At 68.7% G+C, this 54,238-nt stretch carries 42 protein-coding genes and 5 pseudogenes (1 of these 47 running past the window's edge); 20 read left to right on the top strand and 27 right to left on the bottom strand.

The features are described 5' to 3' along the window. Positions 1 to 482 precede the first annotated feature (482 nt). On the top strand, positions 483 to 866 hold the full coding sequence (locus ACFYXK_RS29555; RefSeq protein ID WP_389413886.1) for a phage tail protein: 384 nt from the start codon (positions 483 to 485) through the stop codon (positions 864 to 866). 278 nt (positions 867 to 1,144) lie between these two features. Here ACFYXK_RS29555 and ACFYXK_RS29550 read toward each other — a convergent pair whose 3' ends face one another. Continuing rightward, positions 1,145 to 1,444: a hypothetical protein gene (locus tag ACFYXK_RS29550; RefSeq protein WP_389413885.1), complete on the bottom strand. Its 300-nt coding sequence runs from the start codon at positions 1,442 to 1,444 to the stop codon at positions 1,145 to 1,147. Positions 1,445 to 2,147: 703 nt separating this feature from the next. Between ACFYXK_RS29550 and ACFYXK_RS29545 the strand changes: the two genes are divergently transcribed. Together ACFYXK_RS29545 and ACFYXK_RS29540 are read left to right on the top strand one after the other, a co-directional pair. Continuing rightward, positions 2,148 to 2,474, top strand: coding sequence for a hypothetical protein (locus ACFYXK_RS29545; protein WP_389413884.1), 327 nt, complete (start codon positions 2,148 to 2,150; stop codon positions 2,472 to 2,474). Positions 2,475 to 2,776: 302 nt separating this feature from the next. Next, the gene (locus ACFYXK_RS29540) at positions 2,777 to 3,442 is read left to right on the top strand and encodes a hypothetical protein (protein WP_389413883.1); all 666 of its coding nucleotides are present in this window, start codon (positions 2,777 to 2,779) and stop codon (positions 3,440 to 3,442) included. Here the strand turns inward: ACFYXK_RS29540 and ACFYXK_RS29535 are convergent. Further along, positions 3,354 to 3,749 carry a ribosomal protein L7/L12 gene (locus tag ACFYXK_RS29535; RefSeq protein WP_389413882.1) on the bottom strand — a complete coding sequence of 132 codons (396 nt, stop codon included), beginning with the start codon at positions 3,747 to 3,749 and terminating at the stop codon, positions 3,354 to 3,356. The genes ACFYXK_RS29540 and ACFYXK_RS29535 overlap by 89 nt on opposite strands. 557 nt (positions 3,750 to 4,306) lie before the next feature. Here ACFYXK_RS29535 and ACFYXK_RS29530 point away from each other — a divergent pair. Genes ACFYXK_RS29530 through ACFYXK_RS29515 form a run of 4 tightly spaced genes read left to right on the top strand, consistent with a single transcriptional unit; the run spans position 4,307 to position 14,332 of the window. Next, positions 4,307 to 7,078, top strand: a complete 2,772-nt coding sequence (locus tag ACFYXK_RS29530; protein ID WP_389413881.1) for a DUF6603 domain-containing protein — start codon at positions 4,307 to 4,309, stop codon at positions 7,076 to 7,078. An 18-nt stretch (positions 7,079 to 7,096) separates the two neighbouring features. Next, entirely contained in the window at positions 7,097 to 9,241 is a 2,145-nt protein-coding gene (locus ACFYXK_RS29525; RefSeq protein WP_389413880.1) for a hypothetical protein, read from the top strand. 34 nt (positions 9,242 to 9,275) lie between these two features. Continuing rightward, positions 9,276 to 12,701, top strand: a complete 3,426-nt coding sequence (locus ACFYXK_RS29520) for a hypothetical protein (RefSeq protein WP_389413879.1) — start codon at positions 9,276 to 9,278, stop codon at positions 12,699 to 12,701. Continuing rightward, the gene (locus ACFYXK_RS29515; RefSeq protein WP_389413878.1) at positions 12,701 to 14,332 is read left to right on the top strand and encodes a hypothetical protein; all 1,632 of its coding nucleotides are present in this window, start codon (positions 12,701 to 12,703) and stop codon (positions 14,330 to 14,332) included. Before ACFYXK_RS29520 ends, ACFYXK_RS29515 begins: the two co-directional genes overlap by 1 nt. Before the next feature lie 254 nt (positions 14,333 to 14,586). Here ACFYXK_RS29515 and ACFYXK_RS29510 read toward each other — a convergent pair whose 3' ends face one another. The 5 genes and pseudogenes from ACFYXK_RS29510 to ACFYXK_RS29490 form a co-directional block, all read right to left on the bottom strand. Continuing rightward, positions 14,587 to 15,255 (bottom strand): class I SAM-dependent methyltransferase, encoded by a 669-nt coding sequence (locus tag ACFYXK_RS29510; RefSeq protein WP_389413877.1) that lies wholly within the window; start codon positions 15,253 to 15,255, stop codon positions 14,587 to 14,589. A 73-nt stretch (positions 15,256 to 15,328) separates the two neighbouring features. Further along, positions 15,329 to 15,559 (bottom strand): annotated as a pseudogene (locus ACFYXK_RS29505) (cation transporter); the annotation flags it as partial. A 1,135-nt stretch (positions 15,560 to 16,694) separates the two neighbouring features. Then, positions 16,695 to 18,632 (bottom strand): hypothetical protein, encoded by a 1,938-nt coding sequence (locus tag ACFYXK_RS29500; RefSeq protein ID WP_389413876.1) that lies wholly within the window; start codon positions 18,630 to 18,632, stop codon positions 16,695 to 16,697. Between the two features lie 528 nt (positions 18,633 to 19,160). Further along, the gene (locus tag ACFYXK_RS29495) at positions 19,161 to 20,786 is read right to left on the bottom strand and encodes a hypothetical protein (RefSeq protein ID WP_389413875.1); all 1,626 of its coding nucleotides are present in this window, start codon (positions 20,784 to 20,786) and stop codon (positions 19,161 to 19,163) included. Between the two features lie 116 nt (positions 20,787 to 20,902). Next, positions 20,903 to 21,232: a hypothetical protein gene (locus ACFYXK_RS29490; protein ID WP_389413874.1), complete on the bottom strand. Its 330-nt coding sequence runs from the start codon at positions 21,230 to 21,232 to the stop codon at positions 20,903 to 20,905. 63 nt (positions 21,233 to 21,295) lie between these two features. Between ACFYXK_RS29490 and ACFYXK_RS29485 the strand changes: the two genes are divergently transcribed. Then, on the top strand, positions 21,296 to 21,595 hold the full coding sequence (locus tag ACFYXK_RS29485; RefSeq protein WP_389413873.1) for a hypothetical protein: 300 nt from the start codon (positions 21,296 to 21,298) through the stop codon (positions 21,593 to 21,595). Between the two features lie 88 nt (positions 21,596 to 21,683). After that, entirely contained in the window at positions 21,684 to 21,860 is a 177-nt protein-coding gene (locus tag ACFYXK_RS29480) for a hypothetical protein (protein WP_389413872.1), read from the top strand. A gap of 146 nt (positions 21,861 to 22,006) precedes the next feature. Here ACFYXK_RS29480 and ACFYXK_RS29475 read toward each other — a convergent pair. Continuing rightward, positions 22,007 to 22,140 (bottom strand): annotated as a pseudogene (locus ACFYXK_RS29475) (cold-shock protein); the annotation flags it as partial. On the opposite strand from ACFYXK_RS29475, the pseudogene ACFYXK_RS29470 reads away from it, so the two are divergent. After that, positions 22,105 to 22,860, top strand: a pseudogene (locus ACFYXK_RS29470) (IS5 family transposase); the annotation flags it as partial. The pseudogenes ACFYXK_RS29475 and ACFYXK_RS29470 sit on opposite strands and share 36 nt — an antisense overlap. A gap of 136 nt (positions 22,861 to 22,996) precedes the next feature. On the opposite strand, the gene ACFYXK_RS29465 reads toward ACFYXK_RS29470, so the two are convergent. From ACFYXK_RS29465 to ACFYXK_RS29455, 3 genes are all read right to left on the bottom strand, one after another. Continuing rightward, positions 22,997 to 23,176 (bottom strand): hypothetical protein, encoded by a 180-nt coding sequence (locus ACFYXK_RS29465; protein WP_389413871.1) that lies wholly within the window; start codon positions 23,174 to 23,176, stop codon positions 22,997 to 22,999. Between the two features lie 555 nt (positions 23,177 to 23,731). After that, positions 23,732 to 24,772, bottom strand: coding sequence for an RICIN domain-containing protein (locus ACFYXK_RS29460; protein WP_389413870.1), 1,041 nt, complete (start codon positions 24,770 to 24,772; stop codon positions 23,732 to 23,734). Positions 24,773 to 25,180: 408 nt separating this feature from the next. Continuing rightward, complete coding sequence (locus ACFYXK_RS29455) at positions 25,181 to 26,215, bottom strand: hypothetical protein (protein ID WP_389413869.1); 1,035 nt, start codon at positions 26,213 to 26,215, stop codon at positions 25,181 to 25,183. A gap of 505 nt (positions 26,216 to 26,720) precedes the next feature. Here ACFYXK_RS29455 and ACFYXK_RS29450 point away from each other — a divergent pair. The 3 genes from ACFYXK_RS29450 (at position 26,721) to ACFYXK_RS29440 (ending at position 28,763) form a co-directional block, all read left to right on the top strand. Then, a complete protein-coding gene (locus ACFYXK_RS29450) occupies positions 26,721 to 27,002 on the top strand; it encodes a carbohydrate-binding module family 14 protein (RefSeq protein ID WP_389413868.1) in 282 nt (93 codons plus the stop codon). 316 nt (positions 27,003 to 27,318) lie between these two features. Beyond that, on the top strand, positions 27,319 to 27,750 hold the full coding sequence (locus tag ACFYXK_RS29445; protein WP_389413867.1) for a DUF3052 domain-containing protein: 432 nt from the start codon (positions 27,319 to 27,321) through the stop codon (positions 27,748 to 27,750). 305 nt (positions 27,751 to 28,055) lie between these two features. Next, positions 28,056 to 28,763 (top strand): hypothetical protein, encoded by a 708-nt coding sequence (locus tag ACFYXK_RS29440; RefSeq protein ID WP_389413866.1) that lies wholly within the window; start codon positions 28,056 to 28,058, stop codon positions 28,761 to 28,763. A 99-nt stretch (positions 28,764 to 28,862) separates the two neighbouring features. Here ACFYXK_RS29440 and ACFYXK_RS29435 read toward each other — a convergent pair whose 3' ends face one another. The 4 genes and pseudogenes from ACFYXK_RS29435 to ACFYXK_RS29420 all read right to left on the bottom strand — a co-directional run bounded on the left by ACFYXK_RS29435 (position 28,863) and on the right by ACFYXK_RS29420 (position 34,450). Then, positions 28,863 to 29,027 (bottom strand): hypothetical protein, encoded by a 165-nt coding sequence (locus tag ACFYXK_RS29435; protein ID WP_389413865.1) that lies wholly within the window; start codon positions 29,025 to 29,027, stop codon positions 28,863 to 28,865. Positions 29,028 to 29,431: 404 nt separating this feature from the next. After that, positions 29,432 to 29,631, bottom strand: a pseudogene (locus ACFYXK_RS29430) (transposase); the annotation flags it as partial. Between the two features lie 86 nt (positions 29,632 to 29,717). Further along, positions 29,718 to 33,188, bottom strand: a complete 3,471-nt coding sequence (locus tag ACFYXK_RS29425) for a hypothetical protein (protein WP_389413864.1) — start codon at positions 33,186 to 33,188, stop codon at positions 29,718 to 29,720. A 527-nt stretch (positions 33,189 to 33,715) separates the two neighbouring features. Further along, complete coding sequence (locus tag ACFYXK_RS29420) at positions 33,716 to 34,450, bottom strand: HNH endonuclease family protein (RefSeq protein ID WP_389413863.1); 735 nt, start codon at positions 34,448 to 34,450, stop codon at positions 33,716 to 33,718. 687 nt (positions 34,451 to 35,137) lie between these two features. Between ACFYXK_RS29420 and ACFYXK_RS29415 the strand changes: the two genes are divergently transcribed. Further along, positions 35,138 to 35,272, top strand: a complete 135-nt coding sequence (locus ACFYXK_RS29415; protein WP_389413862.1) for a hypothetical protein — start codon at positions 35,138 to 35,140, stop codon at positions 35,270 to 35,272. Positions 35,273 to 35,697: 425 nt separating this feature from the next. After that, positions 35,698 to 38,124: a helix-turn-helix domain-containing protein gene (locus tag ACFYXK_RS29410; RefSeq protein WP_389413861.1), complete on the top strand. Its 2,427-nt coding sequence runs from the start codon at positions 35,698 to 35,700 to the stop codon at positions 38,122 to 38,124. A 416-nt stretch (positions 38,125 to 38,540) separates the two neighbouring features. Here ACFYXK_RS29410 and ACFYXK_RS29405 read toward each other — a convergent pair whose 3' ends face one another. The 4 genes from ACFYXK_RS29405 to ACFYXK_RS29390 all read right to left on the bottom strand — a co-directional run bounded on the left by ACFYXK_RS29405 (position 38,541) and on the right by ACFYXK_RS29390 (position 42,275). After that, positions 38,541 to 39,293: a hypothetical protein gene (locus tag ACFYXK_RS29405; RefSeq protein ID WP_389413860.1), complete on the bottom strand. Its 753-nt coding sequence runs from the start codon at positions 39,291 to 39,293 to the stop codon at positions 38,541 to 38,543. 227 nt (positions 39,294 to 39,520) lie between these two features. Further along, positions 39,521 to 40,120: an RNA polymerase sigma factor gene (locus ACFYXK_RS29400; RefSeq protein WP_389413859.1), complete on the bottom strand. Its 600-nt coding sequence runs from the start codon at positions 40,118 to 40,120 to the stop codon at positions 39,521 to 39,523. Between the two features lie 563 nt (positions 40,121 to 40,683). After that, on the bottom strand, positions 40,684 to 41,925 hold the full coding sequence (locus tag ACFYXK_RS29395) for a hypothetical protein (protein WP_389413858.1): 1,242 nt from the start codon (positions 41,923 to 41,925) through the stop codon (positions 40,684 to 40,686). 2 nt (positions 41,926 to 41,927) lie between these two features. Next, positions 41,928 to 42,275, bottom strand: coding sequence for a hypothetical protein (locus ACFYXK_RS29390; protein ID WP_389413857.1), 348 nt, complete (start codon positions 42,273 to 42,275; stop codon positions 41,928 to 41,930). Between the two features lie 105 nt (positions 42,276 to 42,380). On the opposite strand from ACFYXK_RS29390, the gene ACFYXK_RS29385 reads away from it, so the two are divergent. Then, complete coding sequence (locus ACFYXK_RS29385; RefSeq protein ID WP_389413892.1) at positions 42,381 to 42,644, top strand: hypothetical protein; 264 nt, start codon at positions 42,381 to 42,383, stop codon at positions 42,642 to 42,644. A 290-nt stretch (positions 42,645 to 42,934) separates the two neighbouring features. On the opposite strand, the pseudogene ACFYXK_RS29380 reads toward ACFYXK_RS29385, so the two are convergent. Then, positions 42,935 to 43,132, bottom strand: a pseudogene (locus tag ACFYXK_RS29380) (IS701 family transposase); the annotation flags it as partial. Between the two features lie 41 nt (positions 43,133 to 43,173). Here ACFYXK_RS29380 and ACFYXK_RS29375 point away from each other — a divergent pair. Beyond that, on the top strand, positions 43,174 to 43,956 hold the full coding sequence (locus ACFYXK_RS29375) for a hypothetical protein (protein WP_389413856.1): 783 nt from the start codon (positions 43,174 to 43,176) through the stop codon (positions 43,954 to 43,956). 72 nt (positions 43,957 to 44,028) lie between these two features. On the opposite strand, the gene ACFYXK_RS29370 is transcribed toward ACFYXK_RS29375, so the two are convergent. The 5 genes from ACFYXK_RS29370 to ACFYXK_RS29350 all read right to left on the bottom strand — a co-directional run bounded on the left by ACFYXK_RS29370 (position 44,029) and on the right by ACFYXK_RS29350 (position 46,588). Beyond that, positions 44,029 to 44,628: a hypothetical protein gene (locus ACFYXK_RS29370; protein ID WP_389413855.1), complete on the bottom strand. Its 600-nt coding sequence runs from the start codon at positions 44,626 to 44,628 to the stop codon at positions 44,029 to 44,031. A gap of 94 nt (positions 44,629 to 44,722) precedes the next feature. Continuing rightward, on the bottom strand, positions 44,723 to 45,103 hold the full coding sequence (locus ACFYXK_RS29365; RefSeq protein WP_389413854.1) for a toxin Doc: 381 nt from the start codon (positions 45,101 to 45,103) through the stop codon (positions 44,723 to 44,725). Positions 45,104 to 45,107: 4 nt separating this feature from the next. Next, positions 45,108 to 45,356 carry an antitoxin MazE7 gene (locus ACFYXK_RS29360; RefSeq protein ID WP_389413853.1) on the bottom strand — a complete coding sequence of 83 codons (249 nt, stop codon included), beginning with the start codon at positions 45,354 to 45,356 and terminating at the stop codon, positions 45,108 to 45,110. A 189-nt stretch (positions 45,357 to 45,545) separates the two neighbouring features. Next, a complete protein-coding gene (locus tag ACFYXK_RS29355; protein ID WP_389413852.1) occupies positions 45,546 to 46,217 on the bottom strand; it encodes a nucleotidyl transferase AbiEii/AbiGii toxin family protein in 672 nt (223 codons plus the stop codon). Further along, positions 46,214 to 46,588: a hypothetical protein gene (locus ACFYXK_RS29350; protein ID WP_389413851.1), complete on the bottom strand. Its 375-nt coding sequence runs from the start codon at positions 46,586 to 46,588 to the stop codon at positions 46,214 to 46,216. Before ACFYXK_RS29350 ends, ACFYXK_RS29355 begins: the two co-directional genes overlap by 4 nt. Before the next feature lie 231 nt (positions 46,589 to 46,819). Here ACFYXK_RS29350 and ACFYXK_RS29345 point away from each other — a divergent pair, with 231 nt between their 5' ends. From ACFYXK_RS29345 to ACFYXK_RS29335, 3 genes are all read left to right on the top strand, one after another. Then, complete coding sequence (locus tag ACFYXK_RS29345; protein WP_389413850.1) at positions 46,820 to 50,293, top strand: P-loop NTPase fold protein; 3,474 nt, start codon at positions 46,820 to 46,822, stop codon at positions 50,291 to 50,293. A gap of 347 nt (positions 50,294 to 50,640) precedes the next feature. Beyond that, the gene (locus ACFYXK_RS29340; RefSeq protein WP_389413849.1) at positions 50,641 to 51,543 is read left to right on the top strand and encodes an integrase; all 903 of its coding nucleotides are present in this window, start codon (positions 50,641 to 50,643) and stop codon (positions 51,541 to 51,543) included. 469 nt (positions 51,544 to 52,012) lie between these two features. Then, complete coding sequence (locus tag ACFYXK_RS29335; RefSeq protein ID WP_389413848.1) at positions 52,013 to 52,258, top strand: hypothetical protein; 246 nt, start codon at positions 52,013 to 52,015, stop codon at positions 52,256 to 52,258. Between the two features lie 209 nt (positions 52,259 to 52,467). Here the strand turns inward: ACFYXK_RS29335 and ACFYXK_RS29330 are convergent, their stop codons facing one another. Continuing rightward, a complete protein-coding gene (locus tag ACFYXK_RS29330; RefSeq protein ID WP_389413847.1) occupies positions 52,468 to 52,803 on the bottom strand; it encodes a hypothetical protein in 336 nt (111 codons plus the stop codon). Positions 52,804 to 52,967: 164 nt separating this feature from the next. Then, positions 52,968 to 54,238: the 3' portion of a polymorphic toxin-type HINT domain-containing protein gene (locus tag ACFYXK_RS29325; RefSeq protein ID WP_389413846.1), read on the bottom strand. 5,650 nt of this gene lie beyond the right edge of the window; 1,271 of the gene's 6,921 nt are visible here — the last part of the coding sequence; the start codon falls outside the window, past its right edge; it ends in the stop codon at positions 52,968 to 52,970.

Below are 54,238 nucleotides of genomic sequence, written 5' to 3'. Positions count from 1 at the left end.
CCCGCGGAGCGGGTACCTGAGCGCTGCGCGCTCAGGAGAGAACCGCCTCGCTGCGCTCGACGGGGCTCGGCTTCGCCGAGCCAGGGCCGGCCCTTCGGGCCGGAGTCCTGCGCTTCGCTCCGGACGAGGTTCGGGGTTCCGCTGCGCTCCACCCCGAACGGCCCGCTCTGCGGGCCCAGGTGACCCCGTTTCACGGGGTCCGGGCCTACGGCCCGTTCGGGTGGGTCCGCTCCGCTCCCCCACCCCGGGCCCTTCCGGCTCCGCCTCCAGGACCAGCCCGCTCACGCGGGCAAGCCGGCAGCGAAACGGTCTGCGGCGGGGCCCTTCGGGCCCCGCCCGGACGTACCCCCTCGTGTCGGATGGCCCCACCCAGGAGAGTCTGCTGGACATGATCACATCTCCAGTCAACGATCAGCTCAGGGATGAGCCACAGCTACGCCAAGCTGTCCGCCTACTGAACTCGAGCCGAAAGAATTGAAACCATGGGCAAAGAAAACGCACTCACGACACAGGTGACCTACGGACAGGACATCGTCGAAGTCAAACAAGTCACCCAAAACAGTGCCCTGACCATCAGTAAGCAGGCCGGCGCCAGACTGAGCGGCGAGATCACCATCAGTCGCAGCATGGACCGCAACACCGCGTTCACCGACTGGGTCAAAGAGACCGTGGCCAACCGCAACCTCGACAGTGCCCGGAAGAACGTCACCATCACGGTGATGGATTCGCAGAAGACCCCCGTCCGACGCATCATGCTCAGCAACGCATGGGCCAGCAGCTGGTCCAGCCCCTCCCTCGAAGCCGGAGGTTCCGGGCCGGCCACCGAACAAGTCACCATCACCTACGAAGACGTCACCGTCGAATAACCACACTCTCCCTTCCAGAGCAACGCCAACGTCACAGTCAACTCCAGCGAACTCTGGTCCGACCTCGGCGCTCCTCTCACGGTCAGCCTCCGCCGGTACACACCACGGCAGAGGCTGACCGTTTCCGTGTTTCACGGGGTCCGGGCTTTCGGCCCATTGGGCGGGTCCGCTCCGCTCCCCCACCCGGGGCCTTCCGGCCCTCCAGGACCAACCCGCTCCGCGGGCAGCCAGGGCGGGCCCGGGCGGCCACAACGGCTGGCAAGGCCGGGCCGACGCAGTCAGTCCTTCTTCTCCAGCAGTTGATCTTGGAGAAGACTGCCGAGCGGATGTTCATCGAGCTCGACCACATATGGCTTTGGCCTGATCGAATACTTCGTCGACGCGTTGGGCAGCCATGCCGCGTAGAGGGCGACAGCGTTGCCTGCAGCGTCTACAACGGTGATGGAGGCCGGGAGGGCGGAAGCGCCGGTTGCCTTCAACACATAGGTGCCATCCTTTTCCTCCAAGGCGAGCGTCGCGTTCTCCGCCTCGGGAACCTCGCTCGGGATGATCGGACTGCCCAGGGTCTCATCAGACATGGTTACTCCTCGTAGTGGGTGTTGATCGCTTGCACAAGTTACCCAGCCGCTGAGGACGCAACCATGTCCGCTCCGCCTGCCATGATTCCAGGGCGAATTCCTCCGCTTCGCGGCGCCTGGAGCCTGCCGCGCTTCGCGCGGGAAGCGACCCCGTTTCACGGGGTCGGCCTACGGTCCTGCCTATAGGACCCGTCCTCAGTCGCGCTCTCAAGGTCCATGCAGGAAGAAGACGTGCAGATGTACTTTGTGATCCTTGTGAAGCTTCCACCCTTGCCGAAGGTGAGGTACTGGGGGGCAGGGACCACGTGGACAGGACTCACAACGCCCAGCGCGGCACCAAGGTACTGGGGGGCAGGGTCCGCCTGGGCAGGGCTCGCAGCGGCCATCGCGGCACCCATGATCGTGATGACAGCAAGTACTTGTTTCATACCCTACTAACGATCTTGACCCACTGAGGTCACACCGGGCACACCGGCACCACCCTGACCAGGCCCCTGCCGTCAGACGCTGGACGACTCCAAACCCTTCCGGCTCCGCCTCCAGGACCAGCCCGTAGCAGAGCCGACGGCCCGCCCACATGGACCATGCAGAACCGATTCGTCTTGCTCCATCCGGAACCCGGGCGGGGTCCCGGATGGAAGACCGCCCAGGCAGGGGGCAAGCTCGCGCCGAACCATCCCCCACACGCAAGGACTCCCCGCTCATGCGTTCCCGCCACACCCTCGCCGCGGCCGCCGGCGCACTCCTCCTCACCCTGACCCTCCCCACCTCCGCCCACGCCGCCACCGGCGACTTCCTCTACAAGACCAGCACCGGCCAGAGCGCCGCCATCGCCGACCCGGAAAGCAACATCTGCATCAACCTGCCCGAAACCACCGAAGAAGCCCCCGGCAACTCCCCCGAAAACTTCACCACCTCCACCGCCACCGTCTTCCTCGAAACCGACTGCAACGGCGACACCTACACCGCCATGAACCCCGGCAAAAGGCTCGACGCAAACACCCAGATCCGCTCCGTCATCTTCTCCTGACAGAACACGGCATGGCCCCCGCGTACGAGGCAGGGGCCATGCCGTGTCCGCCCGGCCAGGGCCCCCGGCCGTTCAGGCAGGTCCACTCCCCAGCCCACCCCCGGCATCCATGCATCAAAATGTAGGCCCAGCTGAACTTTGGAACATGCACTGTGTGCCAAGCCAGCCTTCCAAGTATCTATACAGATTGAGAGACCGGCTTCTCCAGGACCGGCTCACGACCCGCCCCAACTGACCGCACGCCGCCCTGACCTGCTGAAATCCGGCCCGAACCGCCGCTGCGGCGAGCAATGATGGACGACATGGGACACACCATGGTCATCGCGGTACCACCCGCAGACCTCGACCAGCTCGACACCCTCGTCAACGCACAGAAAACCGCCGAAACCCGGTGGCAGGCCGCCACCGAGCAACAGGCCCGGCTGCTCGACCTGCGAGGCCCGGCGCTGCGCGCTGCCCGTACGCGGATCCGCGGCGAGCGCGACCGGCTGCGGGAGGCCGGCACACACCAGGTCACCCGCTGGCGGGCCCTCGCCCCCGCGCTCCGCGCCGAGCTGGAGACCCGGGGGCTGCTGCGCGAGTGGGAGCCGGTCCCCGAGGGCGCGCAGCAGGCCGGGCAGAACCTCGGCGGAACCGGCCCGTACGCGGGTGCGGGATACACCGCGCGGCTGTGCGTCACGCTGCCCGACAACTTCGCGGTGCCGCTGCTGCGCGGCGTGTACTGGACCAACCGGCCTCACCTACGCACGCCATATCGGCGCAGGCTGCCACCGACCCTAACCGCAGCCGCACGGCCCGGTGCCACTCCCCCAGAAGGGACTCTCGCGCCCGCTGATCACCACACCGGCTCTTACTCAGGCCGCCTGAACTGGCCGTTACTCAGAGCGCGGCCGGTGGGCAACTCACCCGGCAGGCCTCGGCAGGCCATGGCCCCCTGCAGGGGGCCAGATCGATGGGCCCCCGCGTGATGGTGCGGTCGCACCAGTCGCACAGCACCATCGCGGTGGCGCCCGCCTCCTCAAGGACCCTGGCCGCCTCATCTGCGACTCCGAGCCAGTTGGGTTCCGTGACCGCTACCGGCGCGCTGTCGAGCAGAAGCTTGCTGTTCCAGAGACTGAGGCCGGTGACCGTCCGGATCGCACGGACCGCCTCCACCTTCCGGTCACCTGCCTCTGTCAGCAGCACACGGAAACCCGGCTCTTCCACACGCCCTCGCCGGCCACCCAAGCTATCCCGGCAAATGAACCATTCACCGCCGCCGCAGCTGCTTGGCATGGGCGCCGCAGGAACAGGTACTCAGGGATTCCCGACCAGGATCCGCACCGGATCGTCTGTCATCCTCGCCGCGGCCTCGGTCACTTTTTGCGACATGGTCTGTGCCAGATGAACCCTCTGCACCTGGGGCGGTGTCTCCTTCTGGCCGCATCCGCCGCGCCGCGCCCGGCCGGGAGGGGTGCGTCCGGCGGATAGGCGATCACGTGCAGAGCAGGGCTCATCCCTCCACCCTGCCGCTCCCCGGCCACTCCAGCACTCCGAGGTGACATCAGGCCGGCAGTGCGACAGCCGGGTACTCCCTCGGCCAGGGCCCGGCGCGCTCCTCGGTGCTCAGCGCCTGCTCAGCCCGGACCGATCGGCCATCGCACCCAGCCACCTTGGCCGAGGCGACGGGCTCGCTACCACCGAGAACTTTCAGCCAATCAATCGCCTGATGTGCGCTTTTCCAAATTCGCCCCGTCCATTCGACTACGGTCTGTAGTGAGACAGTCACTGAATGTAAGGATGCCGCCTGTCAGGAGCTTCGGCTTGCGGGGTCGGCAGGAAAGAGGACGGCTGTGACGATCCATGTGGAGGAGTTGCGCAGGCTGCTCGCCACCGGCGAGGAGCAGGAGGTGGAGCTGCCGGGGGAGATCCTTGGCTTCGGGGACGCGTTCCGGCCCTTCTTCCCAGACGGGGTGCTCCGCCTTGCACGGAGCGACGGCGACCCCGCCGCCCTGCGCGCGGTTGGCACCGCCAGTACTTTGCTCGCGGACGGACCCGTACCTGTGCGGGTGACGTTCAGCCATGACGGTACCGCCGTCACGGGCGGCACCCTCGACGTCGAGCTGCCGTCGCCCGGCACGCGCGCGGATGAACTCGCGCGCGCCCTCGGCATGGAGGTGCCGCGGCTGCCCGGGCCTGAGGTCGACCGCATCACTTTCGTGCAGGACGGGGCGGGGGCCGCGTTCACCGCTACGGGCCCGCGAGGGCGAGCGGCCCTCTCCCGCGACGCCGGCGTGTTCGCCGCCGAGGCCGACGGCTGGCGGGTGGTCTGCTGTGACCAGGATCTGGCAGCGGATCAGCTTGCCGACCTCGGTATCCCTGCGGTCGGCGGGCTCGCGGCCGGGGCGTGGCTGGTACTGCCCGGCGGCTGCGTCGTCGCGGTGAAGAACGTGCCCGCAGAGCCCCGCCTCGATTCCTCCCGCATTGACGGCTTGGGACGTGTCATGCCCGCGCGCACGACGGCGGCCCGGCGGCGCGGAATGTCCCGGCGCGTCCGTGCCATCGCCACCCGCGACGGCTTCGCGGTCCTGGGAGTACCCTCTCCCGTCCGTGAGCGCGGCTGGTCGGACATCGGCACCCCGACCGGGGCGAACGGCGTCACCATCGACTACGAGTACCCGCCGCTGCATATCGCGGGGACGCTCACTGCGCTGCCCGCGCATGACCCGTACAAGATGATCATCGGCGGCGTGCTGATCTTCTCGTTCGATCCCGGCAAGACCGGAAAAGGCTTGTACGGCACCGGGATGGGCGCCTACGTCGTGCCCAACGCCGGTACCGAGCCGTCCTTCTTCGCTTTCGCCTCCATCGGTAGCGACCCCGGCATCGGGATCCCCATGCTGCGTTTGCGTGGGATCGCCGCCGGCATGGGCTGGAACAGCCGGATCCGGATGCCCGCAGTTGAGGAGATCGACGGTTTCCCGTTCATCCAGGCGCTCAACAATCCTGGCGAGATCAGTGCGGAGAACGAAGACCCCGTCGAAATCCTGACGGCCCTCACCACGAGTTCCAACCCGTGGATCACCCCTGCGCAGGGCGAGTTGTGGGTCGCCGCCGGGCTCGCGTTCTCCGTCGCCGAGGCCATCCACGGCAACGCCATGGCCATCGTGCAGACCGGCCCGGAGCTGACCATCGCCCTGCTGGGAATCGGTGGAATCGAATACCCCAAGGACGGGGACAAGAAGTACGCGAGGGCAGAGATCGGCCTTCAGGCCGTCATCAAGCCCCACCAGGGCGAACTGACGATCGGGGCCGCCCTCACCCCCAGCTCCTTCCTGCTCGACCCCAACTGCCGCCTGCGCGGCGGGGTCTCGCTCAAGGCCTGGTACGGCACGAACCCCCATGCCGGCGACTTCGCCTTCAGTATCGGTGGCTACCACCCCTCCTACCAGGCACCGGCGTCGTACCCGCGGCTGTCCCGAGCCGGATTCGACTGGGCCCTGGGCGGCAATGTCACCATCTCCGGCAGCGCCTACTTCGCCATCACCCCCGCGGCCGTCATGGCCGGCGGCGGACTCGACGTCCGATTCCACGCCGGGCCCGTACGCGCCTGGTGCGTGGCGAAGGTCGACGCGCTCATCCAGTGGAAGCCCTTCTTCTTCGACGTCGGACTCAGGATCTCGATCGGCGTGTCCGCGTCCGTCAAGATCTGGTTCGTCCGCATCACCATCACCATCGAGGTCGGGGTGAGCCTGCGCGTGTGGGGACCGCCCACCGGCGGCGAGGCCAAGGTCCACCTGTGGTTCATCTCCTTCACCATTGACTTCGGCCAATCCCGCAAGGCGGGACAGGACAAGGTCGACTGGAGCGGTTTCCGTGACATGCTGCCGCCGCCCGAGAGCGCGGTGCGCGCCATCCCCGGCGCAGGGCTGATCGAAACCGGAACCGCAAACGGCCGCCTCCTCACTGATGCCGCCTGGCAGGTCTCAGCCGCCGGGTTCTCCTTCACCACCGACTCCGCCGTCCCCGTCACCCAGCTCTACCTCGACGCCAAGACCGGCACGCCTGCGGAGAGCGGCAGCCCGCTGAACATCCGGCCCATGCAGGAGAGGGGCCGCACCAGCGTCCAGTGCGTCTCACTCACCCACGACGGCAGCCCCGTCGGTCTCACCTCCTGGTCGCGGACCCCAGCCACTGCCTCCGTGCCTCAGGCCCTGTGGGGGACCGGCACCGGCCGCACCCTTCCGCGCAGGGACGGCGACCAGCTGATCCCCGACCAGCTCACCGGGGTGCGCCTGGCCTCGCCGCCGCTGCGCAACGGCAACTCCACCGGCTACATCTCCGAGGACGCGCTGAAGTTCGACCCCATCTACCCCGACGGGGTAGAGCCACTCGACCCCGCCGCCGACCGGGTCGGTGCGATCCTCGAGCGGCCCGACGGCGTCATCGCGACGATCGCGGCCACCGTGGCCGCCCCCGCCCAGACCGCCGCCCGCAGCCGGCTCGCCGACGCGCTCACCGGGGTCGGCCTGGACCTCGGACAGCTGGACAACGACCTGAGCGCCTACGCCCTCGCCGCCCAGACCGCCTTCACCGCCGAGCCCATGCTCGTGCCAGCCGCCTGAGAAAGAGGGGTACTGGACATGGCCACTGTCAGCCACCGCACCCGGTTCTTCGACCACCGCCTCCCCTCCCTGTATGCGGGCCGCTACCGCATCGCCATCGAGCAGAGCATCACCGGCCTCGACACCGGCGCCGCCCTGCCGACCCGCCAGCAGCGCTTCGACGTGAGGCAGCTGCGCTTCAGCATCGCTGACACCGACGTCCACGCCTGCTACCCGCCTCCCGGCGCCGAGGGCGCGTACGGCGAGGTCCTGCCGCACATCACCCTCGACACCCCCGCTCTGCCCTGGTTCCGCCGGCTCAAGGACACCGCGGAGGGCGTGCCATGGATCGCCCTGCTGCTCTTCCGTGAGGGCGAACTCACCGAAGACGATCCCGAGGCCGTCGGCCAGGTCAAGGTCACCACCGTGAGCAAGCTGCTCGCCGGGACTGACCCGGACCTGCCCGGACAACCGCCCGCGATCACGCTCGACGAACTGTTCGACGACGAGCGAGGCCTGTCCTGCCGGACCATCCACGTGCCCGCGGCGCTGTTCACCGCCGTCTGCCCCAAGCCCGCCGAGATGGCGCTGCTCGCACACGTCCGCGAGGGCGGACCGCCCGACGCCGCACTCAACTCCGACCCCGACCCCGAGGAAGCCGACCTCAACGCGGTCGTCGTCGCCAACCGCTTCCCCGCCGCCACCGACGGCCAGCATGTCGCGCACCTGGTCTCCCTGGACGGCTTCGAGACCTTCGTGAACGGCGCCGCCCCACCCGCCCAGGGTCTGCGCCTGGTCTCCCTGCATTCCTGGTCCTTCCAGACCCTGGCCGACTCCGCGCTCGACTTCGGCGACATCGTCCAGCACCTCGCCGCCGACCCAGACCCGCTCCTTCGCCTGCCCCTCCCCGCCACCTCACCCGACCCCGAGGCCCTGGAACGGCTACGCAGTGGCGCCACCGCGCTCCCGCAGCGCCTGGAATCCGGCGAGCGCAGCTTCGGCTTCTATCGCGGCCCGTTCACGGCAGCCCCCGCCCAGCCGCTGCCGCCGGCCGCCGCACCCCGCCTGGAGTCGCCCGGCGAAGCACTGGTCTACCTTGAAAGGCACGGGGTCTACGACACCGGCTACGCCAGCGCGTTCAGCCTCGGCCGCGCCCTGGCCCTCGCCGACGCGCCCTTCCGCGGCAAGCTCATGGAGTTCCGCGCCGCCGCGCGCCGGGCCGCCCGCCGTCTGCTCACCCACCCTCAACTGGCTGGGCTCGGTGCCCGCGCCTCGGCCGCCCTTCTGAACGACAACCTCGCCCACCGTGCCTTCGACCGGCTGCTCACCGCCGACGGCCGTCTCATGGGTGCCCTGGCCCGCAGCGGCACCCAGCTGGCCACCGCCGAGCGCCGCCCCGCACGCAGCGCCGCCCAGGTGGCCCCGCTGCGCTCGGCCGGCCTGCGCGGCGCGCTGGCCGACGCCGGCGTACGGGGCGTGCTGCGCGAGGCGACCGCCACCCAGCTCGATCCGGTCCGGGCTTGGCTGGACCGCCTGCCGCTGCTGGAGATGGTCCCGTTCGAACACCTGGTACCCGACGCGCGGATGCTGCCGCCGGAGAGCATCCGCTTCTTTCACGTCGACCCCGGGTGGATCCGCGCCGCGGTGGACGGCGCGCTCAGCGTCGGGGTGGGGCACGCGCTGGACGCCGACCTCAACGCCCTGGCTGCCGGGGTCCAGGACGCGCCGGAGTCCGGGGTGCTGATCCGCTCCGACCTCATTGCGCACTGGCCCAAGACCGTCTTCACCGCGTTCCGCGGCGGCGCCGCGGTCGAACCCGTAGCGCGTGCCGTCTACGGGACCGACGTGCTGCTGCTGCTCTACCCGCGGGTCATCGACACCTTCACTATCGCCGAACCGCAGCAGGGCCTGATGTTCGGCATCGGTGATGTGGGCGAGGGCGAGAGCGAGGGCACCATCGAACTGCGCAAACTCACCGGCCCCGGCGTCGGCTCGCCCATGGGCGACTTCCCCGACCCGCCCGGCTTCGACCGGTTCCTGCGCCCGGCCGGCGACGTGCTCGACATCACGGGCAAGCTCGCCCCCGAACTCGCCGCCGCGCACGGCCTGCCCGAACTGACCCCGGCCCAGTTCGCCCTCCAGATGATCAAGGCCCCGCAGCTCCAGACCTTCGTCCGGCCCTGACCGGCCCACCACCATCACCGGAAGGCGATGCCCCATGCCCAACAACACCCTCGTGGTGCCGGTCGAGGTGTCCGCGCTCGCGGTCAACGCCCAGACCCGCGACACCGACGGCACCTACGTCATCCAACGCTGGCAGGCCAATTTCCGCTCCTTGACCGAGGAGAATGCGCCGCCCGAGCCCTTGCCGTTCCAGGGCACCGAAATCTGGCGCGACAAGCCCGACAAGCTGGGTGTCTACCTGCAGTGGCAGCTCCCCGAGGCCCTGTGCCAGGGCCGCCAGGACAGCGAAAACGGCGAGATCGGCGACTTCCCTATCGTCCCCAACCGCTGGCTGGTGGTGCGCCGCTCCACCCGCGGCATCGCTTCCTGGATCGTGGAGAGCGACTACCTCGACCCCCAGAACGGCACCGTCTCCTACCTCGACCCCCACGCCGCCGTCCCCACCGCCACCAAGGCCGGCCGCCGCCACGACCTCACCGCGCAAAAGCCCTGGCGCGAACCTGAACACCCGCGTGAGCCGTTCCTCACCGCGCTCGGCCCCGGCCTGCTCACCTTCTCCGTCTACCAGCCCTACAACCTCAACGTGTTCTCCCTCCACGACACGCTGGCGGACATCGAGGGAGAGGACCGGCTCAGCTACTACGTCGCCGGCTGGTACGCCCAAGCGGCCAGCGACATCCTCACTACCGACCAGGACTACACCTGCCTCCTGGACCGCCTGCAGTGGAGCCTGGCACCCGGGATGGGCAGCCCCGGCCGCTCCCTCTACACCGGCAGCGCCCTCGGCGTCGCATGGGCACCCGACGGCGGCATCCCCGAATCCGACTGCCCCGGCCCCGACAACATCGCCGTCGCGATCGGCAACAGCGCCGCCGAGGCCGCCGCCGTCCTCCAGGAACAGGCGGGCGGCCCCGGCTCCCTCAACACCGACGACGCCCGCCTGTACCGGGCGTTCCTCCTCGGCGTCCTGGACGAGCTCGACCGCCCCGACGGCGACCTGTTCCCCGACCGCACCGCCCACCACGGCGGCTTCGGCCCCGTCCCCGGCGGCTACACCTGGCGCGTGGTCGACCGCGGCGACGTCAGCGCCCTCCCCACGCCGGCCGCCGGCGAACGCATCCGCCAACTGCGCCTCGAACAGGACATCACCGCCGAGCTCAACACCGCCCAGGCCGCTCTCGACACCCTGGAACGCGACCTGGCCAGCGCCCAAGAGCACCTGTACAACGTCTGGGCCCTGGCCCAGGAACCCCTACAGCCGGACTTCTTCTCCTCCCGCACCGCCGACGAGCTCAACCCCGCCAGCACCGGCGGCGCCGCGGGCACCGTGGCGGCCCTCGCCGCCCAGCTGCGCGAGGTGCGCGCCCGCATCCCGTGGGCCAAGGACCCTGACACCCTCGCCGAGCGCGCCCGTGCCTACGCCGCCGAGCGCGGCATGCGCGCCGCCCGCGTCCTGCAGCGTGTCCCCCTCGCCCCCTACGAGCAGCATGCCGACCCCGTCGTCATGCTCCAGGGCGCCAACCTCAATGCCCCCATGACCCGCGGCTCCAAACTGCCCTGCCGCACCGAGGAACGCCTGGTCACCGCAGTCGGCCCGATCACCGCGCTGAGCGTGGCCGCCGACGTCTCCAAGGTCAACACCGCCGGCCTGCCCGAAGTGATGCCCGCGCTGGTCACCGAGTTCTGCATCCTGGACCAGGCCCGCAAAGCCAACACCGACCTCGCCGACGCCACCGGCACCCTGCCCGCCCTGGGCTGCGACCCGTGGCGCCAGCCCTGGCAGCCGCTCTACCTGATGTGGGAGGCCCAATACACCGCCATCCCCTACCAGGACAACGACGGCACCGGCCACTGGGCCTTCGACGGGAACCGCTACCGCTGGCTGGGCACCGGCGACCCCACCTACGCCGTTACCGCCTCCGGACGCCAGACCCTCGCCCCCACCAGCGGCCACGACCAGGAAGGAAAACTCGCCGGCTACGCCGCCGGCCGCGGCGACCTCCCCGACGAACTCATCACGCAGCTGCGCCAGCAGGCCCGTGGCCTCGACCAGCTCTCCCAGCGCCTGGACGGCCTGAGCGCCGAGGTCGGCCAGCGCGAAGCACGCACCACCGTGCGCCCCACCGGCCCGATGGGGGATCTCATCGGCAACGCCGACCGCCTCGCCCCCGACCCCGGCCCGCAACCCGTCTTCGAACACGACGACTGGGAACCCACCGACTTCCAGGAACTGCGCTCGGGCCAGCTCGCCTTCGCCGCCCTGTCCGTGGTCGACCGGTTCGGCCGCGCCGTCAACCTGATCGACAACGAGCGGCACTTCCGCCCGTTCCGCCCGCCCACCATGGTTCCCGACCACACGGTCGGCGAGATGGACCAGGACCGCTACATCGAACTGAGCCCACGCCTGCTCCAACCCGCCCGCCTGCGCTTCGACTTCCTGGACGCCGCACGCGACGAGGCCGTCGACCTCACCCCGGGCACCAACCCCGTCTGCGCCTGGCTCCTGCACAACCGCCTCGATGAGTCGATCGTCTGCTACGCCCCCGACGGCCACGCCCTGGGAGACCTGCGCACCGTACTCACCCCCGCCGGGGAGATCGTCGACTGGACCGCCCTGCCCGGCTCCGACATCCACGAACTCGACCAGCTCGCCGACGTCTCCCTGCACGCCCACCACCTCCTCGCCGCCATCCAGCAGCGCGGCCCGGCCGTCCTGAACGCCGTCCGCGCCACCCTGGACGAGGCCCTGGCCACGATCGACCCCGACGGGCCGGACGACGCCAGCCTGGCCTTCCTCCTCGGCCGCCCCCTCGCCCTCGTCCGCGCCCGCCTCGACCTGGAACTATGCGGACCGCCACGCACCGACGTCACCTGGCCCGAAATCCTCGACCCGCCGCAGCCGACCATGCCGCAGTACCAGTGGACGGTGCGCCTGGGCGAAGCCGTGCAGAGCGACGACGGCCTCGTCGGCTACATCCTCGACAACGACTACGACCACTTCGAAACCGTCACCGGCCAGGGCGACGCCACCGGCTACCTACGGCCCATCGACAAGGGCCAGCGCCTCAAACTCGCCTTCACCGGCACCAGCAGCGCCCTGGTCACGCTCCTCCTCGACCCCAGGGCCGCCGTCCACGCCACCACCGACATCCTCCCCGTCGGCTCCGTCCACGTCCCCCAGCAATTCACCGCCCACGCCCTGGCCACCATGGCGGTCAGCTTCCGCACCGGCCCCCTCCTCGCCGCCACCACCCACGACGGCAACGCCGTCCTCCCGCACCCGGCCACCGCGACCGGCACCTGGTCATGGACGGAACGCACCGCCAACGGCTGGGCATCGCGGCCCATCACCGTCCCGGACCCAACCAGCCTGCCGGCCGGCCAGAACCCGCACATCCGCTCCGGCTTCGTCGTCCTGGACGACGCCGCGACCGCCACCGGACAGAAGGGCACCTCCTGATGAGCGCCATCCCGCAAACCGCCGCCACCAGCTTCCAGGGCATCCAAACAGCGGCAGAAACAGCCCTGGAATTCAGCCTCGACACCCAGCCCGACCCGATCCGTGTCTCCCCCTCCAGCGGGGACGTCGAACGAGCCAACCTCGTGATCGTCGGCAGCCGCCGCAAGAGCGACGCCATCGAATGCAACAAGATCGTCCTCACGATCCCGACCGGCCCCAACTCCCCCGATCTCGCCCTCGACCTGGAAGGCATCGACGCCCAGACCAGCCTCAAAGACTGGACCGTGGCCACCGACCCGCAGAAGAAGACCATCACCTTCGCCCCCACCTCCGGCCACGCCACCATCAGCCGCGACGAGGGCGTCACCCTCCAGCTCATGGGCGTACGCATCAACCGCCAGGTCGGCACCGCCCAACCCCGCATCGAGGTCTACTCACGCAAGGCCGGCACCAACGGGCCATTCCAACCGGACACCACAACCCTGGAGATCGGCAAGTTCCCCGCCGACTTCTACCTCCGCAACTTCATCGCCGATGAGACGACCATCGACAACGGCGGCACGGTGACACTCGAATGGGAAGCCGGCGGCGTCTCCTCCCTGCGCCTGCTCTACGACACCGCCGACATCAACGTCCTGAACCTGAGCACCTACACGGTCAACAACATCCGCAACAGCACCGTGTTCTACCTCCGCGCCACCGTCCAGATCGGCAACCACACCGCCGAACGCATCCTCGCCACCACCGTCACCGTCCGATTCCCCGACCTCGAAGTCAACACCGTCTTCATCCGCGGATACGTCACCAACCTGAACCACAGCGTCAACATCAGCGAGCCCTGGACGCAATCGCACGTGCATGGCAGCCTCTACGGCGACTCCACACCCACCCTCTTCACATACAACAACCAACTGCACTGCGTCAGCAGCTCATACCCCAACCGTCCCCCGGGATGGGCCACCCTCACCGGCGACACCTGGAACCCCGTCCCCACAGGTCTGCCCCTCGGCAGCACCGAATGCGACATCATCGAACACGACAACACCCTGCACTGCGTCTACCGCACGCCGGACAACGCGATCTACGCGACCATCGGCACACCGCTCCCCACGCATCCAGCACAACTCACCTGGAGCACACCCACCCGCATCACCACAGCCAATTGGACGACGACTCACAAACCGTCACTGATGACGTATGCGGGGCAGCTGCACTGCATGTTCCGCCACCCAGACGGAGCGGTCTGCACCGGTAGGTACAATCCCGATGCCGGCTCGTGGAACAAAGCCACGCCCGTGGCTAGTACGGAATCGACCCACGCACCAGCCGCGGGCCTCGTGCTGAATCTGCCCGGCTTCGCCTTCCGGCACCAAGACGGCACGCTCCGCACCACGACGATCATGGGCATGGACAGTGTCCGCATCCCCGAGGCTCGGACGAACAACTCTCCGGCACTCGTCAGGTACAAAAACGGACTGTGCTGCGCCTACCGCGACGAGACCGGAATGCTCCAATACACAACCAAGCTCTCCGGCCCCTGGACGCCGCCCGCCCAAATCTCCCCCTTCCCCAGCACCGGCGCCCCCGCACTGGCCTCCTTCAACGACCAACTGCACGCCGCCTACCGATAACACCTCCACAGCGAATCCATCCGTCTGCTGCCCTGACACGGGCAGGGCAGCAGATGCCCCCTCCGCGGCGGCCGCCGGCGCCCAGTGACAGGTGACCGACCGCCAAAGCCGCGGAAGGGGGCATCAGGACCCCGGCAAGAATGAATCCGCCTCGGCCTCCATCTGACCGGATCCTCAGGAGGCGCCTTACTCAAGGCTGGGAGCGAGGGGTTTGGCTTCAGAGATGCGACAGCACCTCGCGCTCGGCATCTTGTTCACGCTGGCACGGTCTGGGTGACGCGCCACAGCCTGCGCGGGAGACCGCCCTCCTCAAAGGCGTGGACCTCCACAAGGCTCCAGTCCTCGGCCAGGGCATCGACCAGGCCGCGGGGGAAGAAGTGGACGGCGAAGCCGCCGTGCTCCCAGATGTCATCCCCGTGTCCGGTACCGGCCAGGTAGTGCGCGTCTCCGGTGTGGCGGACGGTGTAGACGAAGGCGCCGCCCGGTCTCAGCACGCGGCGGACTTCCGCGACCAGGGCGTGGATCTCCCTGGTGGACAGAGCCATGCACAGCAGCATGTGCGCGAAGACCGCGTCCACCGAGGCGTCAGCGATCGGAAGCGGCTCGCGCACATCGTGAATCGCCGTAGTGACCCGCTCGGCGACCTCTTGCGCGGCGGCAGCCTCACGCAGCTGCTCCAGCCCCACCGGGCTGAAGTCGGTGGCCAGCACGGAGAACCCCTCACGGGCGAAATACAGGGCATCACGACCATGCCCGGCGCCCAGCTCCAGCACCTCGTGTGCACCGGAGGCCCGGAACACCGCAGCGGCATGGACCGCCGGCACGGACGGCTCCTCACCGTACATCCCGGGATACTCGCCGTAGGTCTGCTGCCAGTGCTCACGCTGCGCCTCGGCCAGCTCCTCCTGCCCGTCTTCCGACATGCTGAGGACCCTCTCACCGCCTGACCAGGTATGAGGCAAGCCTAGATCCACACCGCAGCACCGGAGCCGCCCATCAGTTGCAGCAGTCGCACCCGGGACGGCAACCGCAAGCGCTGGCCTCAGCCACCGGTGTGGTCGCAACGGCAGCGGGCGGCGCGCAGCAGCCCTTGCCCTGCCAGGCGTCGCGGCCTTCCTTGACCGCGACGGCGGCGATGACGAGGGCGGCGATGGGGTCGGCCCACGACCAGCCCAGGGTGGCGTTGAGGACCAGGCCGACCAGGAGAACGGCGGAGAGGTAGGTGCAGCGGCAGCCCTCATGGGAAGCATCGCCGCGCCGGCCCAGGCAGCCACCCCGCTCAACAGCACCCCCCTGGCCTCCGCCAACGATGACGACATCAAGGCGAACGACGTGTTCGTCCAGAGGGGCACCGAGTCCAACACCCTCGTCTTCAACGAGAAGAAGTTGAATCTCCAGTCGAGTGAAGACACGTTCATCGACGAAGACGACTTCCACCACCCCATCCATCACCATGACGTTTTCGGGGGCGACGACGCCGTCATCGGGGTTGACGACGACTTCGACCACGGCTTCGGCAGGCTCGACGCCGACATCCAGCACCACGACCACCACGGCCGCCGCGACCACGAAAGCATCGTCATCGAAAACGAATAGCGGACACGGGGCACCCCCCACCTGAGACACGGCCCCGCCAGCCGACAGCTGGTGGGGCTCACGTCTGTACACCCCCCGGTACCGGTCTCGCCAGCGGCACGCCCTCACCGGGCCCAGGCTTCGATGGCGCGAACTCACGCCACGCCCCTCCACATGCGTGGAGGCCCCCACCACATCCGCGGATACGTCCCGGCGGCCAGCCGCTCCCTGACCCGGCGCAGCACCACCCGGCTCAGCCGGTGCGGGGCGATAGACGCGCACCGTGCGCTGTGCGACGGCGAGGCGGCCGCCCGCGAGGATCATGGTGCGGGTGCCGCCGTGGCGGTAGCGGAGATCGGTGATGGCGACCAGTCGGCCGCCGGCAAGGATCTGGTCCCCGACGCGCAGTTCGGTGGGCGGCGGCACGTCCACCGGTATCCGCCCCGCCGGGATCCGTACCCCGTCCCGGGCCTCGTCGGTGGCGGGTGCGGCCGGTGGCGGTGCGGCCGGCTCGCAGGCGACGGTACGGGCGATCCACTGGAAACCAGCCGAATCCGCCAGACGCGCCACAAGCGGGGAGGGATAGAGGACGACGACGCGGCCGTACGCCTGGCGGTGCCCGACCGCGCCCCGTGCTCGGCGCAGCAGTCCACCGGGACCAGGCATCGGTCCGTCGGTCGGTCGCCGGCGCGCAGCTGAATGGCGAGGGCTGAGGGGTTTCGTGCGGGTGGACCGGGTGGCGTCCCACGGCGACGCCGGAAGCGGTGTGGCCGTGGGACGCTGGTGGTCAGAGTCCGGGTGTGGCGGTGGCGTAGGCGACGTACAGGGTGCCGTTGTGGGTGGCGGTACCGGCCGCGGTGACGGTGTTGGCCGTGCCGGGGATCTGCTGGAAGGCGTCCCAGCCATTGGCGGTCTGGCGGTTCATCCACAGGTTCTCGTCTGTGCCCGGGATGACGCAGTGCAGGAGGCTCGCGTAGAGGGCCAGGGCGGGTGCGCCCGCGGAGGTCTGGCCCACGCTGGTCTCGACGGACCATGCGTAGTTGTTGTGGGACTTGATGTAGACCTGGCCGTTGCCGGCGGTGCGGGTCATGTGCATTCCGTTGCCGTGGGACAGCATGTTCGTCGCGAAGTACGAGCCACCTGCATTGTGCTGCTCGAATGCCCTCCAGGTGTTGTTGCTCTCCATGAGGGCGAAGTACGACTTGAGGTCCTGGGCGCCGCGGACCACGCAGTACAGGTGCCCGTCCGATGTGGCCAGAGCCGGGCCGTTGGTGGTCGTCCCGCGCAGTACGACGGAGGCCGTCCAGGTGATGCCGTTGGCGGTGGAGGTGACGATCACCCGGTTGTCGAGGTCACGGTGGGCCAGGTAGAGGCGGCCCGCGTGGACGGCCAGCGCCGGGGCGGAGAGGATGCCCGGGGAGGGCACCACCGTGTGGCCGCTCCAGGACGTGCCGTCGAAGCGGGTGATGTACACCTGCTTGTCGATGCCGGCGTGGGCGCTGTAAAGGTGGTTGCCGAAGCTGGCGAGGGCAGGCGCGTGATGGCTGACCCCGCCAGGCTGGGACGGGCTGTGCCAGCCGCTCGCGTTGTGGGCGCGCAGACCGATGCGAGGGAGTTTCCCGACGCGCGTGCGGATGGCCAGGTAGATGGTTCCGTTGCCGAGGAACCCGCCGCCGTTGAAGAGGTGGTCGTCTTCGTGGAAGGGCTTGGCCGCGATGGCGTTGAGCGCGGCACGGTCGAACGCGAAGACGCGCTGCTCGATCAGGTCGTCGGCGAAGAACGACACGAAGAGCTTGATGAGGTTGGCGATTCCCGAGGCGAAGGCGAGGATCTCACTCGCGCCGGCACTGAACTTGCCCTCGGGCAGGGCATCGGCCAGCTCCCACGCCGTCTTCGAGATCGACTCCAACGTGGCCAGCAGCTGCGTCGCCTGGCCGTGGTCCTCCTCCCAGCACTGGACGTTGAAGATCACGCCCCGCTCGGCGGTCCCGTGATAGATCACCGTGTTCGGGCCGAAGGGATGGCTCTCGCCGGTGTTGACGCCCTCGACGGTGTGGCTGCGCATCCACTGGCGGGTGCCGCCGTCCGCCGCTGCGGCGGTGGCGGCGTAGATCTCCTCGGAGCCGAACTCGTCGGACCCCACATACATGTAGAGGCGGTCCAGCCACACCTTGGTCATCACCGGGGCAGCGGCCACGTCGACCTGGTTCTCGGCCGTGGCCGAGGTCATCACCGTGGCGCCGTAGCCGTAGGCGCCCACCGCCCGCGCGTACGCCTCGGCCTGCGGCCCACGCGGGTCCGGGGCCGGGACGTCCACGTCGATCACGTTCACGTTCGCCTGCCCCGCGACCTCCTCGCCCACCGCCGGCAGATCGGCGGCCAGATCCTGGGCGGTGTAGCCGGTATCGATGGACCGGGCCGCGAGACTGTCAGGGAACACCCCGGCGCGGCCGGCCGTCTCCTCCACGTACACACGCCCGAAATCACGCAGCTCCTCCTCACCGAGGAGCCCCGCCACCGAGCCGAGCAGACGCGCCTCCAGGTCGGTGGGCTCCACACCTGCCTGCACGCGGGCCGCGCCGTGCAGCAGGATCCCCAGGAGCAGATTCGCCCCCCGCGACGACCGTGTCAGCCCCTCGAACTTCTTCGACACCGGCTCCCCACGCAAGTGCGCGCGCAACCGGTCCAGACGGTCGACACGGGAAACCACGAACTCTGACGACATGGGCAAATCCCATCCAGAGAGGAAGCGAAGCGCGACACGCCACGCACCCTTGATCCTCCCCACCCCATCACCCAGCGAGACAGTCCATTTACAGACGGTCAGCACAGGGCGGGCTTGAAACAGCCCCCGCCATCCCCACCGAGAACACCAGCCTCCCGACACAGCGCGCCAACGCGGCCACCCGGTCCGGGTGCACGCCCGGGAACCCGACGCCGCCACGAAGGCAGACCAGGAAACCGACCCCGGACCAGGCCGCCGTCCGCCGGGTACCCCGGCGCCCCGGCAGGTCTCGGCCCGCCGGGGCGCCGGAAGTACACCGCCAACCGCCGGTCAGCTGCGCACAGCCTGCCCATGCCCCGCACGCCCGGGACTGCGAGATCGCCCGCCAAGGCGAGTCGGAGGTCCACCACCTCCTCAAGCTGGAGATGGCCAGCGCCGCGCGGGATGCGGGCGCCCACGCCGAGCTGGAGGTAAGGGCGCCGGACGGCTCCTGGCGTGCGGGCAGCCGTCCGGGCCATGGGGCGTTGCCTACCAGACGGGGTACCTGTAGTAGGCGTCGCCCTTGAACAGCCAGACGGCATGGGCGTTGCCGGGTACCACGCTGGCGCCTGCGTCGATTCCCGCTTCGAACGGGGTGCTCTTCAGGCCGGCGAAGCCGTGGGAGATCAAGTGGGGTCCGCTGGTGATGCGCTCGGTGGCGATGTCGTAGCGGAGATACATGTTGCCCCTGAAGAGCCACACGTCGCTGCGGCCGGGCAGCACGTTGGCGGCGGCGTGGATCCCGTTTTTGAAGGTGCTGGCGCTCAGTCCTGGCCACCCTGCGGCGATGGTGTTCCTGTGGACGATCCGCTCGCCCGCGGTGTCGTAGCGGACGTAGGAGTCGCCTTTGAAGAGGTACAGCTCCGTGCTGCTGCCGGGGCGCAGGCAGGCGGCGTCGATACCAGTGGTGAAGGGGGTGCCGCGCAGTCCGGGCCACCCGTTGGAGATGGTGGCGGGCCCGCTGGTGATCCGCTCGGCGTTGAGGGCGTAGCGGACGTAGGAGTCGCCCTTGAACAGGTACAGGTCTGAGGAGTGGCCGGGCCTGGGGCAGGCGGCTCCGATGTCCGTGGTGAAGGCGGTGCCGCGCAGTCCGGGCCACCCGTTGGAGATCTTGGGCGCGGGCAGCGGGGGGCCCGCGCGCAGCGTCAGGCGCTGCCTGATCTTCCCGCCCTGCTGTGTGAAGTCGAGGGACATCTCCCGGCCGGGAGCGGCCTCGAGCGCCGCCATCGCGGCGCGGTCGAATTCGATGGTTCGCTCGGCTACGAAGTCGTCCGCGAGCCACCCGATGATGCTGGCGATCAAGTCGGCGATCGCGGAGGCGCCGGCCATGTACATGGACGTGTACTGGTTGCCCTTGCCCGGCAGGTTGCCCAGGTCGTCAGCGAGCCCTTTGAGACGGTTGGAGATGCCCGTGAGGCTGGGGACGAGCTGGTCCGACACCCCCTCGTCCGCCTCCCAGCACTCGATATTGCACGCGAGCACCTTGTCGACCGGACCGTCGTACAGGATGTGGTCCATGTCGAGGATGTGCGTCTCACCCCGGTCGACGTCTCCGTACGTGCGGGTGACGCTCGACTTCTTCTCGCCCCCGTCGGCTCCGGCGGCCAGCGCCCAGTAGATCTCGTCCGACCCGCTGATCTCGTGGTTGTCCTCGTTGACGCAGTACATCTTCGAGGGCACCAGCCGGAAGGGGATGAGGGAGCGTGACTCCCATGCGTCCTGGTGGCCTGACGCGGTCACCAGCGTCGCCCCGTACCCGTAATCGCTCATGGCCTGAACGAACGCGTCGGAGTCCCCCTCCCCGCCCTCAGGAGCGTCGAGGTCGATGATGTTCACATTCGGCTGCGCGGCGATCTCGTCCTGGAAAGCGGCCAAGTCCGCCATCAGGTCTTCGGAGGTGTACCCCTTGGTGACAGGACGCCGGGTGAGGCTGTCGGGGAACAGCTGCGGCGCACCAGGAGCCGACGTCTCCTCCTCATAGACCCGGCCCAGCTCGCGCGCCTCCTCCTCCGGGAGCACCTGCGTCATCGTGCCGACCAGGGACGCCTCCAGCTCGGTCAGCTCCCCGCCCGCATCCAGCCGCGCCGCCGCGTGCAGCATCGCTGCGTACAGCACTCGTGCCCCGCGCGAAGGCCGGGCCCGCGCCGCACGCCCGGCCGGGACTTCGCCTTTCAGCTGCGCACGCAGCCGTTGCACTCGCTCTTCTTGTGAAACAGCGGACTTAGTGGCCATCAACGATCCCGTCGAGAGGGGGGTGTTTGCTCCGAAAAGAGCACCTCTATCCTTCCATTTCCATTACTTAGCGAACAAGGATGATTACAGTCAGTGATGGGCGGCGTTTTGGACACCTCCCGTCTGAAACCGCGCCCTGTGCCGTAGCGGGTGGCGAGCGCGGCCCGCCACTCCGCGTCCTCGTCACCCTCCTCGTCCGGGATGACCTCGGCGATGACGGCCAGGTCCTCGGCGAGCTTCTCGCGGGGGACGGCCTTCTCGATCGCCGCCCACGCGTCCACCACCGACACCAGCTCCCCGGTGCCGGTGGGGGCGGTCTCCAGCAGCACCCCGATCGCCTTCGCGACCCGGCCGGCCGCTTCAGCTTCGGCAACGCCTTGAGCTTCTCCTCCTTGCCGACCCGGTCCGCCCGCGCGAGCAGGCGCGAGGCCATCAGGACGTCGAGGAGGTCCAGGGCGTCGTCCACGCTCGCCGACTCCAGATGCCGCACCGTCGCCAGCAGCGCCGCGGTCTTCCGCGTCTCCTCCAACTCCCGCAGCGTCGGAGCCTTCGACCCCATCCCGTACCGGGCCAGCCCTGCCATCCGCGCCATCGGCACCACCTCCAGCTTCCCCGCCCACAGCTCCCCCGCTCTGAACTTCACCCACGGCATGATCAACGTCACCTACCGCAGGAGACCAGCACGCTCATGAGCTTGGTCAGGGGCAAAGAGGGCTGGAGCGGCTCGAGCCTCGACCTCATGAAAACCCACCACACGCCCACCGGCCCAACTACGCATGGATGGCCTTCAGGGACACCATCGGCCGCGCCTGCCTGACCTGGCGCGAGTACTCCGACGAGTGGGGGTGGAAGTGGGAGCCCATACCCCTCACACGCGGACCCTGGACCTGCAACCCCCTCGCCGCGCCCTCCCTCACCACCCACAACGGCCGCCTCTACGCCATCTACCACGCCTGACCACCCCACGAGCCGCCTCCGGCGCAGGACACCCCGCGCCCGAGCGCACCGTACGAGCGTGTAGGCCCGCGGCGGTGCCTGTCTGCTGGGCCGGCTCATGCCGGTCCCAGCAGGCGGGTCCGGGCGAGAGCGCCTGGGCGGGGTTCCTACTCCGGCTGAACCTCGTCGGCCTGCAGCCCTTCTGCCCCTGGACAGCGACGAAGGCGACCGCCCGGCCCTCGTTCAGGGTCTTGAAGCTGTTCCCCTGGATCGCCCGGAAGTGCACGAACAAGCCGACGCCGAATGGGCCCTGATCGAACCCCTCCTCCCCGTCCCGGCCTGCGAAACCGAGGCAGGCGGAGCCCCGGAGAAACACCCCAGACGGGAGATCGTCGATGCCATTCGCTATGTCGTCGACACGGGCTGCAAGTGGAGAGCCCTCCCAGCCGACTACCCGCCCTGGCGCACAGTCTGGGGCTTCATGGCCCGCTGGACCGCGGCCGGCGTCGTCGGCCAGATCCGCGAGCACCTGCGCGGACGCATCCGCCGCGACATGGGCAAAGGCCCCAGAGCGGTGGCCACCGTGATCGACTCCCAGAGCGTCAAAGCCGCCGAGACCGTCGGCGCAGCCTCACGCGGCTACGACGCGGCGAAGACAATCAACGGCCGCAAACGCCACATCGTCGTCGACACCCGCGGCCTCCCGCTGCGGGTCATCGTCACCCCCGCCGACATGACCGACCGCGACGCCGCCAAGGAAGTCCTCTTCCGCCTCCGCCTCATGCACCCCGAAATCACCATCGTCTGGGCCGACTCCGCATACGCCGGCCAGCTCGTCACCTGGGCCAAGCAACACCTGCGACTCACGATCAAGACGGTCAGCCGGCCCAAGGACGCCACCGTATTCGTCGTCCTGCCCCGCCGCTGGGTCGTCGAGCGCACACTGGCCTGGCTCATGCACGCCCGCCGCCACGCAAGAGACTACGAACGGCTGGTCCAACACTCCGAAGCCCTCATCACCTGAGCCGCCATCACCTTGATGACCCGGCGCATCACCCAGAAGAAGAAGCTCAGCCCCTCCACCCTCGCCAAAGCCGCCTGAACCAGCACCTCCAGCCCACACGACGACTCGGTACCTCACACATGTAATGAACAGCTCAGGCGCTAAGCGTGCCCCGCCGGGTGATCTCGGCCTCCGTTTGGGCGTCCTCCTCTCGGCGCTCATTCACGACGGCCTCCAGCTTCTCCAGTATCTCCTCCAGCGTTTCCAAGGAGCATTCGCGTGACTCAGCACGGAGCGTGCGAATGTTGTTGAGGTTCTTGAGTGCTTCCGACATGGGTGCTCCTCCACGAGATGGGTTCGCCCGGTGCCTGCCCGCCCGGTGCGGCCATAAATCCGGCTGGCTACAGCCTAGTTGATGTTGTTTCGAACGTTGCCTTGTAGGCGATCACCCCGCGTTACCCGAGGCGGGAGTGGCGGCCTCGGGTATTGCCAATCAGGTCAGACGCCTTCGCCACGGCCAGGTCCGCGACCGTGGCGCGGCCCCGCTATCCGGTTCCCAGAAACCGTCATGTGTCATGGACGGCTCAGACACAGGCGGGGACGTCCCTCCGAGTGCCCGGCACTACGACTCGGCGTCGCCGGACCGGACGGCTACTGGGCCTTCGGTCCGTCAGCGGTCATGATCCTGCGCGGGACTTCACGGACACCCGGCCAGTCTTAGCTGCGCCCAACCCGATCGAACGGCTCCCGCCCGTCTGGCCGCCGGGCCGGCTGAGCAGCACCGTGTGCGGTCTGTCAGGGCGTGCCGGTGATGTGGACGGCTCGCTGACGGTTGCTCTCACTGTTCAGCAGGTGCCCCGGCAGCGTGTCGCTGTGGGCTGGGCAGGGCTTACCAGTCGCTGTCCTGGATGGGGTCCAGTCGCCACTTCTGGTTGTCACCGCCCTTCCACTCCCACTGATGAACGCTCGCACCGTTGTCGGCCGTGCCCGGGCCGCCGGCGACGTCGAGAACCTTGCCGCTGTGCTTGGCCACCAGACGGTAGTAGCCCTCACCCGCCGGCTCGATGCCCCACTTCTGGTTGTCACCGCCCTTCCACTCCCACTGATGAACGCTCGCACCGTTATCGGCCGTGCCCGGGCCGCCGGCGACGTCGAGAACCTTGCCGCTGTGCTTGGCCACCAGACGGTAGTAGCCCTCACCCGCCGGCTCGATGCCCCACTTCTGGTTGTCACCGCCCTTCCACTCCCACTGATGAACGCTCGCACCGTTGTCGGCCGTGCCCGGGCCGCCGGCGACGTCAAGGACCTTGCCGCTGTGCTTGGCCACCAGACGGGCCCGCGGGGGAATCGTCGTCCGCTGCCGCCCCTGGGGAAGGCTCTCGTCCAGCGCGTCGGCCAGGCGGTGGAAGGCACCCGTCCAGAAGCCGTCACCCAGCATGGCCGCCTGGGCGGAGCCGCGCACCACAAGCCCGTTGTCGCCGTCGTAGCCGGCGCGGTTCAGCAGCTCACGGAGCTCCATCTCGACCAGATCCAGCAGTTCCGGATCATCGACCTGCTCGCATTTGTTGAGGAAGGCGAAGAGCGGTACGTCTGCCGCACGGGCCATGCTCACGTGTTCGCGGGTCTGGGGCATGACGCTGTCCATCGCGGACATGACCAGGACCGCACCGTCCAAAGAGTGGGTCTTCAGCAGGTCAGGGACATCGGCGGCGGGGCAGTCGAGGTGCCTGTACCGGCGCCGGGACGTCTCGTACTCGAAGCGGTGGATGCCACTGCCCGAAACCGTCTCCCCGGCCTGCGCCTGACCGTCTCCCGGCTTCGCCAGGATCCTGACCAACGCACCGGCCATCGTGGTCTTCCCATGCCCGGCATGCCCCAAAGACGCAATCGTCAACTCGGGCTTGTCCACCTGAACACCATCGGCGACCACAGCCACTCCTCCCTGCCGGCTGCCCACACAGCAACGGCCGCGACATGATCCCCACCGCCCGCCCGCACCCACAAGATCGCTTTTCCAGCCACCCCGCCACCACCCCGGCAGCCCCCAGCCGGCCCCACCAACCACGCCCGGCCAGCAAGCGGCCGCTCCGCCCAGTCCTCGAAGCGCTGCGCCGGAAATCCAGCCGGTAGAGCGCGTGCGGTGACGCACGTCTGCCCAGGTGTGCAACGTGCTCGCGGGTGACGGCGAACAGGCCGACGCTGCGCTGCTCACCGCTGAGGGTGAAACGCGCGTGAGCGCGGCCGGCCGGGGAGGAAGCCGCGGCCACGCTCACGAGTCACACGGGGAAACCGGCAAGGCTCCCCGGTGCGCTGGGGGACGCGCGGTCCTTGTCAGGGGTCAGGCGCCGACGGTGAAGGTGAGGACGTGGTCCTTCAGCCTGACCCGGGTCCGTCCCGTCTCCCGGCCGTCCACCCGGGTCCGGTAGCCGCCGGTCTTGAGAGCCTTGGCGAACGCGAGGGTGTAGCTGCCGGCGGGAAGGTGGGCGAGAGCGAACTCGCGGCTGAAGGACAGCGGGTAGACCGGCCTGGTGCCCTTCACCGTGATCTTCTCGCTGCTGACCACTACGCCGTCGGGGCCGGTCAGCGTCAAAGTGCCCGTGATCCGCGGCTTGACCTCCTCGACCAGGTTGAACCGTTCCTCCAGATACGCCACCGATTCCCAGAAGTACGGCTTGGCGTGGAAGGACACGCTCGCCTTCTGGTACGAGTCCTCACTCCAGCCCACCGTCAGTTCCAGATGGGAGGTGACCTTGCTGCCGGTGCTCTTGCAGGTGTCCTCTCCCGACTCCGGAGAGCGCAGCGACCGGTACACGTGCGCATCCGGCAGCTTCACGCCCGTGTTGATCCAGTCGATACCGCCTGCCGCGCCCGGCCCCCACCGGTGCAGGAAATAGGTTCCCCCCAGGGCCATGCGGCGCACCGTACCGGGCAGGTGGGTGTGCCCGGCACGATCTCTGACCGTCGCGTATTCAGCCGCCTCGCCCTGCTCGGCCAGCCTCTTCAGCTCGGCCTGCGCCTCCCTGACATCCGCGCTCGTCAGCTCCACCTCGGTGGTGATGCGCAGCCCTTCCACCACGCGCTCGCTCACCGTGAACTCCCAGCGCGCCTCGACCGGGCCGTGATACCAGTGCGCGAGCCCGGTCAGGGCCAGGCCGTCGGAGCTCTGGCCCGTGACCGCGAGGAGCGGGGACGTATCCCAGAACTTGTCGATGTCGCCTGAGTCTTCGCGCTCGACGAGTTTCGGGTGAACGCTGGAAGCCATGTAGGAGAAGCCGCGGGACACAGCCCCGGCCATGGCCCGCCTGTTCTGGCCGTGGAGCGCGGTGATGAAGAAACGGACGGCCGGCTGCGTCAGTTGCTCAGAAGAGATCACACACCCAGCATGACGGTCACACAGCGTCATTTCACCGCACCACGCACACCCTGCGGCCCGTCGCCGGCCACCGCGCACTGCCGGCCCGCACACCGCCCGGGGCAGGCCGGTATCGCGGGACGTAGCCGGGCGGCAAGATCCGAACGGGTGGCGGCCGACCGCGGCCCGCAGGGGCGACCGGTCTGGTGGATCGAATCGCCGCCCGCCGCCCCTGCCGCGGCCCGCGCTCCGGCTCGTCCGGCTTGGCGTGCGGCCGGGTATGAGCGCGCACTCTGTTCCAAAGGTCCCGGCGCAGGCACCGGCCCCAGCCCCGACACCGGACGCGAAGGGGGTCCTGGCCCCGGCGCAGCCGCGTGCGTGGGCTGACCGAGGTGGGCGACTTCCTCGGGCCCCAGGCGTCGCGGGATCCTCGCCTGTCGGCTGGAAGAGGTCTGGCGGCCGCGTGCCCTTGCCCCTTTGGCTGGCGTTGATCAACGCGTCATCCGATCAACGGAGGGGAAAACCGATGAAGAAACTCAGCATGGCCGCCACCATCGCCGGCCTGATCCTGGCCGGAGCGGCCACGCCGCAGGCGATGGCCGCCGACGAACCACAGCCCGTCACCAAGGAATGCCCCGGTGGCAGCCAGTACTACGGAGACGCCGACTTCACGAAGTTCTGGGAATGCTCCAACAACATCGCCTACCGCTTCGACTGCCCCGCCGGCCTGCACTGGGACCTCACCCTGCTGACCTGCAACTACCCCGAACGGGCCAACCGCACCGAAGGCGACCACCTCCACACCTAGCAGCCCCGCCGACTTCCGTCGTCCCTCGGCGGCGGACCCACGGGAGGGGCGGGACTGAAAACCGCGATCGTGCTCACGGGCGGCGCGGCCCCGCATCCGGGCCGCGCCGGCGCCCGCTCGCAGGCCCGGCAACGCGGGCGGGTCCTCACCACACCCACAGGCGTCCTTCATGCGCTCCGTCAGGTGCCCACAGGCTTGCTCCACGGTCCGGAGAAGCCCACATGGACCATCCACCCCATAGTCACCATGCGTATCTGCTTGGATACAGATGCGAGCACTACGGGTGTGCTCACTTCCGGATGCAGAGGGGTCATCGATGTCAGCGACAGCGGATCACGCAGAGACGAACCTGGCCGTCAGGCTCGGCTTCCAGCCCGACCAGACCGTCCAGGAGATCGGATACAACGAAGACGTCGACCAAGAACTCCGCGAGGCGATCGAAGCGGCAACCGGCACAGAGCTGGTCGACGAGGACTACGACGACGTCGCCGACGCCGTACTCCTGTGGTTCCGCGAAGACGACGGCGACCTCACCGACGCACTGGTCGACGCCATCGCATACATGGCGGAAGGCGGCTCGATCCTCCTGCTCACCCCCAAGAGCGGAAGGGACGGCTACGTCGAGCCCAACGAGATCGGCGAAGCATCCACCACCGCCGGACTGTCCCAGACGAAATCCATCAACGCCGGCAAGGACTGGAACGGCTCCCGCCTGATCACACCCAAGGGCGCAGCCAAAAAGCGATAGCACCCCGAGGCCGATACCGACTGATGCGGCCCGTCGCCGTACCCGGGGTCAAGGTGTGTCACCGGACCAGCCCCAGCGGTTCCGCTCGCCGGGGCGCGGGTCATACAGAGCGCGGCCGCCGGCACCGAACCGGCCGAGCCAGGCCATCAGCACGGCGCCCGGGCTGGACCTCGTCCGCCGTCCACCCCGTGGTTTCTGGCAGCAGGCCGCCGCCGAGCCCGGCATCGGTGCGGCCGGGCCGTTGCGATGCCGCGGGCTGACCGATCGCGGTCCCTGGCGCCGCGGGCCGCCTCTACCGTGTGGCCATGGACTACATCCCCCGGCAGGCGGTGCGCGCGCTCCCCTTCGACGGCTGCGACATCATCTTGCGCTACACCTTCGAACACCCGGCCCTGCCGTTCGAGTTCGAGGACACGCTGGAGGTGTGGTCGGTCGCCATCCTGCGCTACCACCCCGAGGACGGCTGTCCGCAGTGCCCGTCGGATGGCGGTCTGTGCCGTTTCGAGGGTGGGACGCCGCTGGGTGAGATGGAGTTCGTCCGGATCCGCGACTACACCCAGGACCCCGCCTGGGAAGCAGCCGACGCCCACACCGGCGACATCGAGAAGATCGTCTCGGTGTGCACCGACCCCGCCGACGCGATGACGCCCGGCCTGCACTGGTCACCCGCGTTCGAGGAGCGGATCGACGTGCCGGCCGGGGACCTCCTGATCATGGACCGGGTGAGGATCGAACCAAAGTGGCGCGGGTACGGAATCGGTGCCCTCGCCGCCGCCGAAGCGATCCGCCGCCTGGCCGCCGGATGCTGCGCCGTCGCCTGCGAGCCGGCACCCACCGACGGGGACTACGACGGTGACGAGGCCGGCTACAAGGCCGCCCAGGCCAAGATCGCCAAGGTGTGGGAATCGGTCGGGTTCGAGGAGTTCCACGACGGGATCTACCTCCTCGACCCCGCCCTGCAACACCCCATCGACTGCCGAACCAGCTGGCAGAAACACTTCGGACGGCGATAACCCAGCACAGCGCCGCCGGCACTGCGCCCGCCACTCCCCATCGCGGTGGGCGAGGGCCGCCACCCCATCCGGGCAGCGGCCCCTCGCGCACCACATCGGCTACGGAGCCGGGGTGAACTCCACCTCCGTGCCGCCGCACCCGGCGGCAATGTCCAGCAGCCGCTCCCGCTCCGCCCCGTCCGCCGCCAGGCCCCAGCGGAGCTTGGTCGCCGTCCACTCCGCCCCGTACCGGCACAGCGCAACCGGTTCGGTCGTCGACTTCAAGGTCACCGCGATCGAGGACACCCCCGCCCTGCGCGTCCGCCTGGCCGGACGGCTACCGCCCGGCCAGGTTCCACCGGTGTGACCATCACGCCCCTGACACGGCAAGAGACCCCGACCGGCCCGGGGGGGGAAGGGCCAGTCGGGGCGCGGCCCGGGCCAGCCGGGGGAGGGCCAGCCAGGGCGCATAGGAGGTGTGGGGGCGGGAAAGGGCTGGTCGCCTCGCGGCGGAGGGCGCTGCGGGGCTTCAGCCGAACGACCTTCCCCGCAGGCGATTGGTCGGGCCCGGGAACATCAGCCCCTTCGCCCACACCCACACAGATAAATTGAACGGTCAACCATGCCCGAATGTTCCCGGCCCCGCCGGCCACTGCCCGGCCAGCTCACCCGGCAGCCATGGCCGGCCCCGGCGCGGAACCAGGCGACGTCCCCCACGCCCAGCCCGTCCGGCTCTGGTAGAGGATCGCGTTCACGATCTCCCGCTCGCATAGGCACCCTGGTGGCCGCTGACCGAGCAATGCCGGTCCTTCCATGCCGTGATCACAGGCTCGATCAACGACCACTGCCCATCCGATAAGTCGCTTGAGTGCGGCTTCCGTTCACTCACCCCGCCACCCCAACAGACCACCGGCCGCGGACCAGCGGATTCCGCCCGTACCACACCATCAGGCGACGACAGCAGCACTCAAAGGCTCACGAACCGCCCTCTGAGGTTCCCCCGAGGTGCGGAAGGTTGCCGGAGATGGCCTGATGGGCCATGCGAAGGTCGGTCAGGGAGCGGCCGACGGCATCAGGATTCAGACGAAGCGTTTGGACGGGCAGGATGCCGGTGAGGGCGTGGATCGGGGCGTGGGGGTCGGCGAGCAGGGTGACGTGGTGGGTGATGGGCGGATTGTCGGGGTCCTGGAGTGGGCGGGGGGGCAGGGCGAGGTGTTCGCCGGTGCCGATGGGCTGGAGGTAGGTGCCGCCGTCGTCGGCGGGCTGCATGGCGTGGAACGCTGTGTAGTCGGCGGGGGTGTCGGGTCCTGTGGAGCTGGCGTAGTAGCCGATAAGGCCTTCGGAGGGTTCGTTGGGGTCGCCGAGGCGGATGGGCCAGGCGCCGTCGAGGTAGTTGTCGCGGGGCGGGGTGATCGCGGTGTTCCAGCTGGGGTCGGTCAGGGGAGGGCCTTGCAGCTCCAGGCGCAGTTCTGCGCCGATAACGGCGATCGGCCGGCCGGCGAGGCCTGCCAGGGCCCGGTCGGAGTGCGCTCCCGGGTCGGGGATGGTGGCCAGGCTCTGGTCGAGCGTGGTGAGGAAGGCTGCGAAGACGGTGGCGGTCTGATCACGCAGATGGCGTAGGAGGGGGACGAGGCCGGGGTGGGCGGCTTCGAAGTCCCGGGCGTCCAGGTCGGGGTGGGGGGAGGAGGGCAGTGCTGTCCAGGTGGGGGCCTGTCCGGACCCGGTTTGGGTCACGTGCAGGCTGCCGAGTCCCTGGCCGTCGGGTGCGTGGACGAGCAGTGATGTGTCGATGTGGTTGGGGAGCAGCCAGCCCAGCACGGGCGGAGGCTGGCCGGGCGTGTTCGCGGTGGCGGTGCTGGGTGGTTGTGCGGTGAAGCCGAGCCTGGTGGGCTGCAGCAGGCGGGGCGGCAGCTGGGCGAAGCGTTGGAGGTCGGTGAGTTTGCCGCTGGCGGGATGGTCTGGCACGACCGAGGGGGTGCGGTGCAGTACACGCTGTTGGTTGTTGCTGGTGTCGATGACGGGCAGGCTCCTGCCGAAGCGGTCGATGATTTCAAGTTCGCAGAAGAAGAGGTGGCCGGCTCGGACGGGCTGGAAGTTGGCCTGGTGCGGCACGGCTGAGGTGTCCTGGAGCCCGGTGATCGCCGCTGTGGCGGGGTCTGGTCCGAGGTTGGCGGTCGGGTCGTGCTGCAGCAGCCACGAGTTGAAGCCGTCCAGGGTCTGGGACAGCAGGTCGGCGTTCAGCAGCTGGGTACGCAGGGCACAGAGCTCGTCGGCGGGCAGGTGCGGGAAGGTCGCCAGGTATCGGGCGAGTTGCGATCGCAGGACGGACTGGGTGGTGGGGGCGAGGTAGGTACGGGCGTTGTGGATGTGCCATCGGAGGTTTCCCTCCCCGTCGCCTGCCTCGGCGCCGTCGCCGTCCCATTGGTGGGTGAATGTTGTGGGATTGAGTGTCCAGTGTGGGGGGCGGCCGGGCTCGGTGCGGTAGGGGGTGCGGACGTATTGAAGGCTCCAGGACAGGAATACCGGCTGCCAGGGCTGTCGCCAGCTGCGGGTGTATTCGGGCCACGGGCCGGTGCGGGCGCCGGGATCGCCGGCGATCACGTCCAGAGCGGTGCGCGCCGGGTCCAGCCGGATGAGCGCGGCCTGGTCGAGCAGGGCGAATTCGCGCAGCAGCAAGTCGGCGGCGGCTTGGATGTGGCTGGGCAGGCTATCCAGATATTTTGGGGCGGGGGCGACGGCGGGGGGGTCGTGCGGTGTGCCGTCGATGATGACCTGGGTGACCAGGCGGGACGGGAGCCGCAGCGGCAGTGGATTCTCGGGGTCGCGGGTGAGGGCATCACGGCTGCCGGCGCCCCGCAGCATGACGACCGGGTCGCCGGGGGCGAAGTAGTTGCCACGGACCGCGCGCTGCAGTTGCAGATGGGACGGCAGGCCCCGGGCGGCTGCGTACTGGTCGGCTTCGCGCTGGACGTCCTCATCGCTCTCGGAGCTGCCTCCCGGAATGCCGGTGAGCAGCCCTGCGGCTTGCTGGGCGAGGGTGCTGATGCCGGTGGCCAGGCGGAGGTATTCGGCTTGTGCGTCCTGCTCGAAGTTGGGCGGGCGGCGGCCGTTGTCGCGGGTGCCGAGGGTGTCGCTGGGCAGGTCGATGAGCCATCGCAGGGTCCAGGCCCGGCCGCGGGCGTGGGTGAGTTGCTGTGTGACGGTGTCGTAGTCGGCCTGGGTCTGGTTGAGCTCGGTCAGCCAGGCAGGGGGCGGGGGTACCGGAGGCGGGATCTCGCCGGTGTCGCAGGGGCGGGGGACGATCTGCCACAGGTGGCCGCCGTCGTGACCGGAGAACCCCGAGGCGTGCAGGTCGTGGTCCAGTGCGTTGCCCGCGCCGGGCTTGTCGATCCGCTCAAGGGTGCCCTGGAACAAGGCGGTCATCAGGTCCGCGGTGCGCCCGTCGCCGGCCTGGTGTGCGGTCCGGGCGGCAAGGTCCTCGGCCGCCGAGTGACCCAGAGACACCTCGACCCTCGAGGCGGTGGGCTTGTCATCGTCGGGACGAGGCCCGTCGTGGTCCCACGCGATGGCGAACGCCGTGCCTGCATAGACGGTCCGGCAGAGCGTCGGAGGCAGTTCGTCCTGGCCGGAGTCGTTCTGTGGCGGCTTCCAGCCGACCGCCGCGAGCAGCCCGGCCAGCCCGGGTTCGGCGTCGGGAGGGATGAGTCCGGGGATGGAGGGGGCCTGGAGGAGGAAGTCGCGCAGGGGATCGCTGTACCAGCCCAGCACCTGATAGCTGACTGTCGCCAGTTCAGGCAGACCGTCGTAGTCACCTGAATTGCCGGGGTCGTAGAGATCCAGCAGGCTGTCCCGCAGAGAGAACACGCCCTGGTGGTAGGGCTGGAAGAAGGCGAATGCGGGCACGCCGGGGCCGATGGCCGTCAGGAACAGTTCCCGGGCGTCGGGTTCGTCCCACGGGCCATCGCTCAGGTCGTGAACACGCCCGATCCAGTCCATTTCCGGCGTGGAGGCGCGCGGGTTGATGTAGCGGGACGTCCCCATGCCGCGACCCTGCGGATCGTCGGAGTCGAGGTAGTCGCTGTAGACGACCCAGCCGGCCGCGGTGCGCTGTCCGGGGGGACCGGCGTAGCGCACGACCAGCCACCGGTTGGGCACGAGCGGGAAGCGGCTGGTGCCGGTGGCCTCCTCGAAGTAGCCGTCGGTCAGGGCCTCGGGCAGCTGCCACTGCACGTGCACGCCCTTGAACTCTCGTTGGCCGGGGTAGATCAGGGGCATGGTGCCGGGCCGGTAGGGTTCGGCACTCTGCTTGCGTTCGATCAGGTTCTCGAAATCGGGCTGCCACTGCCGAAAGGCGTCTTCCCTCGGCGTGGAGGGTGTGGGGTTGACCGCATTGTTGACCACCAGGGCGTGGACGCGGACCGGCACGATCAGGTCGGTGTCAGTCATGAGGTGCTCCAAGGCATCGTGGTGTCGCCGTCCCCCTTGGGGCGCAGCAGTTGCTGGCAGGGGGCGTTGATGAGCTGGACGCCGAACTGGCTGGGGCGCAGCTCATCGGGGGACTGTTCGGGTCGTAGATCGAGGGCCTGTGCCAGGGCGGGGATGAGGGCGTTGGGGCCCCGCAGGTCGAGGCAGCCACCGGTTCACCGCGTTGATGTCATCGTGGTCCAGAAGCGTGCTGACATGGCTTCGGCATGCGTGTTCTTCACCCAGTCGGTAAAGGCGGCTCTGATCCAGCCCGCGCGTCAACGTGAGCTCACCCGGCTTGGCGGACGGCACCTTCCCGGCCAGGAGGCTCCCCTCAGGCAGCGCCTGCCGAGACCCGACAAACGTCGCTTGCCAGACTGAGCCCGGAGAGGGACTGGTACGTCGCCACCCGGAACTTGCCCAGATCGACAGCGAGAACGTCGCCGGCGAGGGCGTCTCCGATTTCCATGCCTGTGTCCTTCCTTCTGCGATCGGCGGCCTGCCTGCCCTCAGGACGCGGGTTCGTAGACAACCGTGGTGGTCGGGCAGTCCTCCGCGATCCCGAGCAGGGCCTGCCGCTCGGCCTCATCGACAGCCAGGTTCCAGCGGAGCTTCGTCCCGACCCAGGTGGCGGCGTAGGTGCAGTGGTAGGAGCCGTCCGTCGGCAGCCACTCCGCCGGATCCTTGTCCGCCTTGCTCCGGTTCGAGGCTGCGGAGACCGCGATCAGCGTGTCCGGGGAAGCTTGGTCGTTCGCGTACGCCTCACGCCGCGCCGCGTCCCACGGCGTCTGCTCGGAGTCGTAGACCTCAGCGAGCGGAACAAAATGATCAACGTCGAGGCGGGCGGCGTCGGTGACGACCACGTCGTCGTACGCACTGCGCCACACCCCGCCCGTCAGCTTGCAGCCGGCCGCAACCTGGGGAGCCTCGAGCGCTTCGGACAAGATGACTTCCTTGCGGGTGTCGCATCCGTCGGAGGCGATCAGGCCCTTGTTCCAGTGCTTGTAGAGGTCGCGCTTGTAGCCCTCCCGGTGCTCCTCCGCGACCGAAAGCTGGTCGATCGCATCGAACAGCGACAACGGCACCCGCACACCCACAGCGCCGGGTACAGCAGAAGCCGGGACGACCGTGGCGGCCGTGGCCGGGCGGAGGTCCAGTGCGTGGGAGGCGGGTGCGGTGGTGAGCACAGGAAGGGCAGCGAGGGCGAGCGCGGGCAGGCCGCGCCACAGCAGGTTCTTGATCACATGAGTGGGTCTAGCGCGGCCCTCGTGGTCTGCGACAGGGCGCGAGCAGCCAACTCACCCATGCGGACGGCTGGATTCACCGCGGAAACGATCACTCCGGCCCCACGGTCTCCAGCGGCGCTGGGTGCGAGCCGGTGTCCCTACGTGCGGGCTGGCCTGCCCTCGGCCGCGGCCTTCGTCGTCGCTACGTCGGCACGCAGGTGCTCGAGGACCTGGCGAGCGGCGATGCGGGGTGAAGCGGGGCGGGCGGCGCTGCGCACGGTGTGCGGTCGCGGCGGCCACCGGCTGGACAGGCTCCTGGCGGACATGCGTGAACTCGCGAACATCAATTCACCTGATCGAGTGTTTCCGTGTTCGGCATATGCCATGTTCGACTTCTGTACGTACGCCGGCATTCGCTCCGGGAGATGTTCTGGTGAGCGCCGGGCGCACTACCTCGGCCCGGTTCACCTTGCCGGCGACAAACCTGCACGTCAGGGCCATCCGGGCTTCCTGGCCGTTCTGTTGGCGCCTTTCGAGCTTGGCTAAAGGTGCCGTAACGGGCCGCCAAGAGGTGTCGGAGAAGCACGGCATCGCACGCGGGACCCGGTAGCATCGGAATCGCCTTCTCTCAAGGTAACCGTAACCCGGTCGGCCTATTCACGGCGGCGGGTCGATCGACCCGGTACCGAGATGAGGAGGTGCGGAATGCACAACGACCCGCCGGAAGACGGCGGGGCGAAGAAGCGGATCTGGAAGATCGTCAAGGCCGTGTTCGGCTGGCTGGCGGTCCAGGGCCTGGTGGTCCTGGTGCGTCGACTGCTCGACAGCGTCCTGCAGTAGACGAAAGGCCCCCTGGTGACACAGGGGGCCCTTCTTGAGCCGCGGAATGCCTCCGCTGGCCCTGCACCCTCGTCGGCCTGCAAAACCACTGGGGGTGTGGGGCTTCATGCGTGTGCACCGCGTCGTTGTCCACGGCCGGGCCGCGTACGCCGATTGCGCTACCACATGGGGCTCGTCTGTCACCAGGTTTCCGGATTTCAGATCCCCAGACCAGCGACTCGGCCTCTAAATTTACATTGTTGCAGTTGGGAGCGCACTGCCTGAGAGCGCGGTTCACTCGGTAAGTGCAGCCACGGGGCCTCTAAATGAGTCCCCGGAACTTTGAAGGGGACGATGGGGCGTTGGCGCGGGGGCTCACCGACTTCGATCCTAGGGCGCTGCAGGAACTACGGTGGGCCTTCCCCGGCCCTGCTGGCAAGAGGGGGTTGACCGCCTCTGAACTGGCCCGCAAGGTCGGTGCCACCAAGGCGCAGATCGTGGCGTATGAGAACGGGCGCACGGTGCCGGACCCCAGGCGTGTCGCGGATCTCGCGCGGGCGCTGGGCGTTGCGCCTTCGCGTCTCATGCGTGCCGAGCGGCGTCTGGTGTGGGAGGTGGCGGATCTGCGCCGGGCTGCGGCGCTGACCGCGGCGAAAACAGCCGAGGCTATGGGGATGTCGGTCAAGGCCTACCGCAGGTTCGAGCAGCAGGGCGTGGTGCCGGCGCAGAGGGCCGGGTTTCTTGACGTGCTGGCCGACCTGTTCGGGGCAGGGGTCGACGAATTGGACCGCGCTTTGGACAACGTCCCTGCGGTGGCGGAGCGCTGCTTGCGGGTCGATGAGCTCATCCGTGAGCTGGTGGAGGTGTACGTCCATAGCGACGAGGTGTGGAGCGGGCCGGGGGCCCGGGACCGGCGGGTGGAGAGGATCGCCGCGTTGTACGGGCGCGGTGTCCAGCACGTGAGGTCGATGCTCCTGTTCGAGCTCGGTGAGTTGCGGCAAAGGTCGGCGCTGATGTGGCGGGAGAGGGCTGTAGCGCTCTACGACACCGATCCCCGGCGCCAGCAGCGCGCCCGAAACAGTACCGAGCAGCACAGCAGGCATCTGGAGCGGGAACTGGCGCAGATCACCCCGAGGCTGGAGGGATTCCACCGCCACGGGCAGCCGTCGGGCATCTGGCAGGTGCTGGTCGACCTGCACGACGCGGAGGCACGCTCGGCCGGGCCGTGGGTGCCCCTGGCGCTGCTCGCCGGCGTGGACACATCCATGTCCCTGCCCCGTTCGCTGGTGCGCTGCGGCGAGTTCGGGGACGTGCGGGCGGCACAGCTCACCCGTGGCGGAGTGTTCCACATCCGCAGCTTCCGTCGCCTGTACGCGGCCGTGTACCCGAACTTGCGCCGGCCCCGTGCTGCCGGAGGCCAACCCGGCCACCAGGTGCCGCCGGTCCGGGCCGTGCCGGAGGGCCAGTTCTCGCTGCCGGGCGTGGCCGAGCGGTTCGCGGTGCCGCAGCCGGTGATGCACCGGCTGCTCGAGGAGGTCGAGGCCCGCGGGACCGCCGAGAAGGGCCTGTCGCCCACCGTCATCCTCGCCCTGGGGCCGGCCCCCGCCGGGAGCGCGGGAGGCAGGCCGCGCCCACGTACGGCAGAGGCCGCCCCGCCTGCACCCACCGCACCGCCCATGCCCGACTGGACGGTCCTGGGCCTGCGCCATCCGAAGATCGCGGACGCGGCGCAGCAGGCCGTCACCCTTGCAGGGGAAAGCGAAGCCCTGCGCCGCGCCCGTACCGCCCGTGCTGTCGTGGGCGTTCTGGAGAAGCACCGGGTCGGCGTGCGCAGCGCGCAGATCGCCAGTGAGGCCGAGCTGGCGGAAAGCGCGCTGGCGCCGGTGCTGGCGATGCTGTGCGAGGAGGAGTTCGCAGTTCTTCTCGCCGTGGACACCTACGGCCCCGGCCCCGCTCTCGACCGCCTCGCCTCCCCCGGCGGTGTGGGCCTGCAGCTGGAACTGACGCTCGCACTGGCCCGTGACACCGTTGGTGCCGCGGTCTACTTCGCCCGCTACACCGACGGAGAGGTACAGGTCCTGTACAAGGCCGACGGGCCCGTCACCCCCGGAGTCAACGAGTGGGTCGACTTCAGGGCCGCCGCGCACGCCAGCGCGGTCGGCAAGAGCCTGCTCACCCAGCTCAGTCACGACATGCGCGCGGACCACCTCTCGCGCCACCGCACTGCCCGCCTGACCCGGCGCACGATCACCAACCCCCGCATCCTCACTGACACGCTCAACCGCGTCGGCTGCGACCAGCCGGTCTTCGACCTGCGGGAATACGCCAACAGGACCGTGTGCTCGGCCGTGGGAGCCAATACCGGCAACGAGACCGGCAGCCTCGCCCTGGCCATGCCCCTGTCCGACGCCCACCGTCTCAAGGGCGCCACGCAAGCGCTGGCCCGAAAGGCCGTACCCGTCCTGCTGACCCTGCTGATCGCCGGCGGAATCCGCCCCGAGGACAAGCCCACTGAGCCCGCTCAGGACGGCAAGCCGACCAGCAGCACCCTTACCCCCGCCAGCCTGATACGGCTGCAAGCCACCTTCCAGACCCCGCTGACCACCCCCGCCGAAATCGAGAACGCGGCCCTCTGCCCCTCCCCAGGTCCCCACCTGGCCACCGACAGCACCAGCACCTCCCTGTACCTCTTCGCCCCAACCCCGCAGCCCGAGAGCATCAACGCCGAGGCCCAGCTCGCCCTCCCCCACACCTACACCCCCGCCACCAGCCCCAGCACCGATTTCACCACCCCCCATCAGAGAACCTGGCGCGGCCACACCACCCCCGACCGGATCCTCATCTTCCGCACCCACGCCACCGCTCCCAACTGACCCAACGAATCCGTGGCTCGGCTGTCCAAGTCAGTGGTGGAACGGCTTTTGCTGTGGCTATGCCAGCACGGCATAGCCGACGGACTCCTCCCTGAGGCGGCCAGCCACCATGACCGTACGGACCGGACCGGCACCCAACCGGCCCGAACACGACGTCGGAACCCCCACCCGCGCGCGCCGGTCCACGGGTGTCCGGGCCGGCGGCGGCCAGGTGCCCGCCGACCTGGAGGGCCTACTCAGGGCGCAGAGGTACGGTGCGGCCGACCGCGCACAGCTGGCCCGCCTGGTCAAGGCGGCCCAGGACCAGGAGCTGCCAGCGGGTCAGGGTGCCGGTCGTTTGTCGAGCATCAGGGCACCGCAAGTCGCTGCCTACGATGCTGGCCGCCCCAACAGGCCCCGTCACAGGCAGACCCGTCCTACGCGTCGGCTGAAACAACGCTGTCGTGCGGTTCAGTGGCCACGATGAGGACTCCCTGTTCTCCGCTGGCCGGCATTGACGCCCGGCGGATCAACGCCTCCCACTCCTCGGGCCAGAGGGTCGCGGCATCCCAGCGGATGCCCTTGAGCGGTACATGGTCCAGGTTTGCCTGGCTCAGGTCCTCGCCCACGAAATCGCTGCTGACCTTCTCCACCGCGCCCACAACGAGGCACAGAGCTTGTGCCTTGCCATGCGCCTGCTCCAAGTCATCAGCCAGGTCCTGCGCGATCGTGTACGCCAGAAGGCAGTCGTCATCGACCTCCGCAGTGTCGATGAGGGGGGCAAGCTCGCCGCTCAGTAGCTGTTGGGCGCTGTGTACGTCGCGCAGGAGCTGCTCAGCGTGGGATTCGAGCAGCACTTCGACGTCGGTGAGGTAGTTGGCTCCGGCCTGTTCCGAGCGGCGCTGGCGCTGGGGGCTGGGCAGAAGGTCAATCTGCGCGAGATGCTCCGCCAGCTGCTCGGTGCAGTGACGAACCTGCGGAACAAGCTCGTCGGCTTCCAGGAGGTAATTGAGGTCTTCGACGATTGAGAGGGCAGCACGCATCGCGAGAGCGAGGTCTTTGGGCCAGTAGGTACTGGCGAGACGCAGTGCCTCGCGCCGGTACTTCAGCCGCACTGAAGCGAGCCGGCCAGTAAGCGGATGGTGCACTGCGAGTGCCGTCTCGGGCGAAAGAGGCCGTCGTTCGCTCACCCCGTTCGTTGTACGGGTTAGGCGTTCTGTCACCGCGGACCCGGTCGCCCGGTGGGCGGCCGCAAGTAAACGGTCAAGCGCCAGATCGGGGTCTTGCAGCTCGGGGACCCCTCCTTGCGCTGCGATCCGGTCTTGGACCGCTGTGCCTAGTTGCCGGTACGTGGATGCAAGAAGGACTGCCAGGCTGACGGTGGGCTCGCCGGTGCTGCTCCGGATCGGGTCGCCGCTCATGATTCTCCCTTCGACGCTTCCTCGTGCTGGTGGTCGCTCTGAAGGCCCAGCCCTGCCTTGAGCGCTGCCCGCGCCCGCGCCAGGTTCTGGCGGACAGCCGCTTGCGTGGTGCCCATGGCCCGGGCACTTTCCTCGGTGGTGAATCCGTCGAGATTCCACGCCAAGGCGGCGCGTTGCTTGGACGGAAGCTTGAGGAGCTGGGTGACGACCTGCCGCTCTTCCTCGCCAATCTCAGCCGCCTGTGCTGGCGTCTGCCAACGCAGGCTGGGGTGGGGTTCGGGTAGGTCTGCGCATGCCTCTTCTGGCCTGATCTGCTGGCTGATCCAGGAACGCCAGGCCACGGTGCGCAGCCATGCCTTGGGATAGGTGATGTTCAACCCGGGGGTGCACATCTTGGTGAATGCGTCTTGGGCGGCGTCCTGAGCTTCCGACCAAGAGGCTCCGGATAAGAGCAGGAATCGGACGAGTGCCGGATACTGCTCATGGTGCAAGGACTCCGCGAGCTCACGGCCCGGTAGCGCCAGGGCCGTCGCTTCCAGGGGCGTCGTGTCAGGCGCTGCGTCAACGAGCAGTTCAGGGCTGCCGGCGTCCTCCATTGCGGCCACCCCCGATCCCGTGCGGCTCAGGGGCGTACCAGAGACACCGTTCTCTGGCTGGCTCCGGCACTGTCCCCCGAGGAGCCGCGTAGCGGACCCGCGCGGTCATCCCCCTTTCGGCGATGCGGGCCAGCTCCACCTCCGTGCTCAACCAGCGGTGTGCGATCTTCACCGCGCCACTCACCAGGCTGACGAGAACGGTCGCTCCCGCTCCTGCCACAACCGGATCCACTCTGCTGTCTCCTTACGCATAGTTCCAGTAGGTCAAACGTGTAGCAACAGAGCATTGAGGGGGCAGAGTTGTGACATTTAGCAGGTCAGGAGGGTGCGTCCGAGCAGAGTTGGTGCGGTGGCGGCGCGTCCAGATACCTGGGAGCGGTAAAGGGGCGAAAGCGTCCACCCCTCGTCGTTCCCGCACCCAGGCGCCACGTCCTTGACGAAGGACAAGAGGCCCCCGCCACGGCGGGGCCGAGCTGGCGGCCGGACCCGGCGCGCTCCGGAGTCATTGCAGGCGTTCGTCATAATCATGCGGAGCTTGATTACGGTCCGCGAAAACGGGCGGGTCAGTTGACGAAGAGTGAGCCCTGGTAGGCCTGATGGAACCAAAAGGTGCGTTCCATCAGGGATCGGGACTCCGGGCCGTGCATGAGTTCGCGGGTCTGCCAGTGTCGGCTCTCGGTACCGAAGAGGGCTCCGCCGAAGGCGACTGTGTCGCGAAGAAGGACGTCGTCCTCAGCAAGCCAGCGGCGCAGGATGAAGGCGGAGCCGTACTTCAGGGGGGTCACCGGGACCAGAAATCCCGTGTTGCCTCGCGCCCCCTCGCCGTACTCGGAGCGGAACACTGCCCATTCAAGGGCGTTGAACGCGACCACGCAGTCCTTCCAGCCGTCCAGGCTGTAACGCCGGGCACGCCTTCTGCGACGCCGGCGCATGCTCGCGACCATGGCTTCGTGCCAAAACTCGTAGCGTATGACGGGATGCGGGTAGAGGGTGCCGTCGTACCACTGGATGCACTTCCGATGCACGTCGTACATGGCGAACAGCAGAGCTGCAGCAAATGAGGTGCGGCCGAAGGTGACATCAGGTCGCCGTCGGGCGAGTTTCGCATGCCGAGGGTGTTCGAAGAGAACGGCCACGTGCATGCCGGCAGCCACGACGTCCGCGTGGATCTCCAGCCCGCGCTTGACGCGCGTCAGGTCCAGATGGGGCGGTTCGCCGTTGTTGTAGGCCCGAGCGGCTTTCACGACCGCGTCGTGCCCGGCTGAGACGTGTACCAGTTCGTGCAACGCGAGAAGGATGCAGCACTGGCCCATGACGTCGGCGGCCACGATCTCCCGCTCCTCGTCGGGCTCGGTTCTGCGATCGAACTCAGCCAGAGACTGCCAGTAGTCTGCCTCGCCCCCTGCGCCCTCTCCCAGGACCGGTTTGAGACCGGGTGCGATCTCCCAGTGGGCGACGTCGCCGTTCAAGGCCGACCCGACAACGCGGACGATTCCGGCTTCGTGTTCCAGGTGCCACAGCAGTCTTCGGGTGAGTGATCGTGCGCGTGCCAGGATCCCGAGGGGAATGAGGATGACCGCGTGATCCGGGCCGAGCTGCCGGGTGCGGCAGTCGAAGGAAGTCGAGCGGGTGACAGCGAAGGTGACCTCACACATGGAGGGGTACTGGTATTCCCTGGCGATGACCCAGAAGATCACCTGCAGGGCGTCCGACAAGGCCCGGGCGCCCTGCACGCCCAGCACGCGCTCAACGTCTTCCGGCCGGGCCCTGCCGCCGGCAAGCTCGATGGCCTCCTCGGCCCCCAAAACTAGCCCTCGCCCGCGTCAGCGAACTTGGGGCAGAGCCTGTCCAGGCCGTAGTGCATGATCATGATCGACAGTGCCGTCACCGGAACGACGAGGCCCATGCTGGTCCCCAAAACGTCTACGAGAGCGGCAATCAGGGCGTTCCGGTCCTTCTTCCCGGGGCCGAGCGCAGCTGCCCTGACAGCTGCAGACCCGCAGATCAGATTCCTGAGCTTGGGGAGGTTGCTGTCGAACCACCGCCGGGCGACGGCGCGCTTCTCGTTCTCACTCGGTTCCTTCGAGCCGAAGTCATCGGCCAGAAGCGCCTCTCCGATCACCAACTCGGCCTCGTCCAGGGCCATTGTCGTCATACGAGAAGCCTAGCGAGCATTGCTGACCGTGTCCGGAATACGTCTGAGAGCCTTCCAGCAGGCACGGCCCGTCAAAGCTGATGCGACTCTCCGGACGAGTTCGCGTTGACGGAAGTGCGAGGTGGTGAAGCCGAGGCAACGGCGGACGCCGAGGCCCACCGCGACCTGGTCCGGGCCGAGGGGCACGTGCCGGTCGAGCAGGGCGGGCAGGTCCCGGCGGCGGCCGAGCGCAGCCACCTGGTCCGGATACACATCGGGGAACTGCCTGTTCCCACCGAGGCAGACCAGGAGACCAGCCTTCACGAGATGACCGACCGCCGCCGCGGTCACCCTCGGCCGAACGGAAGCGTCCCCCATGGGCCTCCGTAAACCGGCCGCCGCCCACCCCGCCCCCACCGGACCCCGCAACGCCGCGCGCACCTGCTCCGGGTCGGCAGCCTCCACCACCGCCCGCGACCACAACCCGGGTCGGCGTCTGTCTGCGGGACCAGGCCCGAGCCGACCGCCCACCGCCAAGCCGCCAGAGGCACCCGCAGCCTGCCCGCGGCCTGCCCCTCGCCGTACTGCTCCCGCACCGAACGCGCCATGAACCGCACTCCGAACGCACAACAGGCGTCCCGCACGTCGAACCGGTTCTCGGGGAGGGCGGCGGCGATCTTCGTCTGGAAGCATTCCTCGACCGCCCACCGGCTTCCTGCAATGCGGATCAGCTCGTCCAGTGTGGTTTCGGCGGGGCAGTAGGCGATGTAGTAGGAGATCTCCTCGGGCCGGCAGACACTTCGGCGGGCGATCACCCAATGCCTGCGGTCTTCGCGGTGCCAGGGCCGGACCTCGCCCCTGGCCCAGTCGTAGACCCGCCCCGCGCAACTCTGGCTCGTCAACGCAATAGCCTCAGCCTGTGACCCACAGCAGCAGCCAGTACGAGCAGCCTGACCCCGCCGCCCTCCCTCCCTTTCAAACACTGCTGGAATGTACGAACTGGGCGTCGCTCGCCACAGCCTGCGGGACAGGCGAGGCCCTGCCGGCGGCACTGACACTCCTCACCGACGCTGACCCGATCATCAGGGAGTCGGCTCTCCACGATGCGCTGGGGCCCGTGACTCACCAGAACAGCATCTACGAGGCCACTGTCCCAGTGGCACTCTACGTCGCGGCGATCCTCAACCATCCGTCCATCACGGCGGGCGAGGACAACCCCGACGCCGAGACACAGAACCGCCCGACTCTCGTGCAGCTGCTCGACTGGCTCGGCGACACCGCCTACGACGCCAATGACGAGTGCGTGGCCATTGACGAACGCCTCTACGGTGAGGGAATTCACGATGAGCAGATGCGGGCGTTTCGGGACGCACGCCCGGCGATCTACTCCGCCGTTCATTCACTCCTCGGTCATGACAACGCCGACGTGCGCCACACCGCCCTTGTCGCTGCCATCCCCCTCATCGAGCACCCCCTCCTCACCCAGCACCAGGCCGATCTGGCCGCACACGCCCGACGCCTACTGGCCACCAGCACCGACCGGCACCACCGAGACCGCGTCCTGGACGCGCTGAGGGCATGGGGCCAAGACCCCAGCGCCCTGGAGAACGCATCCGACATTGCAGCCCGCGAGCACTACGTCCGCCTCAGAGCTGCACGCGCTTCTTGGGAAGGCGGGTACAGCGAAGACCCGCCGTTCTAACTCAAGGTCTCAAAACACTCCGAATCATCCAATGACTAAACCGTTGCCGACTCGGCTGCTGGGGAGTGGCCGCTACCCTTCCGCGTGCGGGAGGCGGGCCAGCGCGTCGGCCAGTTGGCGTACCGAGACGGCGCCGGATTCCGGCAGGCCTGCCCCCGACCACGCCTGCTGCGCAGTAGCCGTGTCCCCCTCGGCGGCCGCGAGGACGTTCTGCTTCGCGCTGTTTTCGTGGACCGGGTCGGTGTCGAGGCCGAAGTCGGCCAGGTGCACGACGATGCGCACCTCGAGCTTCGGGTTGGACGCCATCCGCTCATTGAGCCGGTAGACCCGCACCCGGTGTCCGATCAGCGCCCGGGCGCGCTCGATCATCGCCCGGCCGGCCTCGGAGTCACCGCGGTCGGTCCGGATCGGCTGCTCCAGCTCGCCGGAGATGTTGCGCAGGACCAGGACGCCGCGGGTACTGGAGGCCTCCACCCGTACGTCCAGCAGCGTGGCCGTGAACTGCTTCGCGGCATCCAACCGGGCGACGTCCTGCCCGACCGTGTCCCCGAGGACGTAGAGACTGACGGCCCGCTCGCGGACCCGGTCGGTCCAGTCGGCCTCCCCACCCGGCGGGCACGGCCCCACGGCGTGGACGGCGGCGATGACGAGGTCGAGGTCACGGGGATTCACCGGTCCATCATGACCGGCACGGAAAAGGCCACTTCACCTGGCCGGTGCCGGAATCGGCCCGCTGAGACGGCACGCGCCTGCACAATGCTCTCGGCTACGGCACGGCTGGCATCGCCCTGAGCCGGTCCGCGATGGCGTACGAGTCCAGGCGCAGGGCCCGGATGTCGCCGATGAGGTCGCGCCACAGCTCGTAGGAGGTGTCGATGCGCTTGCCGCTGGCCTCGAGGTACGCGATGGCGACGCCATAGCCGTAGGCCTCGTTGCGTGCGGGGAGCGGGCGCAGGAGGACGCATTCCTCGAGGAAGACTGCGGCCCTCCAGAAGGCATCTGGGTGGCTCTGGTCGAGCCGTGGTGGGTCCACCCGGTGCCGCGCCGCCATGCCGACGAGGACGGAGAGGTCGTTGACCGTGAGGTCGGTACGGAGGGTGTCTTCCTGGCGGGCCAGGAGCCACCGGTAGTCGACGAGCAGTTCCACGGGTTCAGGCCGCCCGGGGGGTCTCGCGGGCCGCTGGCGGGAGACCGCCGAAGTCGGCGTCGAAGCGGGCGAGGATGCCCGGCTCGGCGATGACGCGGCGGAAAGCGGCCGTGGCCGTCTCGAGCAGCTGCTCGTGCTCCTTTTCCTCGGCCACTCGGGCGAGGTAGTCCTTCATGGACATGCCCGCGCCGTCGGCCAGGGCCTTGAGCCGGTCCCGGGTGACATCGTCGATCTTGACGCTCGTATCCGCCATACCTCGAGTATGCCGCGAGGTATACCGCTGCGGCTACCCGTTCGAAAATATCGCCTTGACCAGCTCTTATTGCGCTTTGAGGAGACCTTGGCCAAGGGCTTGGGCGGCGAGGGCTCGGTTTACCTCTACGGGCAAGGCCGCCGTGGCAGTGAGGGCGCGCCGTCCCACACTCTTGCGATCGCGGTGACGTCAGACGACGTCGTCGCCTGTGCCGCAGGCGAGGCGCTGCTCAAGATCGGTGGCCCAGTGCCCGGCCCACGCCCTCAAGGCGGTGATGGCCGCGTGGTCCAGGCCGTACGCGTCGAACTCCTCGTCGTCGTACCAGTCGGCGCCGGCGAGGCGGTCGTGGAGGTCTTCGAGGCGGAACTCGTCGCGGCCGTGGCGCCGGCCGAGGCTTTCGAGTTCGGCGGTGGTGCGCAGGCGGGAGGCGGCGTGGACGTCGATGAGGTCGCGTACGGCGCCGCGGTCGGCCAGGGCGCGGACCTTGGTGCCGATGACGTCGTCGAGGGCGAGGACCGGGCCGTACTCGGTGTGGGCCGGGGCGCTCCACAGGTTCTCTTTGAGGATGTCGACCTCGCACTCGGCGCCGTCTGCGGGGTCGGTGACCATCAGGCGGGCGGACAGCGGGTCGACGGCGATGACGGCGACCCGCCAGCCGCGTTTGGCCAGCTCGTGGGCCAGGTCGGCGGTGATGTCGGCCATGGGGGCGGGGTTCTCGGTGGCGACGTCGAGGTCCTGGCTGAGGCGGTCGACGAGGCCGTGGGCCTGCACCGCGTATCCGCCGGTGATCACCAGCGGGTAGGGACTCCCGATGGCGATCACGTCGGCCAGGAGCCGGCGGTGGAGGGCGCTGAGGTTCACGCCGCGGACGTCGTCCGCGTCCGGGCGGCGAGCTGGGGGAAGTGCTCTTCCCAGACCTGGCGGATGTGCCGGCTGACCAGGGTGCGCAGGACGGGCCACTGCTCGGTCAGCAGGTCACGGTCGAGGAGCGCGATGAGGTCCTCGCGCTGGCCTTCGGCCAGGACGGTGCGGTACAGGCTCATCCGCTGCCGGGGCCGGTCCAGGTCGTACGCGCGCAGCCCGGACCAGGCCACATGCAGGGGCAGCTCCACCACTCCGCGGGACGGGCCGGTCAGCTCGCCGAGGGATGCGGGCAGGCGGTGGGTGTACCGCTCGCGCAGGACCTCGGCGGCGGCGGGCGCCGATGAGACGGAGGACGAGAGCTGAGCCATGGGATCAGTATCCCGTGCCACGACCCTCACTGGTACGGCAGACCGCAACATCCGCCCCTGTGACTTGGGCGCGAGACTGGCCTGGTGCTTCAAGGCCAGGACCGGCCGGCCCCTGCGGTCCTGTGGTTCCGGTTCGGCGTTGTTCGGCCTGACAGCATCGGAGCGACCCAAGGGCAGAGATGTCAGGCGCTTGCCCGGAAAAGGATGCGCCAGGCTCGTACATTTCCTTCCATGAGCGGTGAAATCGGATTCCCTGTCCTGCGTGGAGTGCCGATCGGGGAACCCTTGCCGAGACATGCCGGTGGGGCGCTGTGGGGTGCGTGGGGCGAGGTGGGCGGTCGGCTCGTATTGGCCACCGGCGATCGCGAGGGTACGGTGCGGCTCTGCGACCCTATCGAGGGAACCCTGCTCGGAACGCCGCTGACGGGCCACAGGGGTGGGGTGTGGTGGGGGGCGTGGGGCCGGCTACCCGGCGGCGAGCCGGTGTTGGCAACCGGTGGCCGGGACGGCACGGTGCGGCTGTGGAATCCCGACCTCCCGGGCGGCAGGGGCAGTGCAGGGCGGCTATGGGATCCGCCGGTAGCCGAGTTCGGCGACCCCATGGTCGGACCTGGCGGAGCGGCCGGGATGTGGGGGGCGTGGAGCCGGCAAGGGCGAATCACGGGGCCACTGGCTACCGGCAGCTATACGGGGTCGGTCCACCTGTGGGATGCGGTGATGCACAGCGCCTTGGGGGAGGCTCTGATCGGCCATAGCGATGCCGTGATGTGGGGGGCCTGGGGCAGCGTGGACGGGATGGTGAGGCTGGCCACAGGTGATCGTGCCGGGGAGGTACGCCTGTGGAATCTCGCGCCTGGGGTTGCGTCGACAGGGCCCTTGACCGTGCACGACGAGGGCGTGCTGTGGGGCGCGTGGGGCAGCGTGGACGGTCAGCCGGTGTTGGCCACGGGGGATCGTTCGGGTCAGGTAAGGCTTTCCAATCCCGCGACCGGGGATGCATGGACAGATCCCTTGACCGGCCACGAGCACAGCGTGGAGTGGGGCGCGTGGGGCGAGGTGAGCGGCCGGCCCGTGCTGGCCACCGGTGGCCACGACGGGACAGTGCGCTTGTGGAACCCGGTGACCGGCGCCCCGCAGGGGGAGGCCTTGACCGGCCACAATGGCGCTCTGGTGTGGGGTGCATGGGGCAATGTCGGAGGTCGGCCGGTGCTGGCCACCGGGGACGACGCAGCCGCCGTACGGCTGTGGGACCCGGCGACGGGCACCGCGCTGGGAGCGCCCCTGACCGGTCATTCCGGCAGTGTGCTGTGGGGTGCATGGGGAGAGGTCGGCCATCGGCCGGTGCTGGCCACCGGGGACGACGACGGTCAGGTACTGCTGTGGGAGGTGGTGGAAGACCGCCCGGTGGCACGGTTGCCGTTCTACCGATCGGACGTACCGGCTGCCTCCGACGAACTTGCCCGGGCAGCGGAGGCAGAGGCGGTCGCGGAGCTGATCACCGCGCGCACGGCGCGGCCCCCGCTGGCGGTGGGCCTGTTCGGGGACTGGGGCGAGGGGAAGAGCCACTTTCTCGGCATGCTCCAAAAGAAGGTGGAGGCGACGGCCAAGCCGGACAATCCGCTCGCGCACAGCGCGGTGCGGCAGGTCAGCTTCAATGCCTGGCACTACGCGGAGACAGATCTGTGGGCCAGCCTGGTCGCCGAGCTGTTCGCCCAGCTCGCAGCGCCGCTGGACGGCGACCTCGGCGAGGAGCAACGCCGGCAGTCCCGGCTGACAGCCGAGCTGGTCACCAAGCGCCACGTGCGGGAGCGGCTGCAGGCCGCGAAGGCACGTCGTGACGTTCTGGAGCAGGCGCTCAAGGAGCCCGAGCGGCTGTGGGACCGGTTGCCCGCGAAGCAGCAGGACGACCTGCGGCGGCTCGCGGGTGACGCCCCTGAGAAGGTCTACGCGGAGGCGGCCCGCACCGTGGCCGCGCTGCGCGAGACGGGCCGGGCTTCCTGGCGCCTCGTCCGGAGCTTTCCGCTCGCCACGGCCGCTGTCCTCGTAGTACTGGCTGGGGCGACGCTCGTGTTGGCCTGGGGTTTGCCGACAGTGTGGGGTTCGGCGGCGGCGCTTCCCGGCATCGCCTGCGCGGCAGTGGCCGTACGTGAGGCCGTCCGCCTTGTGCGTGCATCCCGCGCCCGTGCGAGCGAGGCCTGGAAGAAGGCCGTGGAGTACGGCGAACAGCAGCGTCGGCGGCTGCAGACCGCCGCGGACGTGGCTGCTGCTGAGGTCGCCGAACTCACCCGGCAGGTCCAGAACGTCACAGCTGCCGGTCAGCTTGCCGGGCTCGTCGCCGACCGGGCCGCCGCCGGCGATTACCGCAGTCAGCTGGGGGTGATGACCCGGATCCGGGAGGACTTCCAGCGCATGGCGGCTCTGCTGGCCGGCGCCGCGGACGACGATCGCGACGCGCTCGTCCCCGGCCCCGACGAGGCCGGGGACGAGCTGCCGCGGATCGACAGGATCATCCTGTACATCGACGACATGGACCGGTGCCCGCCCCGGCGTGTGGTGGAGATGCTGGAGGCGGTCCATCTGCTCCTCGCCGTCGAGCTGTTCGTCGTCGTGGTCGCCGTGGACCCCCGCTGGCTGATGCGCGCCATCGGCGCGCACTACCGGGATCTCCTCGAGAAGGGAGAGGCTCCTCCCGCCACCGAAAGCGGAAAAGAGGAATCCGTCGATCCGGACGACGAGGAACTGTGGCACTCCACCCCGGCGCAGTACCTGGAAAAGATCTTCCAGGTGGTGCTCACCTTGCCGCCGCTGGACACAGGCGGATTCCAGCGGATGCTGCACACCCTGGTCGGCGTACGCGAGGACCAGCCGGCACAGGCACCCCACCCGATGCCCGGGCCCTCGCCCGGTCCTGATGCCCACGGTCCTGATGCCGCATCGCCTCCCCGCCCCTCACCTCTCCGGGAGGAGGCCGAGTCCCTCGAAATCTGGGCTGCGGAGGAGAACCGGGCTCGCGAGGAGGGAGCCGTTGCCGGGACCGCAATGTTCGGGGTCGAGCTACCGGCCGCGCGCGTGATCGAGCGGGTGGACCCGCTCACCCTGGAACCCGACGAGATCACCCTGCTGGACCTGCTCGGCCCGCCGCTCCTCGTGGCCACTCCCCGTACAGTCAAACGGCTGGCCAACAGCTACGGTCTGCTCACTGCGATCCGGCGGGACCACCGTGAAGCCGACCTCGACGAACACCAGGCCGTGGTGGTGGATCCCGACGCGCACACCTCGCGCAGCGTGGCCTACCGGCCCTACCGCGCCGCCATGGTCCTCCTCGCCGCACTCGTCGCCTATCCGTCGCTCGGCCCCGCCCTCTTCCTCCATCTCCACCACACGGCCGCCGCCCGTCCCGGCGAGACATGGGCCCGCTTCCGCGCTTCCCTCAGCCCGCGGCGGAAGAAGGACCGCTGGTGGAGCGAGGCCGACTCGAACATGACGCCCGTCCAGGCCCAGCGGTGGCAGGCCCTGCTGCACGGCCTCGACGCGGTGGAACGCAGCGCGTCCGAGCACGGCCTTCCGCTGCCCGAGCCCTTGTCCGCCTGGGGCCCGTGGGTCGTTCCGGTCGGACGGCTGTCCTTTCCCACCGGACGCATCGTCAGCAGCCTCGAACGGCAACGCCCGCTGGACCCCCGCCGACCGGACGCAGACAGTTGCTGAGGTCACGGACCTGCGCGTCCCTTGAAGGTTTCGTCTGCCTTGGCCTGGTGCCGTGACCACTCGTACCCCAAAGTCTGGGGCAGGCTCCCCCGCACCCTCGTATAAATTCCGTCAGGGAGGCGGCTCATGACCGAGGACCAGGCCCCGGCGGGGGAGCCGTCGATGGCGGCGGCCGTCGAGGACGCCGAGGTGCTCGAGGCCGAGCTCGTCGACGACGACCTGCTGCCAGCCACCCTCCCGTCGGCAGCCGCGCCCGCCCGCTGCTCGACCGGCACACCATCCTCCACCCAGGCGACGCGGTACCCACCGAGGCCGATGCCCCGACGTACACGCGCCGGGACTTCGAGGTGTCCCCGGCCACGGCGGAGCGCCTGAAGAACAAGGCCGCGCCGGCCAACACCAACCGCAACTACAGCAGCCAGCGCAGGAACTTCGCCGAGTGGTGCGAGGCAATGGGCCGAGTGGCCCGGCCGTGCACCACGGCAACGTACGTGGAGTGGGTCGCGAGCCTCATCGCCCGCGAGATGGCCCCGAACACGATCCGCACCTACATGTCGGGCGTCCGTACATGGATGCCCGAGGACCAGCGGCCCGGCACCACCGAGGCCCGCGGAATGCTGGCCGAATACCGCAAGGAGTGGGGCAAGCGGAACCGCGTACGCAAGGCCCCGGCAATCACGGAGCCGATGCTGCGCGCCATGGTCGACACCTGTGACCTGCGCACACCCGCCGGGCTGCGGGACCGGTGCGCACTCCTGGTGGGCCGGGGCGCCCTGAACCGCCATATCGAGCTGGCTGACCTTGACATAGACGACGTCGAGGTCGAGGACACCGGGGTCGACCTCTGGATCGCGTATTCCAAAACGGACCAGGAGGGAAAGGGTGAGAGCACGTTCATCCCGGCCGACCCGGCCGACTCTCCGCTCTACGACCCGGTGTCGGCCGTACGGGACTGGCTGAGCTGCCTCCACCGGATGGGCATCCACGAGGGCCCGCTGATGCGTGCCCTGACCTCGAGGGGCCGTCTTCAGAACCGGTCAGCCGCGACCGCCCGCGGTGAATACGACACGGGCGACGCCCTCAACGACTGGATCCGCCACCGCGCCTACCTGGCCCACCTGCCCGGCTGGCACCTGATCACCTCGCACGGCCTGCGCCGAGGCGGCGCCCAGGAAATCGCAGACGCCGGCGGCGACCCCACCCACCAGGGCCGTTGGAAGCCCGGCTCGGCGACGGTGAAACGCGAATAGCTCGACCGCGCCCAGTCCCGCTCCCAAATCCCCTGGCACAAGGTTCAGGCAGTCCGCCGCAATACCAGCACAACGCCCCGTGATTCATAGCCCTTCCGCTGCCGTGCGAGACGTTCGTGAACGGAACTTCCTGAAGTCTCGCCATCGATCTCCTCGGTCGCACTTTCCACAACCCCACCGAAGCCGCCACCGGTTCAAACGTCAGCGCCGACCCACTGCTCGCCGCAACAGCCGTCCACTGACGTTGCCGTCAACTACTGCCGTCAAACACCCCAGCGGCCCCGCTGGAAGCAGATCTGGTGGGGCCGCTGGGGCACTGTGAGGATGCGACGGTCGACAAGCTTCATTCCCTGCAGAGCAGAACTCCAGAGCGCACCCTCAACTTCGCCTGCCATCCCTATGCGGGACCAGTTATTGGGACACCTTCGGCGGAGATGTTGACTCCGAAGCATCCGATCACTTTAAGCAGGTGCGGGTCGAGGTAGAGCTGAAAGTAGCATCCAGCCCGTTTGCGATCATCCACGTAGGCCACAAGAAGGCCCCTCTCGCCCATTTCAGCAAGACCCGTAAGGCGCCTGCGGCGCCGACAGTCTGTTTGCCACGCCACCGCAAGGTTCTTATCCTCGCGCGGCAGATATCCAGGAGCCTGGTCGCCGGAATGGGCTCGAACCAGATGTCGAAATACGGCAGCCGTCGTCCGCTGACGTTGCCGTGAGCGTTGCCGTCAGAACGGATAAGAGCCCCGCCGGGAAGGCATTCCGGCGGGGCTCTTATCCGTTCGAACAGCTTACCTGCTGCTACCCCAGACGTTCTTCAGTGTTGATCGCCCACATTTGACCTGGTGCGCACTATCTTCAATCATCACGCACGACGGTTGAAATAACATCTAAGCTTCGCCGCCAGCATCCCGGAGTCGTTCTACGCCTAGAATCGACGCCTCCTCTTCGACCTCGCGGCAATGATCGAACGGAAATTCTCAAATCGCACAGAATCCGGATCCGCGAATTCCAAGATATCCAGGGCCGTCTCACTGTCTCCCGATGCCGCCTCTTTATAGATCAGCCAGATCCCTTCCCCTACCGCAGAGCGACACTCCATTTCCAGATCTGGCAGCCCTGCTTCCACTTCGGTTGCATGGGACTCTCCAGTAACCAGATACCAAAGAATGTTCAGGAAATGGGACCTGATGAACGAAGGCAGCTCCTCGGTGAGGGCGGCGAGAATTACGGGAGTCGCGTACGGCGCCACCTGAAACAGCATAGCCTCTCGCTCCAGGTGACCATCGAGCGTATGACCGACGGTCTCCTCTAGAGTGCGAGCCCCGAGAAGAGTAGCGAACGAGGACGGAATATGACCGCCAGACTTTCCACATCCACACCGCAGCGAAGCCCAGTCATGGCGCTCCAGCTCGATATTAGCAGCCCTCACCTTGCCCCCAACATCCAAGATCCAGCAGGATCATACAAAACACCCGGAACGAAATTATCCGGTCCGTAATTCCCCTGGCAAACAGTGCATATTTCCTTCTCCTGCAGTATCTTCCCCAAACCGTCACCGACATCCTCTCTTCTCGCGGCTCGGGTAAAGATCACATCACTCGCTGCCCACCCAGTTGCATTCAGGATATTCGGCTCCGCACAGCTTCCATTCCCGGAACAACTAACAGCGATATCACCAGTCCTCCTATGCACTGCTGCTGTGTAAGTGCGCGACTTCGCCGCCCCCGTCGCCGCTTCCGCAACCTGGTCACGAAGAGCGCTGGCATCCGAGATCCTCGCTTCCATGTCCCAGTTTCCCTGAGCACGGTCCACTACCAGTGCGGGCTTGAACTTTCCCTGTGGACCTCGGGTTCCAGAAGGACAGTTGTGGACGAGAACCGGTGCGGCGCCTGCCAGCACATAGTACGTATGGAAGTCGTTGACGGTGAGGTTGTGCGTGGTGACTGCGTACGGGTAGTTGCGCTTGGACTGAACGGTGAGGGTGGTGCCGTCGGGGCGACGGAGCTGTTCGCCCGGGTTGAATTCGCCCGCGTCGACCCACTGGTGGCGGGTCTCGTTCCAGTGCGGGTGGTGGAGGGTGGAGGTCAGTTGGACGGGCGGGGCGCGCGGGTTGGACTCGTCGGTGAGGGTGAGGTCGGTGAAGTCCTTGTCGTCCGGGGTGGTGATGGTCGCCGTCACCTGCTGGGGACGGGTCTCGCCTGTCTGCGGGTCAGTGGCAAGGACGGTGTCGCCGACACGGACGTTCTGGATCTCCTTGGTGGTGCCGTCGGCCATCTGGACGCGGGTACCCGTGGGGAAGCTGTTGAGCTTGCATGCCACGGCGGTGTCAGCGTCTGCGCCGCCGCTGCTGTGCGATTCGGCGGAGCCTGCGCTCGCCTCGGCGTCGGATCCCTCTCGAGCGGCCTTGCTTTCCGTGCCTGCGCTGTCTGCAGCGGTTTCCTTGCCGGCTTTCTCCGCACCTGACTTGGCGGCCTTCGCCTCGGCCTCGCCGGCTTCCTTGGCTGCGGTCTTGGCGCGGCTCATGGCTGCTGCTGCGCGTGAGACTCCGCGTTCGGCCTCGTGGACGGCGTCGTACGCCTTGTTCAGCTCTTTGTAGATCTTGAATGCCTTGATGCCGACCTTGATGGCCTTGGCGATCTTGCCCCACGGGACGAAGTTGAGGGCTGTGTTGATGCAGGCCATGACATCGCCCTTGG

It is taken from the genome of Streptomyces sp. NPDC002209 (assembly GCF_042890265.1).
Classification (GTDB): domain Bacteria; phylum Actinomycetota; class Actinomycetes; order Streptomycetales; family Streptomycetaceae; genus Streptomyces.
This window is presented reverse-complemented; position numbering and strand designations above follow the sequence as displayed.

Coding starts and splice junctions, on each gene's coding strand:
- ACFYXK_RS29510 (WP_389413877.1), bottom strand. CDS start 15,255: ATGTCGGAAGACGGGCAGGAGGAGCTGGCCGAGGCGCAGCGTGAGCAC.
- ACFYXK_RS29415 (WP_389413862.1), top strand. CDS start 35,138: ATGCACAACGACCCGCCGGAAGACGGCGGGGCGAAGAAGCGGATCTGG.
- ACFYXK_RS29500 (WP_389413876.1), bottom strand. CDS start 18,632: ATGTCGTCAGAGTTCGTGGTTTCCCGTGTCGACCGTCTGGACCGGTTG.
- ACFYXK_RS29400 (WP_389413859.1), bottom strand. CDS start 40,120: ATGGAGGACGCCGGCAGCCCTGAACTGCTCGTTGACGCAGCGCCTGAC.
- ACFYXK_RS29330 (WP_389413847.1), bottom strand. CDS start 52,803: ATGCTGTTTCAGGTGGCGCCGTACGCGACTCCCGTAATTCTCGCCGCC.
- ACFYXK_RS29545 (WP_389413884.1), top strand. CDS start 2,148: ATGCGTTCCCGCCACACCCTCGCCGCGGCCGCCGGCGCACTCCTCCTC.
- ACFYXK_RS29440 (WP_389413866.1), top strand. CDS start 28,056: ATGGACTACATCCCCCGGCAGGCGGTGCGCGCGCTCCCCTTCGACGGC.
- ACFYXK_RS29555 (WP_389413886.1), top strand. CDS start 483: ATGGGCAAAGAAAACGCACTCACGACACAGGTGACCTACGGACAGGAC.
- ACFYXK_RS29450 (WP_389413868.1), top strand. CDS start 26,721: ATGAAGAAACTCAGCATGGCCGCCACCATCGCCGGCCTGATCCTGGCC.
- ACFYXK_RS29525 (WP_389413880.1), top strand. CDS start 7,097: ATGGCCACTGTCAGCCACCGCACCCGGTTCTTCGACCACCGCCTCCCC.
- ACFYXK_RS29540 (WP_389413883.1), top strand. CDS start 2,777: ATGGGACACACCATGGTCATCGCGGTACCACCCGCAGACCTCGACCAG.
- ACFYXK_RS29465 (WP_389413871.1), bottom strand. CDS start 23,176: ATGTCGGAAGCACTCAAGAACCTCAACAACATTCGCACGCTCCGTGCT.
- ACFYXK_RS29515 (WP_389413878.1), top strand. CDS start 12,701: ATGAGCGCCATCCCGCAAACCGCCGCCACCAGCTTCCAGGGCATCCAA.
- ACFYXK_RS29350 (WP_389413851.1), bottom strand. CDS start 46,588: ATGGCTCAGCTCTCGTCCTCCGTCTCATCGGCGCCCGCCGCCGCCGAG.
- ACFYXK_RS29445 (WP_389413867.1), top strand. CDS start 27,319: ATGTCAGCGACAGCGGATCACGCAGAGACGAACCTGGCCGTCAGGCTC.
- ACFYXK_RS29360 (WP_389413853.1), bottom strand. CDS start 45,356: ATGGCGGATACGAGCGTCAAGATCGACGATGTCACCCGGGACCGGCTC.
- ACFYXK_RS29390 (WP_389413857.1), bottom strand. CDS start 42,275: ATGACGACAATGGCCCTGGACGAGGCCGAGTTGGTGATCGGAGAGGCG.
- ACFYXK_RS29550 (WP_389413885.1), bottom strand. CDS start 1,444: ATGTCTGATGAGACCCTGGGCAGTCCGATCATCCCGAGCGAGGTTCCC.
- ACFYXK_RS29480 (WP_389413872.1), top strand. CDS start 21,684: ATGGCCTTCAGGGACACCATCGGCCGCGCCTGCCTGACCTGGCGCGAG.
- ACFYXK_RS29345 (WP_389413850.1), top strand. CDS start 46,820: ATGAGCGGTGAAATCGGATTCCCTGTCCTGCGTGGAGTGCCGATCGGG.
- ACFYXK_RS29535 (WP_389413882.1), bottom strand. CDS start 3,749: ATGCCAAGCAGCTGCGGCGGCGGTGAATGGTTCATTTGCCGGGATAGC.
- ACFYXK_RS29425 (WP_389413864.1), bottom strand. CDS start 33,188: ATGACTGACACCGACCTGATCGTGCCGGTCCGCGTCCACGCCCTGGTG.
- ACFYXK_RS29520 (WP_389413879.1), top strand. CDS start 9,276: ATGCCCAACAACACCCTCGTGGTGCCGGTCGAGGTGTCCGCGCTCGCG.